Below are 53196 nucleotides of genomic sequence, written 5' to 3'. Positions count from 1 at the left end.
CGCCATCGGCAACCTCCTTGACCGCTTCAGCCCCGAAGAATGCACCGACTACCTGCGACACTGCGGCTATGCACAGTCAGGCCAATAATGGTCTAGCGTGCGATCCAATTTGGCGATTCACCACCTACATGCTGCCGTGAAGGCGGCACGCCGGGCGCACGAGGTAGAGGTCGCCAATAGCAGTGCCGAACACGGGCCTTGGTTCGACGAGCTGCTTCACGCTGTGCCTATGGCGGTCATCATGGCAGCAGCTGCTGTTGAGGCTCAGGCAAACGAGGCCATCCAGGACATCTTGGACGGCATGGGAACTGCTCAAGCCACAGACGCTCAGAAGGTTCTCCTGCGGGAGCTGAAGGATAGCAGCGCGAGCAACACGCTGGACAAGTGCCGTCATGTGGCATTGGTGTTTGGCCAAGTACCAGACAGAGGGCGCACAGAATGGGAGGAGGCCAACCTCCTCTTCGTTTTCCGGAACCGGCTTATCCACTTCAAACCAGCCTGGGACCATGAGGAAGTCCACGATAGTAAGTGGGTCAGGGCACTGAAGCAGCGCATTCCAGTGTATGCGCCATATGCGACGGCGTTTCAGTTCCCCTATGGGTTCATCACCTACGGAGCTGCGAAATGGGCAGTCACTACGGCGCTTGCGTTCGCGGGGCACATCGCCCCGATCTTGGGCGTTCCGAACCGCTTCGACGGCCAGAGCTACGCTCTGCCGTAATCGCTTGGTGAGGTGTTGGGGCAAACGTGCGGGGGCGCGTGTGGGGGCGGACGTTGACCGGCCGACAGAAAAGGCCCAGGATTCAAAGCGTTCGGAGTTGGTCCGTGTCCGCCAGGAATGGGTGGACCACTACGGCCACATGAACCTCGCCTACTACCTGGTGGCCTTCGACCTTGCGACCGACGCGCTCTGGCCAGCGCTGCACCTCGGCGAAGGCTTCCGCGCGCGAGGGCTCGGCACCTTCGCGGTGGAATCCTGGCAGGCCTATCTCCGCGAAGTCATGCTGGACACGCCGCTTTCGGCCGAGAGCGCGGTGCTGGCCTACGACAACCGGCGGATGCTGCTGCGGCACAGGCTCTACCATGCCGAGGAAGGCTGGCTCTCGGCCGAGAACGAGGTGCTGTATCTCTGCGTGGATCTCGCGGCGCGGCGCGCCTCGACCTGGCCGGAGGATGTGCTGGCGCGCTTCGCGGCGGCGAAGGTGGACGAGGCGCCGAAGCGACTCGCTCTCAAGCGCGGCTGAAGGCACCGCTTCAGCCGCGGTTCACCACCCAGATCCCGGCGCCGATCAGCACCAGCGCCACCAGCAGCGGCATCCCGGCCGGCTCGCCAAGCACGGCGGCGCCGGCGATCACTGCCAGGACCGGCGTCAGGAACATGAAGGGCGCCAGCGCCGAGGCGCGGTACCGCGCCACCAGCCAGAACCAGGCGACGTAGGAAATCACGGCGATTCCCACCGCCTGGAAGGCCAGCGCCCCCCAGACCAGCGGCGTCGGCGCGAAGATGCCCGGCTCGCCCATCGCCAGCCCGAGCGGCAGCAGCGCCGCGGCGACCGCCAGCTGGTACAGCAGCGTCCGCTCCGCGGCGATTCGCGTCAGCCCGCTCGCCTTGATCACCACGATCGTCGCGCCCCAGCAGATGCCGGCCAGCAGCGAGAGCAGGTCGCCGCGCATCGTCGCGTCCATTGGCGCGCCGAGACGATCCGCGAAGGCCACCAGCAGCCCGGCGAAGGCCAGCAGAAGGCCGGCCAGCTTGCGCACCGTCAGCCGGTCGCCCGGCACCAGCCAATGCGCCCCCAGCGTCGCCCAGAATGGCGCGGTGTAGAGCAGTACCGTGCTGCGCGCCGCGGTGGTCAGCCCCAGGCCCTCGTAGAGCGCCCAGAATTCGCCGGTGAACAGCACGCCGGCCAGCAGCCCGGCGCCGAGCGTGCCGTCCCGCCGCAGCACCGCCACGCCGCGCCAATGGCACCAGGCCAGCAGCAGCGGCACCGCCAGGCAGGACCGCAGCCCCGCCTGCACCATCGGCGAAATGCCCGCGAGGCCCAGCTTCACCGCGATCTGCGCCAGTCCCCAGCTGGCGCAGAGCACAACCAGCAGCGCAGCCGCGCCGGGCGGCAGCGCGCCCGGACCCGGCGGCCCGCGATCAGGCGCGATGGCGCACCACGCCGCCGACCACCGTCGCCATCACCTGCGTCCCGGCGACCGCGGCCGGGTCGCCATCCAGCACGTCGCGGTCGAGCACGACCAGATCGGCGAGCTTGCCGGCTTCCAGCGAGCCCTTCTCGTGCTCCTCGCGCTGCGCCCAGGCGCCAAGCCAGGTATAGGCGTGCACCGCCTCCCGCGGCGTGACCGCCTCGCGTGCGTCGAGGTCGGCGCCGGTGGTGGTGCGGCGGTTCACCATCGCGGCGATGGCCGTCCAGGGCGAGACACGGCAGACCGCGAAATCGGAATGGCCGGGTGCCGGCACGCCGGCGTCGATCAGGCTGCGATGCGGCCACATCCAGCGCATCGCCTCCTGCCCGCGATTGGCGGCGTAGGCCTCGCCAAGCTCGTCCATGAAGCCGGTGGCGGAGCTGTCCACGAAGCCGCCGCGCTTCAGCCGCGCGAGGATGGATGGGGTCACGTAGCAGCAATGCTCGACGCGCATCCGGTGGTCATCCACCCAATGCGCGCGCAGCGCGGCTTCCATCACGTCGAGTGCGAAGTCGATGCCGCGGTCGCCGACGCCCTCGATCATCACCTGCAGCCCGGCAGCGTGCGCGGCACTGGCGCGCCGGATCAGGTCCTCCTTCTCGTAGAGCAGCATGCCGGTGTTGGGCACCGGCTCGCCGGGCACGGGCGTGCCGAGATACGGCTCCCAATAGGCGGCGGTGCGGCCGGAGGTCGAGCAGTCCGGGCACCACTCCACGCCGACGACTCGGAGAAATTCGTCGCCGAAGCCGGAGCGGATGCCGGCGCCGATCAGGTGCGGCACCAGCGGCTCGTCGCGGCCGGAGGCGATGATGCCCATGCGCATCCGCCACCGGCCATCGCGATGCATCTGCTGGTACGCACGAATTGCCGTGGTCGGGCAGAGCGAGTTGGCGACCGAGGTGATCCCCGCCGCCAGGCATTGGTCCTGCACCAGCTCCATGCCCTCGGCGATGTCGGATTCGGAATCCTGCCCGTGGACGGCATTGAGGAAGATGTGCGCCGCCGTCTCCCGCACCAGGCCCGTCAGCGAGCCATCCGCCAGCTTGTCGAAGCGGCCATAGGGCGGGTCGCGCGTCTGCGCGGTGATGCCGCAGGCGGCGAAGGCGGCGCGGTTCGCGAGGCCCAGATGACCGTCGGTGCGCAGGATGAAGATGGGGCGCCCAGCGCTGGCCGCATCCAGCTCCTCCAGCGTCGGATAGCCGCCGGAAGCGCGCTCGTTGAGGCGGTAGAAGGCTGCCCATCGGCCCGGTGGCAGTTCCGCGCAGCGCCGGCGGATGGTCTCCAGCAGTTCCTCGCGCGAGCGCACGCGGTCGGGCGAGACCAGCCTCCAGCTGCGCAGGCGGATGGCGTAGGCATCCGGATGCGCGTGGCTGTCCACGATGCCGGGCAGCACGCGGCGGCCCTCGGCATGCAGCACGGTGGTGCCGGGGCCGATATGCCCGCGCATCGCATCGTCATCGCCGAGCGCGACGATGCGCCCGCCATGCGCGGCGAGCGCGCTGCATTCGGTGCCGGCCGCATCCATCGTGGCGATGCGCCCGCCGAGGACGACGAAATCCGCGTTCATGCTGCCATCCTGTCGAGCCGGTCGCGCAACTTGTACCACCCGCCGACCAGCGGCAGGAACCAGGGGTGGCCGTTGTAGGTCGGCCGCGTCGGGAAGGGCAGGCCATCCAGCGCGAAGCGCTCATTCGCCGCGCCCGCGATCTTCAGCGCCGCGTTGTGGCCGAGCCAGGTGGCCATCGCCACGCCGCTGCCCTGGCAGCCGGCGGCGTAGTGGATGCCGTCCTGCACGCCGATATGGGGCAGCCCGTCGAAGGTGAAGGCGACATAGCCGGTCCAGGCATGGGTGATGCGGCTGTCGCGCAACTCCGGGAAGGTGTCGGTCATCGTCGCATGCAGCACCGGCGCGCTGTCCTGGGCGGTGACGCTGCGGAAACTCGCGCGGCCACCCCACAGCACGCGCCTGCCATCCGGCGAGGGGCGGAAATAGTTCAGCACGCGCTTGCTGTCGCTGATCATCCGCCGGCCGGGAAACAGCCGGTCGATCACCTCCTGCGGCAGTTCCTCGGTGGCGATGATGTAGGAGTTGAGCGGCACCAGCCGGCGCGCCAGCCAGGGGCTCGCCGTGCCGCGGCGATCCAGCGAATAGCCGTTGGTCGCCACCAGCACCGCATCGGCGGAAAGCTCGCCCTTGTCGGTGGCGATGCGGAAGCCGCCGCCTTGCTGCGCGATGCCCTTTACGCGCACGCCATCGACCAGCACCGCGCCCGCGCGTTCCGCCGCCGCGGCCAGGCCACGCGCATACTTGCCGGGATGCAGGCTGCCGGTCGCCGCCGCCGCCATGCCGCCGTGGTAGTGATCGCTGCCGAGGAATTCGCGCTGGCGCGACTTCGGAATCATCTCGGCGGGCAGGCCGGTGATCTCGGCGATCCAGGCCACCTTGCTGGCCATCGCCTCGTAATGGGCGGGCGTCCAGGCGCCGACATAGCGGCCGCAGCGAACATAGTCGCACTCGATGCCCTCGCGCGCGATCGTCTCCTCGATGAAGGGGAAGCTCGCGGCACAGGTCAGCGCGATGCGCCGCGCCTCCTCCTTCCCGAGCGTCTTCTCCAGCGTGCCGCTCGCCACCTTCAGCCCGCCCGAGACCATGCCGCCATTGCGCGAGGAGGCGCCCCAGCCGATCCGTTCGGCATCCAGCACCACCGCCTGGTGGCCGAGCCGGCGCAGCGTCAACGCGGCGGACAGGCCCGCATAGCCGCCGCCGACGATCGCCACTTGGGCGTGGTCGGGCAGCGGCGCGTCGCGGTCCGGCGGCTCGGCGGCCTCCCACCACCAGGGGCGGGCCTGGAAGCCAGGGGCGAAACTTGGATGAAGATCGGTCATTGCCGCCGCGCGCGTCCCGGGTTTCACTGTCGGCAGCAGGTTCCCGCCGGCGCGAGCCGGGATCAAGGGGACCAGCCGGGACGGCGAGCAGAACGAACGGAGACGGGGCATGCAGAGCTTCCAGCAGGATTGCGTCGAACTGGCTTTCGAGAAGTTCCGCCGCGGCCAGGTCAGCCGCCGTACGCTTCTTTCAGGCCTCGCCGCGCTTGGCGCCGGCACCGCGCTCGCGCCCGGAGAGGCGGCGGCGCAGGAGCGGCAGCTGGTGATGGTGAACTGGGGCGGCATCGCCAACCAGGGCTTCGGCCGCTTCTACGGCGAGCCCTTCGCGGCAGCGAATCCAGGCGTGCGCGTCGTGCAGGACAGCACCGGCCCCTCCGCCGGCCGCATCCGTTCCATGGTGGAGAGCGGGCGCGTCACCTGGGACATCTGCGACAGCTCGGCGACCAGCTCCTACCTGCTCGGCGGGATGAACCTGCTGAACAAGGTGGACTACTCCGTCGTGAAGCGCGAGGACGTGATCGGCCCGACCTTTGCGCTGGAGCACGGCGCTGCGCCCTATTCGTTCAGCAACGTGCTCGTCTACGACAGCAGCAAGTTCCCCAATGGCGGCCCGCAGAGCTGGGCGGATTTCTGGGACCTGCAGCGCTTCCCCGGCACGCGCCTTCTGCGGCGTGACGCCGCCGGCGCGCTGGATGCGGCGCAGATGGCGCTGGGCAAGGATCCGGCGAACCTCTACCCGCTCGACATCCGCGCCTGCATCGCGAAGGTGCGCGAGATCCGGCGGAACTGCGTGTTCTGGACCTCCGGTTCGGAATCCGAGCAGTTCATCCGCACCGGCGAGGCGGTGATGGGCCAGATCTGGCACACCCGCGCCAAGGTGCTCGAGGCCGAGAGCAACGGCCGCTTCAAGCGCGTGTGGAACCAGGGCATCCTGCAGCCCGGCATCTTCGTCAACCCGCGCGGCAACCCGGGCGGTGACCTCGTGCAGAAGCTGCTGGCCTCGATGCTCGCGAACGCCGAGGCGCAGGTCGGGCTGCTGCAGTTCCTCGGCAACGGCCCGACCAACCCGCGCGCTGCCGCGCTCGTGCCCGCCGAGTTCCGCCAGTACAACCCGACCGATCCGGCGAATGCCCGCGTGCAGGTGGCGCAGGACGGCCGCTGGTGGGGGCAGAACTACGCGCAGGCCAATGCCGACTATATCGACATGGTCACCGGCTGACGGCAGAACCCTCGCGGAGCAGCGAGTTCGGGGGAGTGGTGACGAAGCCTGTCCTGTTGGTGAAGTCCGGCGGCGAAGCCGCGATGCCGGAATGGCAACGGCATTTCGCGATCCTCGCGCCGGACCTCGACGTACGCTGGTGGGACGACGCGACGGTTGATCCCGCCGCGGTGCGATACGTGCTGGTGTGGGACCCCGAGCCAGGACGCCTCGGACGCCTGCCGAAGCTCGAGGTGATCTTCGGCAGCGGCGCCGGCGTGGATTTCATCGCCAGCGACCCCGACCTGCCTCGGCATGTGCCACTGGTGCGCATGGCCACGCCCGGCGCGGCGCAGCGCATGGGCGAATACGTCACCTGGGCCGCGCTTTCGCTGCTCAAGGGCGCGCGGCGCATCGGCATGGCGCAGGCGGCGCGCCGCTGGGACTATTTCGAGCCGGAGCAGACGGCGACCGATACCACCGTCGGCATCATGGGCCTCGGCCATATGGGCGGTGCGGCGGCGCGGATGCTGCAAGGCATCGGCTTCACCGTCATCGGCTGGTCACGCACGCCGAAGGAGGTGCCGGGCGTGCGCAGCTTCGTGGCCGCGGCGGAGCGCGGCGCCTTCCTGGCCATGAGCGACATCGTCGTCTGCCTGCTGCCGGCCACGCCGGAGACGCGCGGCATCCTTTCGAAGCCGCTGCTCGATGGCATGAAGGATGGCGCGGCGCTGGTGAATGTCGGCCGCGGCAGCCAGCAACGCATCGAGGACATCCTGGCGGCGCTGGACTCGGGAAAACTCTCCGGCGCCGTGCTCGACGTCTTCGAGCAGGAGCCGCTGCCACCCGAGCATCCCGCCTGGGCGCATCCGAAGCTGCTCGTCACCTCCCATCTCGCCAGCTTGCCGCCGCGCAGCGAGCGGGTGGCATATGTCGCCAAGCTGATCGCCGCGCATGAGCGGGGCGAGAAGCTGCCCAACACCTACGATCACGACCGGGGCTATTGATGCCACTCCCACCGCCGCCCGTCCGTCCCGACCCGGGCCACGTGCCCACCGAGCGCGAGTTGCGCGAGGAGCTCGCCGCGGCCTATCGGCTGATCGCGCTGTTCGGCATGACCGACCTGGTCTTCACCCATCTCTCGGTGCGCGTTCCGGGGGAGGGGCACCGCTTCCTGGTGAACCCCTACGGCCTGCTGTTCGAGGAGATAACCGCCTCCAGCCTCGTCCTGGTGGATGCCGAGGGCGAGCCGAAGCAGGCCACGTCCTGGCCAGTCAACCCCGCGGGCTTCGTCATCCACTCCGCCATCCATATGGGCCGCGAGAGCGCGCAGTGCGTGATGCACACCCACACGCTGGCCGGCATGGCGGTGGCGGCGCAGGAAGGCGGCCTGGTTCCGCTGAACCAGATGATGATGGAGTTCGATGGCCGGGTCGCGCTGCACGCCTACGAGGGCGTGGCCGCCGATGACAACCTCTCCGAGCGCGAGCGGCTGGTGCGCGACCTCGGCGACCGGCCCTGCATGATCCTGCGCCACCACGGGCTGCTGACCGTCGGCCACACGGTCGCCGAGGCGTTCTACTGGATGTGGTACCTGGAGCAGGCCTGCCGCATCCAGCTCATGGCGCAATCCTCCGGCGCGAAGCTGGCAATTCCGCCGGACGAGGTGGTGGCGCGCACCCGTCAGCAATTCTCCACCGGCCCCACCAAGGGCTGGCTGCCCTGGCAGGCCTTGAAACGGAAGCTCGACCGAGAGCAGCCGGACTACCGGGACTGATGTCCGCTTCCGGCCATGCCCTTTCGCTGCAGGGGCTCACCAGGCGCTACGGCAGCTTCGTCGCGGTGGACGACGTCTCGCTGAAGGTGGAGCGCGGGCAGTTCCTGACGCTGCTTGGGCCTTCGGGCAGCGGCAAGACGACGATCCTGATGTGCATCGCCGGCTTCGTCGCGCCCAATGCCGGCGCCGTGCTGCTCGATGGCCGCGACATCACCGCGCTGCCGCCGGAGAAGCGTGACTTCGGGATGGTGTTCCAGGGCTATGCGCTGTTCCCGCACATGACCGTGGCGGAGAACGTCGCCTTCCCGCTGCGCGTGCGCAAGCTGGGCGCGGCGGAGCGCGAGGCCAAGGTGCGCGCCGCGCTCGACCTGGTGCAGCTCGAGCGCTTCGCCGACCGCCTACCGCGGCAGCTTTCGGGCGGCCAGCAACAGCGCGTCGCGCTGGCCCGCGCGCTGGTGTTCGAGCCCAACCTGCTGCTGCTGGACGAGCCGCTCTCCGCCCTCGACAAGAAGCTGCGCGCCGAGCTGCAGGAGGAATTGAAGGCGCTGCACCGGCGCATCGGGCGCACCTTCGTCAACGTCACGCACGACCAGGAGGAGGCGCTGTCGCTCTCGGACCGCGTCGCCATCCTGAACCACGGGAAGCTGGTGCAGGAAGGCGCGCCGACGGCACTCTACGACCGCCCACGCACGCGCTTCGTCGCGGACTTCCTCGGCAAGTCGAACTTTCTTCAGTGCACCGTGCAGTCGGTCGGGCCGGACAGCCTGCACCTCGTCGCGGGCGCCACCCGGCTCGTCCAGCGTGTCGCACCGGGCGAGCCGCACCCGCCGCACAACATGCCGCTGCTGCTTTCGCTGCGGCCGGAGAAGATTGCGCTGCTGACCGAAGACGAGCCGGCGGACAACATGGTCGAGGGCCGCATCACGACGTGGTCCTATCTGGGTGCCGGCTTTGCGCTTTCGGTGGCGACACGGGATCTCGGCGTGCTGCGCGTCACGCTGCCCTCCTGGCGGGCGCCGATCGCGCCGGCCGAGGGGCTGCCCATCCGCCTCGGCTGGAGCGCCGAAGCCAGCGTGCCGGTTGCCGAGGATGCCGACTGATGGCGGCAGCGCAGCGGCAGACCGGGTGGTGGCTGCTGATCCTGCCGGCCTTCCTGCTGATGACCGCCTTCTACGTGGCGCCGATCATCCAGGTGCTGATGATCTCCTTCACCGACCCGTCGCCCGGCCTCGGCAACTACGAGAGGCTGATCACCAGCGAGAGCGTGCAGCGCGTGATCTGGACGACGCTGCGCATCTGCCTGATCACCACCGCGCTGTCTCTGCTGCTGGGCTATGTGCTCGCCTACCGCATCGCGCTGGCGTCCGACCGGGAGCGGCGGTGGTGGATCCTGGCGGTGCTGGTGCCGCTCTGGATCAGCGTGCTGGTGCGCGCCTTCGCCTGGGTCACGCTGCTGCGCCGCCAGGGCCTGGTGAACGAAGCGCTGATGGGCGCCGGCGTGATCGCCGAGCCGCTGCAACTCGTCTGGAACGAGTTCGGCATCGTCGTCGGCATGGTGCACTACATGGTGCCCTATGCCGTGCTGCCGATGCTGGCCTCCATGCGGGAGGTCGATCCGCGCCTGCTGGCCGCCGCGCGCGGGCTCGGCGCGTCCCGCATCACCATCTTCGGCCGCGTCTTCCTGCCGCTCTCGGCGCCGGGGCTGATCGCTGCGGGCGTGCTGGTCTTCATCTTCTCGCTCGGCTTCTACATCACGCCCGCGATCCTCGGCGGCGGCAAGACGCTGATGGTGGCGGAGTGGATCGGGCTGCAGATCCTGGACCTCATCCGCTGGGGGCTGGGCACCATGATGGCGACGGTCCTGGTGGTGGCGATCCTGGCCACGCTGGCGGTCTTCTCGCGCATCGTGGACATGCGCCGCGTCTTCGGCGCGGGGCGCTGAGCATGGACGGCGCCTTCCGCCCCGGCGGCTTCGCGCGCGGCGCGGCCTGGCTGGTCGCGATCTACCTGGTGCTTCCGATCGGCATCGTCATCCCGGTCTCGCTGACCGACCAGCGCTTCCTTTCCCTGCCGAAGGAGGCATTGTCGCTGCGGCACTATGCGACCGTGCTCACCTCGCCGGAATGGCTGGGCTCCATCGCGCAGAGCTTCTGGATCGCGCTGGCCGCGACCGTCATCGCGGTGGTTGCCGGCACGCTCTGTGCCATCGGCTGCTGGCGCATCTCCCGCCGCTCGACCGAGCTGATCCGCGTGCTGATGCTGCTGCCGATCATCATCCCCTCGATCGTCTATGCGATCGGGCTCTACCGCTACTTCGCCGGGCTCGACCTGCTGGACCGCTTTCTTGGCGTCGCCATCGCGCATGGCGTCACCGGCATTCCCTATGTTGTGATCACCGTCTCCACCGCGCTCGCCGCCTTCGACCCGCGGCTGGAGCAGGCGGCTCGCGGCATGGGCGCCAGCCTCGGCCAGACGCTGCGCTGGGTGATCCTGCCGCGCATCGCGCCGGGCATCGCCTCCGGTGCGATCTTCGCCTTCATCCATTCCTGGGACGAGCTGGTGATCGTGCTGTTCATCGCCAGCCGCGACGTCTTCACCCTGCCGCGTCGCATCTGGGACGGCATCAACGAGAATCTCGATCCCGCCATGGCGGCGGTGGCGGTGCTGCTGGTGCTGTTCACCCTGCTGCTGCTGCTGCTCGACATGGCCCTCCGCCGGAGGCGCGATGTGCGGTGAGCCCGCGTCACGCCGCCGCACGCAGCGGCGTCAGCGGTCGTGCCATCCGCTCGACGGCCAGTTCCATCCCCTCGGCCAGCTTCAGCCCGTGCCGCGACACCCTCTCGTAGCCGAGCGCCGCATAGAGCGGCACGCCGGAGAGCGTCGCCATCAGCTCCGCCGTTTCCGCGCCCATCGCGGCAAGGCGCTGTTCCACCGCCTGCATCAGCCGTCGCGCGATGCCGCACCGCGCCATCTCGGGCGCGACATAGACGCTGCGCACCACGCCACAGCGACCCGGCAGCGCGCAGAGCGGCTCTGGCAGCAGGCGGGCATAGTTCGGCGGCCGCATCGTCCAGCCGGCGCTGCCGGCGATCTGTCCGTTGAGTTCCGCCACCAGGTAGGTGCCATCGCCGATCAGCCGCGGATCCATCGTGCCCATCTGCGCCAGCGCCGCTTCCAGCACGTCGCGCGGGTAGAAGCGCGCGCCGAGCACGCGCAGGCTGTGCTGCTGCATCTCCAGCAGCGGTTCCAATTCGTCGGGCGTGGCGGGGCGGATCAGGGGCGGCATCGTTGCGATCTCCTCGCCCCCAGCAATACAAAGCGCGGATTGCGCTGTTATTTCGTGACCCCGCATAAAACGATGTCGTCCATGTCGCCTGTAACCGGAGGCCCGCCATGTCCCGCGCGATGAGCGAATTCGATCACCGCTACAACATGTTGATCGAGCGCTTCGCCTCGGTCCCCGAACCCGCCTTCGAGGTATCGGAGGAGCAGGCGCGCGTCTGGGGCCGCCATTGGGGCTGCAATTCCGACATCGGACGGCTGCGCGTGGTGCTGATGCACCGCCCGGGCGAGGAGATGGCGGTGGTCGAGAAGCTGCCCCGCATTCCCGAACTCGGCGCCTTCGGCGACCCCGAGACCGGCGCCTATTGGCGCGGCGAGGTGCTGCCGACGCTGGCCGAACAGCAGGAGCAGCACGATGCGCTCGCGGCCGCGCTGCGCGAGGAGGGTGTGGAGGTTGTCTACCTTCGGCGCTGCGCGCCCGGCCGGCACAAATCCATCTACACCCGCGATTCCTGCATCGGCGTGCAGGGCGGCGCCATCGTCACCCGCATGGGCCCCAAGATCCGCCGCGGCGAGGAAGCGCCGGTGACCGAGACGCTCGCCGCGCTCGGCATGCCCATCCTGCGGACCATCCACGGCACGGGGCTGATGGAAGGCGGCAGCTTCGCCTGGATCCGGCCGGACCTGGCCGTGGTCGGCGTCTCCTCACGCGTCAACGAGGAGGGCGCGCGGCAGGTGGAGGAGGTGCTGAAGGTGCAGGGCGCGCGGCTGATCCGCGTGCAGATCCCAGGCTACCGCCTGCACATCGATGGCGCCTTCGTGATGGTCCACCACGACACCGCCATCGTGAATCCCTCCACGCTGCCCTTCGTGTTCATGGAGGAGCTCAAGCGGGAAGGCGTGAAGCTGATTGCGGTGAACCACGAGGACCCGTCCTGGGCCATCAACTGCCTCGCGGTCGCACCTGGCCGCGTGCTGATGAGCGACCAGGTCAGCCCCCGCACGCAGGAGGCGCTGGACCGTGCCGGCGTCTCGGTCCGGCTGGTGGCCTATGACAAGGTCGGCCTTGGCGGCGGCGGCATCCATTGCTCCACCAGCCCGCTGGTGCGCGATTCGCTGTAGCGGCAAGGGCGGGGGAGCGCCGCTCCCCCGCGCACCTGGCTACCGCTTGGTGACGCCCCAGAAGACCGGGATGATGGTGGGCCGCATCCCCTCCACGTTGCTGCGATGTGCGGCCAGGGTGCGGAACTGGCCGGCGTTGATGTAGGGCAGCACCTCATAGGCGCGGGCATGCACGCGGTGCAGGATCTCCTGCCGCTTTGCCGGGTCGTTCTCCTCCCACCAGCTGCGGCGCAGGTCTTCCAGTTGCTGGTCGCAGGGCCAGCCGGCGAGCCCGCCCTCGCAGGGGCTGGCGAGGTAGAGGTTGGTCAGCGGATTCTGCCCGTCGAGCACGTTGGCCACGGTGACGAACAGGTTCCAGCCGCCCTGGTCCACCGGATCGCGCCGGTTGCGCCGCTGGGTCAGCGTGGCCCAGTCCATGCTGGGCACGTCCATGTTCAGTCCGCCGCGCCGGAAGCTTTCGGACATCACCAGCGTGGCGGCGTTGTTGATCGGCTGGTCGGCCGCGTTCATGAACACCACGCGCTGGTTCGCATAGCCGGCCTCGCGCAGCAGGGCCCGTGCGCGGTCGAGGTTCACGGCGCGCAGCCCCTGCGCGCCCGCGTCGCTTTCCAGCGGCGTGCCGCAGAAGAAATAGGCGGGGCAGTAGGGCACCTGCTCGCTGGCGCGCACGCCGATGCCCTGCAGCACCTCCTGCTGGTTGATCAGGTGCAGCAGCGCCTGGCGCGCCGCGGGGTTGTTGAAGGGCGGCTGCGTATGGTTGAGCCGCAGCCACACCATGAAGCCCACCGGGTTGAGCGCGAAGGTGCGGATGCTGCGGTTGCGCTCAAGCGTCGGGATCAGGTCGGGCGAGGGCTGCTCGATGAAGTCGATCTCGCCGGCCTGCAGCGCCGCCGCCGCGGTTGCGGGATCGGGCATGGAGATCCACTCGATGCGCTCCAGCATCGCCACCTTGCCGCCGGCCAGCCCGTCGGCGGGCTCCTGGCGCGGGCGGTAGTTCGGGTTGCGCGTATAGACCGCGCGCTCCCCCGCCCGCCACTGGTCCGCCTGGAAGATGAAGGGGCCGCTGCCGGTGGCGTCGGTGATCGCGGTGGCCGCCGGCGTCTGTGCGATCCGCTTCGGCATCACGAACAGCGCGCTGGCGGTCGGGCGGGCGAGCGCCTCCGTCACCAGGGCGAAGGGGCGCGAGAGGCGGATGGTGAAGGTGCGATCATCCACCACCTCCATGGCTGCGGTTGCTGCCGCCAGCGCGCGTCCCACCACGTCGCGCTGCGACCAGCGGCGGATGGAGGCGACGGCATCGGCGGCGCGCACGGGCTGCCCGTCATGAAAGGCGAGGCCCTCGCGCAGCGTGAAGCGGTGGGACATGCCATCGGCGGCGGCCTCGTGCCGCTCCACCATCTGCGGCCGCGCCACGCCCTGGCTGTCGAAGGCGAAGAGCTGGTCGTAGACCAGGAAACCGTGGTTGCGCACGAAGGCGGCGGTGGACTGCACCGGATCGAGGCTGGCCAGGTCGTTGATCAGCACGATCCGCAGCGTGGATTGCGCCGGGGATTGCGCCAGGGACACCGCCGGCGTGCCGGCCGCCCCGATGCCGAGCGCCGCCGCCGCGGCCACCCCCAGCCATCGCCTGCCCAAAGCCATGGCACCTCTCCTCGGTTTCTGCCGCATCCATGATGCAGGCGGGGGCGCCGCGGGCGCAACGGCGCCGGCGGCCGGGTTGACGCCTCGCGCACCGGGCGTGACAGTCGCGCAACCTCGAACATGCTTTGCACAGGGTTCAAGTCCGGGCGGATGAAGCAGGATCTGATCTTCACCGGCGGCCGCATCTTCCGCGGCCTGGCCGGAGGCTTCGCCGATGCGCTGGCGGTACGGGATGGGCGCGTGCTGGCGATCGGCGCGGAGGAGCAGGTGCGGGCGGCCGCACCGGATGCGCGGCAGGTGGCACTTGATGGCCGGGTCGCGATTCCCGCCTTCAACGAGGCGCATATGCACCTGCTGCCCTATGGCCTCGCGCTCGGCCAGGTGAATCTACGGGCCGAGGAGGTGCGCAGCCTGCACGAGGCGCTGCGCCGCGTCCGCGAAGCTGCGCAGGCGGCGCCGAAGGGCGCCTGGGTGCTCGGCCGCGGCTACGACCATGGCGAGCTTGATGTCGGCCGCCACCCGACGGCCGCGGAGCTGGACGCGGCGGCGCCGGACAACCCGGTCTTCATCGTGCGCACCTGCGGTCACATGGGTGTCGCGAACAGCGCCGCGCTGCAGCGCGCCGGCGTCGGCCACAACACGCCCGATCCCGAGGGCGGCGTGATCGAGCGGCGCGGCGGCGCGCTCACCGGCCTGTTCCAGGAACGCGCCATGCGGCTGGTGCGGGATGTGATCCCGGAGCCCGACCAGGCGACGATGGTTGATGCCATCGAACGCGCCGGAGACCACCTCGCCAGCCTCGGCTTTGCCAGCGCCACCGACATGAATGTCGGCATGACCGCCGGCATCGCGGAGGTCGAGGCCTATCGCGCCGCGCAGCGCGCAGGCCGGCTCCGGCAGCGCATGTGGCAGGTGCTGGCCGGCAATCCGGAAGGCATCGCGCAAGCGGCCTGGGAGGCCGGGCTGCGCCCGAACGAAGGCGACGACATGCTGCGCTGGGGCGCGGTGAAGGTCTTCGCCGATGGCTCCGCCGGCGGCCTGACCGCCGCCTTTTTCGAGCCGTATCTGGCAGCCGCCGGCGGCGGCACCGGCGTCTTCACCTTCCCTGACGACAAGATGCACGCGCTGCTGAAGCTCTATCACGAGCAGGGCTGGCAGCTCGATATCCACGCCATCGGCGACGCGGCGATCGAGCAGGTGCTGCAGGCGATGGAAGCCGCGGACAGCGAGGCGCATCCTTTTGCCGGCCGCCGCCACCGCATCGAGCATTGCGGGTTCGTGACCCGAGACCAAAGACGGCGCATGAAATCCCGGGGAATCCTGCCGGTGCCGCAGCCGGTCTTCATGTACGAGTTCGGCGACCTCTACATCCGCAACCTCGGCCATGCGCGCAGCGACCACGCCTATCCGATGCGGACGTGGCTGGAGGAAGGGCACCGTCCCGCGGCCAGCTCCGACTGCCCCGTCTCGACGGTGGACCCCTTCGTGAACCTCTTCACCATGCTGACGCGCAAGACCAGCCGCGGCACGGTGATGGGACCGGAGGAGGCGCTGACCGCCGAGCAGGCCATCCACTGCCAGACCTGGTGCGGCGCCTACACGCAGTTCGCCGAGGACCGCCGCGGCACGCTGGAGCCCGGCATGCAGGCGGACATCGCGGTGCTGTCGCGCGACATCTTCGCCGCCGAGCCGGAGCAGATCCTGCGTGAGACGCGCTGCGACCTGACATTGCGCGACGGCCTGCCCACCTTCGACCGGCACGGGACGCTCGCCTGATGCTGCGTCACGCCGCCGAACGCCTGGCTATGGCGGTGCCGGTGATGTTCGGCGTGCTGCTCGTCGGCTTCCTGCTGATGCAGGTGGTGCCGACCGATCCCGCCATCGTCCGCGCCGGCCCGACCGCGACACCCGACGTGATCGCCGCGATCCGGCAGGACCTCGGCCTCGACCGGCCGCTCTACGAGCAGTTCGGCCTCTATCTCTGGCGGCTGGTGCAGGGCGATCTCGGCGTCTCCATCATCAACAACGTGCCTGTGACGCAGGAGCTCGGCGCCACCATCGGCCCGACCCTGGAGCTGATGCTCGCCAGTCTCGTCTGGGCGATCCCGCTCGGCATCTCGCTCGGCACGCTGGCGGCCTATATGCGCGGCTCGCTGCTCGATCGCGCGATCACCGCCTTCACCGTCGCGGGCGGTTCCATCCCGGTGTTCTTCCTCGGGCTGGTGCTGATCTGGTACGTCGGCTTCAAGTGGCAGATGCTGCCCTTCACCGGCCGGCTCGGCCCGATCTGGACCTGGGACGGCTTCCTCGCGATCATCCTGCCGGCGCTGACGCTGGGCGGCGTCTTCGTCGGCCCCGTCGCCCGGATGACGCGCACCGCCGTGCTTGACGTGCTCGGCGCCGACCACGTCCGCACCGCGCGCGCGAAGGGCCTGCCGGAGCGGCTGGTGGTGCTGCATCACGCATTGCGCAACGCGCTGATCCCGGTCGTCACGCTGATCGGCCTGCAGATCGGCTTCCTGCTCGGCGGCGCGGTGGTGACGGAGACGGTGTTCTCCTGGCCCGGCGTCGGGCGGCTCGCGGTGGGTGCGATCCTCTCCTCGGACTTCCCGATGGCGCAGGGGACGATCATCGTGCTGTCCATGGGCTTCATCGTGATCAATCTGTGCGTGGACCTGCTCTACGCCGCGCTCGATCCGCGGATTCGCCACGCATGAGCGCGACCACGACGGACATCGCCGTACCGCGGCGCCCTGGCGTGCTGAAGCTGATCCTGCGCGATCCCGGTGCCGCGGTGGCGGCGGCCTTCGCGCTGGCGATCGTGCTGGCCGCGGTCTTCGCGCCCTGGCTGGCGCCGACCGACCCCTTCGACAACGACCTCTCGAAGGCGATGCAGCCGCCAGGCAGCGAGGGCCTGCCGCTCGGCGGCGATACCCAGGGGCGGGACATGATCACGCGGCTGCTGTTCGGCCTGCGCGTCACGCTGCTGATGGGCGTCGCGGCGGTGGCGGCGGGTGGCAGCGTCGGCGCGATGCTCGGCTTCGTCGCCGCCTTCTACAAGCGCCTCGACGGCATCATCATGCGGCTGATGGATGTGCTGCTCTCCTTTCCAGCGATCCTGTTCGGGCTCGCGATCGCTGCGATCTTCGGGCCGGGGCTGTTCTCGGTGGTGCTGGCGCTCTCGATCGCGACCGTGCCGCTGATGGCGCGCATCGTGCGCGGCGCAGCGCTGGTGGTGATGCAGCAGGACTACATCGAGGCGGCGCGCGCGCAGGGCATGTCCGATGCGCGGCTGATCCGCCGCCATCTGGCGCCGAATTGCCTCTCGCCGATCTTCGTCTTCGCCACGCTGCGCTTCGGCCAGGTGATCCTGCTCGGCTCGGCACTATCCTTTCTCGGCCTTGGCGCCCAGCCGCCGATCGCGGAACTCGGCGCGATGGCGAGCGAGGGGCGCAACTTCCTGTTCTTCGCGCCGCATATCGCCGTGATCCCGTCGGTGGTGATCTTCGCGGTTGTGCTGGCTTTCAACGTGCTGGGCGATGCGCTGCGCGATGCGCTCGATCCGCGGCTTCGCGTCTAGAAACACAAGGGAGACTGGAGAGAGATGAGGAAGATCCTGGGAAGCTTCCTGCTCGCCGCGGCGGCGGCGATGCCGGCGGGCGATGCGGCGGCGCAGTCCGCGCCGCGCGACACGCTGGTGGTGATGCGCGAGATCGACGCCGACCGCTACGATCCGCACCGCTCCACCGCGCGTGGCGCCGGCGAGATCATCTACATGATGAGCGACACGCTGGTTTCGCTGGATTGGGACATGCGAACCGTGCGCCCTGGCCTGGCGGAGCGCTGGGAAGTCAGCCCGGACGGCAAGACCTACACCTTCCACCTCCGCCGCGACGTCACCTTCTGCGATGGCCGGCCGATGACCGCGGATGACGTGGTTTATTCCATCAGTCGCTGGGTGGACCCTGCCACGCGCAGCCCCGTGCGCTGGCGTGCCGGCCCGGTGAAGGAGATTCGCGCCCGCGATCCCCACACAGTCGAATACGAGCTGACGGAACCCTATGGCGAGCTGCTCTACCAGCTCACGCTGTTCTTCGCCTCGGTGATCGACCGCAACACGGTGGAGCGGCTCGGCCAGAATTTTGGCGTGCAAGGCTTCAACGGCACCGGCCCCTATTGCTGGACCAGCTGGACGCCTCGCCAGGAGATGGTGCTGACGCGCCACCCCACCTACAGCTGGGGCCCGCCGATCTACCAGAACCCGCGCCCGCAGGTGGAGCGCGTCATCTGGCGCGTGATCCCGGAGGCGAACACGCGCCTCGCCGCGATCCAGACCGGCCAGGCGGATGTGACGCAGTACATCCCGCACATTGCGGTGCAGCAGCTGCGGAACGTGCCGACGGTGCGCATGTCGCAGCAGCCCAACTACTTCTGGGACCACTTCATGGGCTTCAAGGTGGACAAGCCCGTGATGAACGACCCGCAGGTGCGGCGCGCGATCAACCTGGCGGTCAACCGTGACGCCATCGTTCGCGCCACCTGGTTCGGCAACGCGGCGCCCGCCGATGCCTACCTCAACCCCAACGTCACCGGCTTCGATGCCCAGGCCGCGGAGTTGGTGCCGCAGTACAACCCGGACGAGGCGCGCCGCGTGCTGGACGCCGCCGGATGGACGATGGGCCCTGACGGCGTGCGCGTGAAGAACGGCGAGCGTGCCAGCTTCCTGGTCTATGGCCTGCAGACCGCCGAGGCTCGGCGCTATCTCGAAGCCATCCAGGCGGATCTCCGCCGCGTCGGCATCGAGATGCGCGTGCAGCTCTGGGATGCGACGGTCGGCTGGGGCCGGCTGGCGACGCAGGAGTTCGACGCCTTCGTGATGTCCTACCCCTATATCAGCGCGACGGACGGCTTCTCGCTCTACTTCGACAGCGCCAACCGCCCCACGCCGAACCGCATGAACTGGAACGACCCCCGCACCGACGAGCTGCTGCGCCAGGCCCGCACGGCGCTGAGCGAGGCCGATCGCCTGGCCGCCATCGCCCAGGCGCAGCGCCAGATCGCGGAAGCCAATGTGTGGCTGCCGCTGGCGCGTGAGAGCCTGTGGGTGGCGTCGGCGCAGCGCGTCCAGGGTGCGCGCGCGCATGGCATCTATGGCGTTGCGCTCTACAAGGGGCTCGACATCCGGCTGACGCGCTGAACCGCCTCCCGCGGGGCCGGCGCGCCGGCCCCGCGGGGCATCCGGTACAAGAGCGATGAGTCTCGAATTCCTGCTCACTTCGCTGGTGATCGTCGCCTCGCCCGGCACGGGCGTGCTGATCACGCTGGGCGCCGGTCTCTCGCGGGGGCGCCGCGCGGCCGTGGTCGCCGCCTTCGGCTGCACGCTCGGCATCGTGCCGCACATGCTCGCCGCCATCACCGGCCTCGCTGCGCTGCTGCACGCCAGCGCGCTCGCCTTCGAGGCGGTGCGCTGGGCCGGCATCGCCTATCTGCTCTGGATGGCGTGGATGACGCTGCGTGACGAGGGCGCACTCGCCGTCAGCTCGGAGGGGGCGCCGCGCGGCGATGGCGCCGTCATCCTCTCCGCCATCCTGGCGAACCTGCTCAACCCGAAGCTCTCCATCTTCTTCTTCGCCTTCCTGCCGCAATTCGTCGCGGCCGAAGATGCGCAACCCGTGGTGACTATGCTCGGCCTCTCCGGCGTGTTCATGGCGATGACCTTTGGCATCTTCATGGTCTATGGCATCTTCGCCGCAGCGGCCCGCCGCCATGTGTTGCAGCGCCCGTCCGTGCTCGCCTGGATGCGCCGCGGCTTTGCAGCTGCCTTTGCCGCGCTCGGGGCGCGCCTTGCCCTCAAGGAGCGCTGATGCTGGATCATCTCGGCTTCGCCGTCGCCGATTTTGCCGGCCCGCCGCCAGGCCGTATCCACTCTGCCTTCACCGCCGCCGACCGCGCGTGGGTGGACGCCTTCCACGCCGCAGCGCTCACCGCCGGCGGGCGTGACAACGGCGCGCCGGGGATCCGCGCGCAATGCCATCCGAGCTACTACGCCGCCTTCGTCATCGATTCCGACGGCCACAACATCGAAGCGGTCTGCCATGCCCCCGGCACCGCGGAGGACCAGAGATGAGCACCACCGTCATCCGCAACGCGGAACTCGTCGTCGCCTGGGACGCCGGAACCGGGCAGCACATCTACCTGCCGGACGCCGATGTCGCCTACGAGGGCGGCAAGCTCACCTTCGTCGGCCGTGGCTACAAGGGCCCGGCGGAGGAGGAGATCAGCGGCAGGGGCCTGATGGTCATGCCGGGGCTGGTCAACATCCACTCGCACCCGTCGAGCGAGCCGATGAACAAGGGGCTGATCGATGAGATCGGCAGCCCGGGCCTCTACAACTCCTCGCTCTACGAGTTCATGCCGATCTTCCGCGCCGATGCGGAAGCGGTGCCGCATTGCGTGCGCGTCGCGCTCTCCGAGCTGCTGCTCTCCGGCGTGACGACGGTGGCGGACCTCTCCATGGCGCATCCCGGCTGGCTCGACCTGCTGGCGGAAAGCGGGCTGCGCGTCTGCATCGCGCCGATGTTCAAGTCGGCGAAGTGGTTCACCAAGAACGGCCATGTCGTGCAGTACGAGTGGGATGAGGCCGCCGGCGAGAAGGCGATGGCCGAGGCGCTGACGCTGATCGAACGGGCCGAGCAGCATGAGAGCGGCCGCCTCTTCGGCATGGTGGTGCCCGCGCAGATCGACACCTGCACCGATACGCTGCTGAAGGAGAGCTTCGAGGAGGCCGGGAAGCGTGGCGTCTCCTGGCAGATCCACGCCGCGCAGTCGGTGGTGGAGTTCCACGAGATCACCCGCCGCCACGGCAAGACGCCGATCGGCTGGCTCGACTCCATGGGGCTGCTCTCCGACCGCTCCATCATCGGCCACGGCATCTTCCTGGACGATCACCCGAGCACGAAGTGGTGGACCGACACCGATATGAAGCGCCTGGCCGAGACCGGCACCACCGTCGCGCACTGCCCAACGGTGTTCGCCCGCCGCGGCATCACGCTGAAGCATTTCGGCCGCTACAAGCGGGCTGGCGTGAACATGGGCCTCGGCACCGACACCTATCCGCACAACATGCTCGACGAGATGCGCCTCGTCGCCTATCTCGCGCGCACCCAGGCCAATGATCCGCGCAGCATGACCACGACGGAGCTGTTCGACGCCGCGACGATCGGCGGCGCGAAGGCGCTGGGGCGGGAGGATATCGGCCGCCTCGCCCCCGGCTGCCGTGCCGATTTCGTGCTGGTGGACGTGACGCACCCCATGATGCGCCCGGCGCGCGATCCTGTCCGCAGCCTGGTCTATGCCGCCGGCGACCGCGCGGTGAAGGACGTGTTCGTGGACGGCCGCAAGGTTGTCGCCGATGGCGAGGTGGTGACGATGGACTACCGCGCCGCCGCGGCGCATCTGCACGAGGCGCAGAAGCGCGTCATCCAGAACGCGCCGGCGCAGGACTGGGCGCATCGTCCGGTGGAGGTCACCTCGCCCCCGACCTTCCGCTGGTCGTGAACCCGCATCCGATGACCGCAGGGCTGAGGCCGCGACGCGGCCGGGCACCGGAGGCCTGAATCGGATGCCCGACGAATCGCCGCTGCTCCGCATCGAAGGGGTGCGCACCGTCTTCCGCAGTTCGGTCGGCGACATCGCCGCGGTGGATGGCGTGGACCTCGAGGTGCCGCGCGGCCGCACCCTCGGCATCGTGGGCGAGAGCGGCTGCGGCAAGTCCATGCTCAGCCTCTCCATCATGCGCCTCGTCCCCGCACCGGGGCGGATCGCGCAGGGCCGCGTGCTGCTCGAGGGACAGGACCTGCTGACACTCTCCGCCGCGCAGATGCGCGACGTGCGCGGCAGCCGCGTCGCGATGATCTTCCAGGAGCCGATGACCAGCCTCAACCCGGTGCACCCGATCGGCCGCCAGATCACCGAGGCGATGCGCGCACATGACAAGCGCGCCTCCGCCGGCGAACTGCGCGACCGCGCGATCGAGGCGCTGAAGCGCGTGCGCATCCCCTCGCCGGAGCGGCGCTTCGACGACTACCCGCACCAACTCTCCGGCGGCATGCGCCAGCGCGTGATGATTGCCATGGCGCTCGCCTGTCGCCCCGCGCTGCTGATCGCCGACGAACCGACGACCGCGCTCGACGTGACCGTGCAGGCGCAGATCCTCGACCTGCTGCGGGAGCTGCAGGCCGAGACCGGCATGTCCATCATACTCATCACCCACGACCTCGGCGTGGTCGCCGAGATGGCTGATGAAGTGGCGGTGATGTACGCCGGCAAGGTGGTGGAGCGCGCCGCCGCCACGGAGATCTTCGCCAGCCCGCAGCACCCCTACACGCTCGGCCTGCTCGGCTCGATCCCGCGCCTGGACGAGGACCGCGAACGCCTTCTGGCGATCGAGGGCGCGGTGCCACCGCCTTTCGCCCTGCCCAAGGGCTGCCGCTTCCACCCGCGCTGCCCCTTCGCCATCGAGGCCTGCACCCGTGCGCAGCCGCCCTTGGAGGTGGTCGCACCGGGCCATCTTGCCGCCTGCATCCGCGCGCCGGTCGAGCAGGCGGTGGAACTCGCCGCATGAACACCACGCTGCTGGAGGTCGAGGGCCTCGCGAAGCACTACCCCGTGAAGGGCGGCCTGCTCGGTGGCGGCGGCGGCACGGTGCGCGCGGTGGATGGTGTCTCCTTCGCAATCGCGCGCGGCGAGACGCTGGCGCTGGTCGGCGAATCCGGCTGCGGCAAGTCCACCACCGCGCGGCTGGTGCTGCGGCTCATCGAGCCCACCGCCGGCACGGTGCACTTCGATGGCGTGCCGGTGACCGGCGCCGCCGAACTGCGGGCGCTGCGCCGCCGCGTGCAGGTGGTGTTCCAGGATCCCTATGCCAGTCTCAACCCCCGCCTGCGCGTCGGCGAGACCATCGCCGAGCCGATGGAGGTGCACGGCATCGGCGATGCCGCCTCGCGCGCCGCGCGGGTGCAGGAATTGCTGCGGCTGGTCGGGCTCGCACCCTTCCATGCGCAGCGTTATCCGCACGAATTCTCCGGCGGCCAGCGGCAGCGCATCGGCATCGCCCGCGCCCTGGCGGTGCAGCCCGAACTGGTGGTCTGCGACGAGCCGGTGAGTGCGCTGGACGTCTCGATCCAGGCGCAGGTGGTGAACCTGCTGAAGGATCTGCAGGGTCGCTTCGGCCTGTCCTACCTGTTCATCGCGCATGACCTGGCGGTGGTGCGCCACATGGCCGACCGGGTGGCGGTGATGTATCTCGGCCAGATCGTCGAGACCGCGCCGAAGCGCACCCTCTTCGCCGATCCGCGCCACCCCTACACACGCGCGCTGCTCGCCGCGATCCCGCATCCGGATCCGCGCCGTCGCGGCCGCGTCACGCCGCCCGGCGGCGACGTGCCGAGCCCGATGAACCCGCCGCCGGGTTGCCGTTTCCACACGCGCTGCCCCTTCGTCCAGCCGATCTGCCGCGAGCAGGTGCCGCCCCTGCGCGAGCTCGCCCCCGGCCGCGCCAGCGCCTGCCATTTCGCCGAGGACCTGCCCGCGCACGAAACGGTGGCCGGGGAGGGGATCGCCCCGCTCGCCGCGCGGCGGCTTGCGCTCTATGCCGCGGCGAAGGAGCGGCGCGCGACCGGGTAGGCACCGCTCGTCACCCGCATTAGCTTCCGCCGGGACGGCAAGGGGAGGGCGCGCGCATGGTCGTTCAGCTCGTGGCACCGCGATTGATGCTGATGGGCGGCGGGTCCGTGAGGAGGCTGGCGGAGGTGCTGGCGCAGCTCGGCCTGTCGCGGCCGCTGGTCGTCACCGACCCCTTCATGGTCTCCTCCGGCCTGGTCGAGCGCGCCCTCGCGCCCCTGCGGGAAGCCGGCGTCGCGGCGACGGTCTTCTCCGACACCGTGCCCGACCCGACCGACACCGTGGTCGCGGCCGGCGTCGCCGTGATGCAGGCCGGCTCCCATGACTGCCTGATCGGCTTCGGCGGCGGCAGCCCGATGGATACGGCGAAGGCGATGGCGATCCTGGCCGCGGCGCCGCCTGGGGTGCATATCCGTGCCTTCAAGGTGCCAGCCGCCGCCAATGCTGCCGCGCTGCCTGTCATCTGCGTGCCCACCACCGCCGGCACCGGTAGCGAGGCGACGCGCTTCACCGTCATCACCGACACCGAGCGCGACGAGAAGATGCTGATCGCCGGCCTCGGCGCGCTGCCGCTCGCCGCCGTGGTGGACCATGAGCTGACCTTCGGCCTGCCGCCGCGCATCACCGCCGATACCGGCATCGACGCGCTGACCCATGCGCTGGAAGCCTTCGTCAGCAAGCGCGCCAATCCGGTCGCCGACGACTACGCCCGCAGCGCGATGCGGCTGATCGCGCCCAACCTTCGCCGGGTCCGGGCCGATCCGAAGGACGCGACCGCGCGCGAGGCGATGATGCGCGGGGCGACGCTGGCGGGCCTCGCCTTCTCCAACAGCTCGGTCGCGCTGGTGCATGGCATGAGCCGGCCGGTCGGAGCGCATTTCCACGTCCCGCACGGCATGTCGAACGCGATGCTGCTGCCTGCCGTCACCGCCTTCGGGCTGGAGGCGGGCCGCGCCCGCTACGCCGAGGCGGCGCGGGTGATGGGCGTCGCCACCGACCGGGAAGGCGACCAGTCCGCCTGCGCGAAGCTGGTCGAGGAACTGCGCGCCCTGAACCGCGAGCTGGAAGTGCCCACCCCCGCCGCCTACGGCATCCCGCCTGACAAGTGGGAGGGCCTGCTGCCCACCATGGCCGCGCAGGCACTGGCTTCCGGCAGCCCCGGCAACAACCCGCGCGTGCCGGATGCCGCGGAGATCGTGACGCTCTACCGCGAAGCCTTCGCCGGCTGACGCCCCGGCAGAGCGGCCGCGCCCCAGGCGGCGGTCCAGCCGGGCAGCGCCTCGGGCAGGATCGGGCGCCCGACGCCGAAGCCCTGCGCCAGGTCGCAGCCCGCCGCGGCGGTGAGGCGCCATAGCAGCGGGTCGGTGACGCCCTCCGCGATCACCACGCGGCCGCGCCGGTGTGCATCCTGCACCAGGCGCTCCACCTGCGCACGCGCGCGGCGCGCATGCGGCAGCGCGGCGATCAGCGCACGGTCGAGCTTCACGCCACGGAAGGGAAGGTCCAGCAGGCCGCTGCGCGAATCGTCGAGGCCGAGGTCATCGAGCAGCACGCCCAGGCCCACGGTTGCCAGCCGCTGCAGCGCGCGGCGCAGCAGGGCGGTGTCGCGCACGGCGGTACTCTCGGTCAGTTCCAGCAGCACGTCGCCCGGATGCACCCCGGCCTCGGCGATCATCGCGGCCAGCCGGCTCGGCAGGTCCCGCCGCAGCAGCGCGCTGAGCGAGACGTTGAAGGACAGCAGCATGCGCTTCCGGCCCAGCCCGGCCAGGGCGCGGCGCGCCACCGCAAGGGTGAGTTCGGTCGCCAGCCCCGCGGCTTCCGCCATGGCGATGAAGGCACCGGCGCCATGCGCCGCCTCCGGCCGTTCCCAGCGCGCCAGCGCCTCCACCATGACGGGCCGGCGATCGGCCAGGCGCACCACCGGCTGGAAGCGCACGGTGATCTCGCCGCGGGCGAGCCCGGCGGCGAGCGCCGCCGCATCGCCGGCCGGCGCGGCATGCGGCGGGCGCGGCGCCGCCAGCGCCTCGGCCAGGCGGGCGCCGACAGCGGGCACGGCGCGCAGCCCTGCGGGCACCTCCTCGCCGGGGCGGGCGACGACGATCACCTCGGTCGCGCTGAACCGGTCGCGCGCGGCGGAGAGCAGCATGGCGCCGGCCGCGCCGCCCTGCAGCACCATATGGCTCGGCGGCTGGCCCGGGCCGACCAGGCGGTGCAGGGCTTCGGCGCCGGACACGATCTGGATCGCGCGCGGGCCGTGCAGGCGGCGCGATGCGTCGCGCGCGGCGGCGATCACCAGCGGGTCGCTGGCCACGAGCACCAGGCTCGACGGATCGAGCGGGCTGCGTCGCGCGCGCCTAAGCATCCGGTCGGCGTCCAACGAGGGCGGGTCCGCGGCCGGCATCAGGGTTTCGAAGGCGCCGGAAGGCGGCATGCAGGGCTCGACTCGGCAAAAATGGTCTCAAATCGCTAGATTGTCGTGGGAAACGTCGCAACAGTTGATCCGTGTCGCGCATCGTTCTTCGATTCACGTGCGGCGCGGAAGCCACGGTTCGTCCAGCCACCGCCGCCGCAGTTCCTCTTCCTGCCGTGCGAGCAGGTTGCCCCAGGCGTCGGAGCCGAGGAAGCGTGGAACCTGTCCGTAGTCGGCACAATGCGCGGCGAAGTCGGGATCGGCTGCCAGCGCTTCGAGCCCGGCCAGGAGCCAGCTGCGCCACGCCGCCGGCGCATCGGGCGCCAGCGCGAAGCCGCGCCGCGTCGAGCCGAGCAACTCGAGCCCGGCCTCGCGCAGCGTCGGCAGTTCCGGCAGCAGCGGGGAGCGGCTGCGCGCCGCGATGCCGAGGGCGACCAGCCGATTCTCGCGCAGGTAGTCGATCGCGTCGGGCAGGGTGAGCGCCGCGGCCGCGACATGCCCCGCCGCGGCCGCCTGACGGGCCGCCGCCGCGGACGGGAAGGCCAGCACCGGGCGAGCGAGCCGCGCGGCGAGCCGCAGCGCGGTCACATGCGCCCCGGTGCCGGGCGGCGGCGTGCCGATCGGCGCCCCCGGCGCGGCGGCGCGCAGGCTGTCGAGCTCGGTACTGCCGCCGGGCGGCCCGACAAGCACGACCGGCTCCTCGACCAGCGCCGCGAGGGTGGCGATGCGGGCGAAGGGCGAGGGTGCGTCCATCTCCACCGCGCGGGAGAGCAGCAGCGGCGTCGTCAGCACGCCGATGATCCGCGGGCCGCCGGCCGCCAGTTCCTCGACCGCCTGCAGGCCGCCCCGCCCCGGCCGGTTGCGCACCGTGAGGGCTTGGCGCGGCCAGGCGCGCTCCAGGAACGGGGCGACGCCACGCGCCCAGCGATCTGTCTGCGAGCCGGGCGGCGAGGGCACCAGCAGCTCCGCCGGCTCTTTCGCGGCGGCAAGGCCGGGGCGCGGCAGCGCCAGGCCGGCGAGGATCCCGGCCAGCGCGCGCCGCGGCAATGGCGGGCGCCCGCGCGACAGCCCGGCGCCCGCGGCGGTAGGCCACGCGGCGCGCCGGGCTTCGCGCGTCTTCATCCCGCCGGCGCCCCGACCGGCTGCGCGGGCTCGGTCCTGCGCAGCGACTTGGCGCCGGTGAACAGCACGATCGGCGCGGCGATGAAGGTGGAGGAGGCGGTGCCGATCACGATGCCGGCGATCATCAGCCAGGCGAAGCCCTCCAGCGCGTCGCCGCCGAACAGCGCCAGCGGCAGCGCCGAGAGCAGCAGCGTCACCGAGGTGCCGATGGTGCGGTTCAGCGTCTCGTTGATCGAGAGGTCCACCAGGTCGCGCAGCGGCATCTGCTTGTATTTGCGCAGGTTCTCCCGCATGCGGTCGAACACCACCACCTTGTCGTTGGCGTTGAAGCCGATGATGGTGAGGATCGCGGCCACGGTGGTCAGGTTGAACTCGATCCCCGTCACCACCATCAGGCCGACCACCTTGGTGGTGTCGAGCAGCAGCGTCGCGATGCCGGCGACGGCGAACTGCCATTCGAAGCGGAACCAGATGTAGAGCAGCATCGCGCCGAAGGAGAGTGCGAGCGCGATCAGGCCGCCGACGAACAGTTCGTCCGAGACGCGGTTGCCCACCGCCTCCACACGCAGGATGCGGGTGCCGGGGGCGGCCTGTTCCAGCGCCGCGCGCACCGCGGTGACGGCACGCTGGGTGCCGGCCTCGTCGCCCTGCGCCGGCAGGCGCACCAGCACGGCATCGGGTGCGCCGAATCCCTGCAGGCCGACATCGCCGAGGTTCAGCCCGGAGGCCGCCGCGCGCAGCTGGCCGAGATCGGCCGGGCCCGGCGTGCGCACCTCCATCACGATGCCGCCCTTGAAGTCGATGCCCTGCTCGAGGCCGGGATAGACGGCCAGGCCGACGGAGGCGGTCGAGATGATCGCCGAGACCAGCAGGCCGATCCGCGCGCCCTTCATGAAGGGAATGCGCGTGCCGTCCGGCACGATGCGGAACAGCGGGCGGCCGAGGCGCTGCCACAGCGAGAGGCCGGGCCGTTCGACCACCGGCAGCTCCTTGGGCCGCTTGGCGCGGTACCACCAGGCGATGACCAGCCGCGTCACCACCGTCGCCGTCCACATCTGCACGACGGTGCCGACCGCCACCGTCACCGCGAAGCCGCGCACCGGGCCGCTGCCGAAGCCGTAGAGGCAGGCCATGGCGATCAGGTTGGTCAGGTTGCTGTCCATGATCGTGCCGGAGGCCTTGGTGTAGCCGGCCTCCAGGGCGTTGATCGGACTTCGCCCGGCCTTCACCTCCTCGCGGATACGTTCGTTGATCAGGATGTTGGCATCGAGCGCGGTGCCGAGCGTCAGCACGATGCCGGCGATGCCGGGCAAGGTGAGCGTCGCGCCCATCACGCTCAATATGCCGATCATGATGACGACGTTCGCCACCAGCGCGACATTGGCGATCCAGCCGAAGAAGCCGTAGGCCAGCCCCATGTAGAGGAAGACGAAGAGCGTGCCGGCGGCGAGCGAGAGCATCCCCGCCCGGATCGCGTCCGCGCCGAGTTCCGGCCCGACCGTGCGTTCTTCCACCACCGTCAGCGGCGCCGGCAGTGCGCCGGCGCGCAGCAGCACGGCCAGGTCGTTGGCGCCGCGGACGTCGAACTGGCCGCTGATCTGGCCACGGCCGCCGGTGATCGGCTCGCGGATCACCGGGGCGGTGATCACCCGCTCGTCGAGCACGATGGCGAAGGGCCGGCCGACATTCTGCCGCGTGACATCGGCGAAGCGGCGGGTGCCTACGGAATCGAAGGTGAAGTTGACCACCCATTCGCCGGTGCGGCTGTCCTGGCCGGCGCGCGCATCGGTCAGGTTGGCGCCGTCCACCTCGACCCGGCGGCGCACCGCGAAGCGCTCCTCGCCGCGGTCGGATTGCAGGAACATGGTGCCGGGCGGGGGCGTCGGCGCGGCCAGGTTCGCCCCTTCGTCCAGCAGGTGGAAGGTCATGCGCGCGGTGCGGCCGAGCAGGTCCTTGATGCGCGCCGGGTCCTCGACGCCGGGCAGTTGCACCAGCACGCGGTTCTGCCCCTGGCGGGCGATCAGCGCCTCGACCACGCCCGTCTCGTCGATGCGGCGGCGCACGATCTCGATGGATTGCTCCACCGCGTTGCTGGCCTTGGCGCGCAGCGCGACCTCGGTGAGGGTGGCGCTGACGGTGCCGTCCGGCGCGGTGGTGATCTCGATATCGGGCTGCTGCGCGCCGGCGCCGGCAGACAGGGTGATCGCCGCCTCGCGCAGGATGCGCGCGACATCGGCCGCGCGCGCCGGGTCGGAGACGCGGACCGAGACGCGGCGCTCGGCCGGGTTGGCCGAGAGACCGGTGTAGAGGATGCGCGGATTGGCGGTGGCGGCGCCGCGGCGGACGGTGTCCACCAGCGCCTCCAGCCGTTCGCGCACCAGCGCCGAGGTGTCCACCTCCAGCAGCAGGTAGGAGCCGCCGCGCAGGTCGAGTCCCAGGCTGATCTGGCGGGCCCAGCTCGGCAGGCTGTCCCGCGGGAACAGGTTCGGCACCGAGATCAGGACGCCGAGGAGGCAGACGCCGAGGATGGCGAGCTGCTTCCAGCGGGCGAAATACATCATGGGAGAGGAGAGCCTGGATCCCTGGGTGGAGCTGCCTTCCGGGAACTCCCCGGGCAGCCTTTGGGCCGGAACATGCGCGGGGGTGCCCTGGGATGCAAGCCCACGCTATGGGACACCGCGGTCCCGGAAGGTGATGACATGAAGCTGCGCGTGGCGGTGGTGGGGGCAGGGCATTTCGGACGCTTCCACGCACTGAAGGCGGCGCGCGGCGCGCGCACCGAACTGGTCGGGGTGCACGATGCCGACCCGGCCCGCGCCGCGACGGTGGCGGCGGAGGCCGGCGCGCCCGCCCTGCCGCTCGACTCGGCGATCGCGGCGGCGGATGCGGTGATCGTCGCCGCGCCGACCCGCTTCCACTTCGCGCTCGGCGAGCAGGTGCTGGAAGCCGGTCGGCACCTGTTCATGGAAAAGCCGCTGGCCGCGACGCTGGCGGAGGCGGACGCGCTGGCCGCGCTGGCCGCGGCGCGGGGGCGTGTGCTGCAGGTCGGGCATATCGAGCGCTTCTCCGCTGCCTTCCGCGCCGTGGTCGGCGCGCCGGGCCGCGACGCCGCGCTGTCCTGGGAGGCGGTGCGCGCGGCGCCGTTCCGGCCGCGCAGCCTGGATGTCTCGGTGGTGCTCGACCTGATGATCCACGACATCGACCTGGTGCTGACGCTGGCCGGGGAGGAGCCGGCGGAGGTGCAGGCGGTGGGGGCACGGGTGGTCTCCGACCATCCGGATTTCGCGGTGGCGCGCTTTCGCTTCCCCTCCGGCCGGGCGGCGGTGATCACTGCGTCCCGCGTGTCGCTGGCGATGGAACGGCGGCTCCGGGTGCTGGGGCGCGAGGGCGAGATGGCGGTGGATTTCCTCGGGCGCAGCCTGTCGGTGCTGCGGAAGGGCGGCGCGGAGGCGGTGGCGACCATGCCCGGCCATGGCGTGGACCGGATGAGCTGGACCGACCATGACAGCCTGGAGGCCGAGCAGGCCGGATTCGCCGCCGCCTGCCTGGACGGGTTGGCGCCGGAGGTGGGTGCCGCCGCCGGGCGGCGGGCGCTGGCGGCGGCGCTGGCGGTGGAGGCCGCGATCGGCTGAGCGCGCCGTCCTGCCGAAGTCACGCCTGCAGCGTGATGGCCCGCCGCATGGGCCGCGGGGCATTCCATCCTGCCGCGCGTATCAGCGTGCCGGCAGCGCTCGGGTGAGTTGCCCGGCCTGGACGAGCTCCACGCAGGTCTGGACCAGCGGCGCGCAGGAGGCGCTGCGGATGGTCGGGGTGCCCGCCATCCGCGTGAAGGCGACCCGTGCGACGCGGCCGCGCCACAGCTCAAACGTCGCGCGGCACTCCTCGCCGCCCGAAAGACTCACGCCGATCTGGGGCATGGAAAAGTTGCCGCTGCCGACCGAAACCGCGCGCTCATAGGACCAGAACTCCGTGCCGCCAGCGCCGAAGGCCGTGCGGTCAGGGAGGCCTGCGCAAAGCCGCAGGTCGTTGGCGGCCAACCCGACCAGCAACTCCGGCGCGCGGTTGGCCGTCAGATACTCGCCGACCTCGCAGCCCCCGAGCGTCAGCAGCCCGGCCAGGCTGTATCCGAGGCGTCTGGAACGGGATCGGCTCGGGCTCATGGCATGTCAACACGGCCCGGTGTGACGCGATCCCCGAGACGTGGCGGTCAGCTCGGGCGGACCATCTCCGGGGCGATGCCGAAATGCTCGGCGAAGCCCTGCCAGCCGAGCGGGGTGATCTCCAGCGCACGGCTGCCGGCGCGGCGGCGAATCCAGCCGAGTTCGAAGCAGCGCGCGCAGAGCGCCGCCCCCAGCACGCCGGCGACATGCGGCCGGCGCTCCGACCAGTCGAGGCAGGGCCGGCAGTAGAGCCGGCCGCCGCGGGCGGGTGCCGCGGCGATGCCGAGGCCGGCGAGGAAGCCCTCGCCCGACGGCGTGACGGCGCCGCCATCGGGCGTGAGCTCGATGGCGCCGCGGGCGACCAGCGCATCGGCGATCGCCACCGCGAGCCGGCCGGCGAGGTGGTCGTAGCAGGTCCGGGCCTGGCGCAGTGCCGCGTCGCGCGGGCCGGTGACGATGCGGCGGGGCAGGGTGGCGCTGAGCTCAAGCAGCCCCTCGATGAGCCGGGCGACGGCCGGCGTGGCGAGGCGGTGGTAGCGGTGCCGGCCCTGCTTCTCCATCGCCAGCAGGCCGGCGGCGGCGAGGCGGGCGAGATGGGCACTGGCGGTCTGGGGGGTGATTCCGGCCGCGGCGGCCAGCTCGCCGGCGGTCAGCGCTCGGCCGTCGAGCAGGGCGGCGAGCATGGCGGCGCGGGCGGGGTCGCCGATCAGCGCGGCGGTCTCGGCGAGGGCGGCATTGGTGGCCATGGGGCTGCATCCTAGCCGTAAAACGGCCGGCATGCTTCGGCCCGGGCCGAAGCCTGGGATGCGGCGCGCGCGTCAGGCTGGCAGGATCGGCGGGGCAGCGGATCGAAGGCGTGCGCAGCACAAGGGAAGGCTTCTTCGGCTGGCGGGTGGTGGCGGCTGCCTTTGCGGTCGCGGTGTTCGGCTGGGGCTTCGGCTTCTATGGGCCACCGGTGTTCCTGCATGCGGTGGAGGCGGGGCGGGGCTGGCCGCTCTGGCTGGTCTCGGCGGCGGTGACCTGCCACTTCCTGGCCGGCGCGGCGGTGGTGGCGCGGCTGGCGGCGCTGCACCGGCGCTTCGGCGTGGCGGCGGTGACGCGGGGTGGCGCGGTGCTGGCAGCGGCCGGGCTGCTGGGCTGGGCCTTCGCGGCCGAGCCCTGGCAGCTGTTCCTGGCGACGCTGTTCTCCGGCGCCGGCTGGGCGACGATGGGCGCGGCGGCGATCAGCGCGATGGTGGCACCCTGGTTCACGCAGCGCCGCCCGGCGGCGATCGGCGCGGCCTTCAACGGCGCGAGTGTCGGCGGCGTGGTGTTCTCGCCGCTCTGGGTGGCGCTGATCGGCTGGATCGGCTTCGGCGCGACGGCGGTGCTGGTGGGCGCGGTGATGGTAGCGGTGCTTTGGTGGCTCTCCGGCCGCTACCTGGCGGCGACGCCGGCCGCGCTCGGCCTGGCGCCGGATGGCCTGGCGGCGGATGCGCCGTCCGTCGTGCCGTCGCGGCCGGTGGCGGCGCTCGGCGGTGCGCCGTGGCGGGACCGGCGCTTCGCGACGCTGGCGGCGGCGAATGCGCTCGGGTTGTTCGCCCAGATCGGTCTGGTGGCGCATCTGGTGTCCCATCTGGCGCCGGTGCTGGGGGCGCAGGGGGCGGGGTTCGCCATGGGCATGGCGACCGCCTGCGCCATCGCCGGGCGCAGCCTCATCGCGCGGCTGTTGCGGCCGGGGGCGGACCGGCGGCGGGCGGCGGCCAGCAACTACCTGGTGCAGGTGGCGGGCATGGCGCTGCTGGCGCTGGCCGGCGGCGAGGAGTGGCTGCTGCTGGCGGGCGTGGCGCTGTTCGGGCTGGGGCTGGGCAACGCCACCTCGCTGACGCCGCTGATCGCACAGCAGGATTTCTCCGATCGCGACGCGGCGCGGGTGGTGGCGCTGGTCGTCGCGGTGGGGCAGGCGGGCTACGCCTTCGCGCCGGCCGCCTTCGGCCTGCTCCGGGAGGTGGATGGCGGGGCGATGTTCTGGGTGGCGGCGGTGTGCCAGGCTGCGGCGGTGGTGGCGGTGCTGGCGGGGCGGGGCGGGCGTGGGTCGTGACGCCGGTCGTGGCCCCACCCGGACCAGCCATTCCCAGAGCAGGTCATGCCGGGTCGGTCCCCTTTTCAGTGACCTGCTTCCCCTTCGTTCGCCCGAGGTGCAGCGAAGTTCGGGGACAGGATACTACTAGAAGGTCCAGGCCAGGCTCAGGGAGGCGAAGCGCGCGGCGTCGCGCTGGGCGGCGAATTCCTCGGTACGGATGGTGTAGGTGAGCGTCGCCCGCGCCGCGCCGTACATCAGCGCGAGGCCGGCACTGGCATCGGCGACGCCCCATTTCCGCTCCACGCTCCGGCTGGCGCGCCAGGTGTTGCCGTCGAGCGTGATGTCGCGCCCGACGACGCGGCCCTCGACGCCGATGAAGGCGTACCAGCCGAAGCCGCCATTCTCCGGTGGGTCGTAGAACACCGACCCGCCCGAGACCGGCCGCACGCGCGGCGGCCCGAAGTCGGCGTTCAGGGCATTGCCGATGCGCAGCATCGCGCCGGCGCCGGCATAGGTGTGGACGTTGCCCAGGCTGGCGGAGGCGCTCGGCACGATGCCGACCGAAAGGCCCTCGATCGGCGTCTCCCAGTTGAGGCGCAGCTGACGGGTCAGCACCAGGTTCACGCCGGGCTCATCCTCGATCTGCGCATCCCAGCCGAAGGTGCGGTCCACGCCGATCAGGTCGTGCCAGTTGTTCTGCACCTGCTCGCCGAGCGCCGACGGCCCGACCATGCCGAGCTGCAGCTCCACGCTCGAGAGCTGGCGTTCATTGGAGGAGATCAGCGTCAGCGCGCCGAACAGCCATGCGGCATAGGGCCGGTCGCTCCGATCGGGGTTGCGGGCAGCGGTGTCATTCGGCGTGTAGATCTTCTGGCCGAAGGAGAGGCCCCAGCGGAGCTCGTCGCCCGGCACCACCAGCCGCAGCGCCGGGCCGGTGAGGGGGGCGAGCCATTCGGGCGGCCGGTAGGCGGGGGAGCTCCAGGCGAGGAGGAAGCCGTTGGTGTAGTCGCGGTCGAAGCCGGAGGGCTTGTCGTTCTCGAAGACCGCCGCGAACTGGCCGCAGCCCTGCTCGCAGAGGGCGCGCGCGGGGAGGGGGGCGAGCAGCGGCACGGCGGCAAGCAGCGCGGGGATGGCGGATCGCATCGGGTTGGGTCTGCTCCTGGCAGTTTCGCCGGATGCGTGTATCAGGCTGTGCCGGCTCGGGCGATGTCGGCTCCACCGGAAGAGCCCCGACGCCTGCCTCCGTTCCCGGTCACTGGTCAATGTTTCCGGTGGCTTGGTGGGCCCTCGGCAGAGCGGACGAATCTCAGGGGCAGGGCGCTACCGGGCTTCCGGGCCCGTCTCGGTGGCCTGCATCACGAACAGCCGGTGGGTGGCGATATCCACTTTCCGGCGCGTCTCGTCCCGCCAGGCGCGGAGCGCGGTCGCCTCGTCGTGGTAGGGGCCGTGCAGCTCCTCGGTTCCGGGTTCGAGCACGGTGAAGTTCGTGTCGGTGAACACGCCGCCCCAAACCACCCAGATCCTGCGCCTGTCCATTGCTGCCTCTCATCCTGGCCGGCCCTGCATTCGACGCCGACGGCGGGCGGAAGATCCGGCGGCGCGTATTACCGCGCAAGAGCCTGCACCCGGAAGGGCTGCGGCCGGCTTGACCGCGCCCGCCCTTCGCGCGAGCGTGCCGCCCCTTCCTGCAACCGGGACAACATGACGATGCGTCGCGCCGCCCTTGCCGTGCTCCTCAGCCTCGCCGCCGCGCCGGTGCTCGCGCAGGACCGGCCGCCGATCGTGCCGACGCGGGATGTGGCCGTGACCTACCGCTTCCTCGGCGCCGGGATGCCGGCCGGGGCGCCGCAGGCGATGCAGGTCGCCTGGCTGGCGTCTGCCGGGCTGATGCGCACCGACATGCCGGGCATGGGCTGGATGGTCGCCGACCAGCGCGCCGGCAAGGCCTTCATGGTGATGGAGCAGATGCGGATGGTGATGGATGTGCCGGTCGGCCAGGCCGGCGGCCCGCAGGGGCTGCCGCCGAACGCCACCTTCCGGCGCGAGGGGAACGCGACCGTCGCCGGCCTGCCCTGCACCATCTGGGTCTACCAGGACGGGCAGAGCCAGGGTCGCTCCTGCATCACCGCGGAGGGCGTGATGCTGCGCGCCGAGGGCACCCACCAGGGCCATAGCGGGGGGATGGAAGCCACGCGGGTGGAGTTCGCGGCACAGGATCCGGCGCGATTCCGGCGCCCGCAGGGCTACCAGACCATGCAGGTGCCCCAGGGCATGCCAGGTGGCATGCCGCCCGGCATGGCCCGCCCGCCCGGGCGCTGACGCGCCCTCACGCAACGATCTCCCCTTTCCACAGCGCGATGCTGCCGGAGATCTCGGGCAGGCCCGGCAGCCGCCACACCGCGCGCCAGGTCACGCGGTGGAAATTCATGCCCATGTTCACGAAGCTGCCGGCATCGGCGAGTTGCACCGCGATCACCGCCCGCCGCAGCTCCGGCGAGAGCTGGTCCAGTGCGTGGCGGACCAGCACGTGGCGCTCAACGCCGTGGAATTCGGCAGCGTCCACCGGCAGCGTGGCAGGCAGGGCGGCGTCGAGGGGCATCGCGCGACTCGGTCGGGGATGGTCGCCCGGTCTTCGGGCGGTCGCTGCGCCGGCTGGCGCTCGGCGGCAGCATGCCGGCCGAGAGGTAGCGGAGGGGTTAACGCCGCAGGGGGAATGAGCGGCGCCGCTGCCTTCCGCTTGCCACCCTGCCGCGCCATCTGAGTGGCATGACCCGACGCCGCATGATGACCGCCGCCCTTGCCGCCATGGCCGCGCCCCTGCTGCCGACCCTGGGGGTGCCTGCGCTGGCACAGGCGCCCGACGCCGCCACCCTGGCGCGTGTGGAGGCCTATCTGAACGCGCTGACCACGCTTCGGGCGCGTTTCCTGCAGGTGGCGCAGAACGGCGCATCGGCCCAGGGCACCGCCTGGATCTGGCGGCCGGGCCGGATGCGCTTCGACTACGACCCGCCGGAGCCGCTGCTGCTGGTCGCCTCGGGTGGCCAAGTGATGATGTATGACCGTGAATTGCGCCAGCCGAGCACGGTGCCGGCCAGCTCAACGCCGCTCGGCGTGCTGCTGCGCGAGCGCATCCGGCTGTCGGGCGACATCACGGTGGTCGGCATGGAGCGCCGCGGCGGCTTCCTGCATGTCACGCTGCAACGCACCGACGCGCCCGCGGAGGGACGGCTGACGCTGACCTTCCAGGAGGACCCGATGCAGCTCCGCCAATGGACCGTGGTGGATGCGCAGGGGCGGGAGACGCGGGTGACGCTCTACGAGGTGGATACGACGATCCGGCCCGATCCGAAGCTGTTCGACTTCAACGACCCGCGCTTCCTGGAACAGGAAGGCGCGCGTCGCTGAAGAAGGCCGGGCGCGTCCGCCTCAATCCGCGGTGATCCCCGCCGCGCGGATCATCGGCACCCAGCGTGCCAGCTCGCGGTCCACGCGTTGCTGCGCTGCCTCGCCGGTCGTCGGCGTCGCGTCCACGCCCATGGCGGTGATCCGCTCGATCACCTGCGGGCTGGTCAGGGCCGCATGCGTCGCCTCGCGCAGCTTCGCCAGGACCTCGGGCGGCGTGCCGCGGCGCGCGGAGAGGGTGTGCCAGATCTCGAAGGCGAAGTCGGGATAGCCGCTCTCGGCCACGGTCGGGATCTGCGGCGCGCCCGACAGGCGCTTCGAGCTGGCCGCCGCGATGCCGCGCAGCCGCCCGGCACGGATGTGCGGGATGCAGTCCGAGGCGCCGGAGAACATGAAGTCGAGATTGCCCGCCACCAAGTCGGTGGTCGCCGGCGCGCCGCCACGATACGGCACGTGCTGCGCCTTCACATCGGCGGTGCGCAGGAACAGCGCGGTGGTGATGTGCGCCGGCGAGCCGACGCCAGCGGTGCCATAGGAAAGCTCGTCCGGCTTCGCGCGGCAGGCGGCGACGAAATCCTGCAGGGTGTTGATGCCGGACTGCCGGTTCGGGTTCACCACCAGGATGTTCGCGGCGGTCGAGGTGATGCCGAGAGCGACGAAGTCCCGCGCCGTGTCGTAGCCCGGGTTCCGCTGCACGGCCATGTTCACGACATGGGTGGCGACATGGCCCATCACCAGCGTGTAGCCATCCGGCGCCGCCTGCGCCGCCTGCGCCATGCCGATGGCACCGCCCGCGCCGGCGCGGTTCTCCACCACGACGGACTGCCCGAGCCGCTCCGTCAGCGCCTGCGCGACGATGCGCGCGGTGGTGTCGGTGCCGCCGCCCGGCGCGAAGGGCACGATCAGCCTGATCGAGCGGTCAGGCCAGGCATGGGCCAGGCGCGGCAGCGCCAGCAGCGTGGCGGCGCCAAGCAGGGCACGGCGGTGCAGTCGTGACATTCTCATCCTCCCCCGGTCTTCCGCGCACGCAGGCTGCGCAGGTTGTGGACATGCACATGCGCGCCGGCGGCGATGTCCTCCGTCGCCTCGCCGATCGGCGCGCCGTATTTGCGGATCGCCTCGCCGCGCGCGATGGCGCGGCGTGCGACCTTGTGGCCGAGCGGCACCGCCGCTGGCAGCTGCAGCGTCTCGATGCGCTCGCCGACGCGCGCGGCAGCCTCGCCGGCGGGCAGGTCGGTCAGCGCGGTGGCGACATCGTCCTCGGGCTTGAGGACCAGCAGGACCCAGCGTCGCATCAGAAATCCGCCCCCAGCCGCGCGAAGGCGTATTCGCCCTCGTCGAGCACCTCGCCCCAGGTGCGCGTTCCCGAGGCATGGTCGAGGAGCTGCGCGAACAGCGCCTCCGCCGCCTCTTCCGGCTCGCGCGTGCCATCGAGCACCGCGGAGGCGTCGAAGTCGATCTGCGAGGTCAGGCGTCGCGCGGTCGCGGGATTGGCGGTGACCTTCACGGTCGGCGCCAGCACGTCGGAATAGGAATTGCCGGCGCCGGTGGTGAAGATCACCATCTGCGCGCCGGCGGCGACGAAGCCGGTGATCGAGGGCGGCGAGAAGGACGGCCCCTCCATCACCCAGAGCCCCGGCCCCGGCAGCGGCGCGGCGTGCGGCACCACGCCCTGCACCGGGCGCGAGCCGCCCTTGGCGATGGCGCCGAGCGACTTCTCCTCGATGCTGGAAAGCCCGCCGCGGATGTTCTCCTGGCCCGGATTGTTGCCGGTGAGGTCCTCGCCGGAGGCGGCCGCCCAGCGCTCGCGGTTCAGCACCGCGCCGACGATCCGCTCGCCGATCTCGGGCGTCGCTGCGCGGGCGGCGAGGACATGCTCGGCGCCGAGCCATTCCATCGTCTCGCCGAACACCGCCGCGCCGCCGGCATCCACCAGCCGGTCCGCTACGCGCCCGACGATCGGGTTGGCGGCGATGCCGCTGGTCGCATCGGTATGGCCGCATTCGATGCCGAGGCGCAGCAGCGAGGCCGGCAGGCGCTGCCGCCGCGCGCGCGAGGCATCGCGCACAAGCTTCGCCGCGACCCGCACGCCGCGCTCGGACAAGGCCAGGTTGTCCTCGTGGCAATCATCCAGCGCGACGGTCTCGACCGGCTTGCCGGTGGGCGCGATCTGCTCCGCCACGGCGTCGAGCCTAAGGCGGTCGGCGCCGACCAGCAGCACCGCGGCGGCGTTGGCGTTGCGCCCGAGCCCCGCGAGCATGCGGCGCATCATCGCCCGGTCCTCGCCGAACTGCCCGCGCCCGACCTGCAGCGTGACCAATGTGGTGCCGGGCACCTGCCGCGCGATGCGCCGCGCGGAGGCGCCGGTCAGCCCGAGGATGGACAGCACCAGCACAGAGTTGCGCACGCCGGCCGAGCCGTCGGGGCGCAGATAGCCGGCGAATTCTGGCGCCATGGACGTCCTCCGCTTTGCGCGTACGGTGACGCTTGCCGACGCCGCGGTCAACCGGCGGCCGCTTGCCGAAAGCGCCTGGCCGTGTCCCACTTCCCTCGCCCCCCGCGACGGGCGACGCCAAGGGAACGCCAGAGATGATCGACACCAGCGCCGCGGCCGCAGCGCCGGATTTCGCCGTGGCCGGCAAGGTCGTGCTGATCAGCGGCGGCGCCGGCGGCATCGGCATGGCCTTCGCGAACGCCTTCGCGGCCTGCGGCGCCACGCCGATCATCGCCGACCTGAAGCCGCCGCCGGCCGGCACGCCCTTCCGCTACGAGGTGCTCGACGTGCGCGACGACGCGGCGGTGCGCGACCTCGCCGGGCGCATCGAGCGGCTGGATGTGCTGATCCACTGCGCAGGGCGGCTGATCCGGCACGAGGAACACCAGCCGGAGGTCTTCGCGGAGATCGTGGACATCCACCTGACAGGCAACCTGCGCCTGGCCACCGCCTTCCGCCCGCATCTCGCGCGGACGCAAGGCTGCCTGATCAACATCGGCTCGGTGTATTCCTACTTCGGCGCGGCGATGATCCCGGCCTATGCCTCCGCCAAGACCGCGGTGGTGGGGCTGACGAAGTCGCTGGCGCTCGCCTATGCGGAGGATGGCATCCGCGTGAACGCCATCGCGCCTGGCTGGATCCGCACCGAGATCAGCCGCCGCGGCCGCGAGGAGCCGGCCTTCAATGAGAAGGTCATGCAGCGCCTGCCGACGAAGCGCTGGTCGGAGCCGGAGGAGTTGGCCGGCACCGCGGTGTTCCTTGCCTCCCCCGCGGCGCGGCTGATCAACGGCGTCACCATTCCGGTGGATGGCGGCTATGTCGCGGGGTGACCGGTGAAGGCGGCGCGATTCCAGGGCGAAGGACGCATCGTCATCGAGGAGGTGCCGCAGCCGCGGCCCGGCGGCGGCGAAGTGCTGCTGCGCGTCGCCGCCTGCGCGCTATGCGGCAGCGATCTTCGGCCGCTGCGCCAGGGCTGGCCAGTGACGCCCGGGCACGAGATCCTCGGCCGCGTCGAGCAGCCCGGGCATGCCTGGCACGGCCGTCGCGCGCTGGTCTACATCCCGGTCTTCTGCGGCCGTTGCGACGACTGCACCGCCGGCGCGACGCAGTACTGCCGCAACGCGACGGACCTGATGGGCTGGCAGCGCGACGGCGGCTATGCGGAAGCGCTGGCCGTGCCGGAGCAATGCCTGCTGCCGGTGCCGGACGACATCCCCGATCGCCTCGCGCCGCTGCTGCTGGATGCGATCGGCACCACCTCGCATGGCTTGCGCCTGGCGCGGCGTATCGTGCCGCATGGCGCGGCACTGCTGCTCGGCGCGGGGCCGATCGGGCTCGGCGCGCTGCTGGCGCTGCGCGGCATGGGCTGCGGACCGATCTTCGTCGTCGAACTCGGCGAGCATCGCGCACGCTTCGCCGCCTCGCTGGGCGCCGAGCGGCTGGATGCCGCCGAGGCGTCGCGGCGCCGCTTCGACCTGGTGATCGAGGCCAGCGGCAAGGATCCGGCGCGCCAGCTCGCCTTCAAGGTCGTCGCGCCGATGGGCGCGATCCTGCAGCTCGGCGAAAGCGACGTCTGGACCATCACCGAGAACAAGGCGATCCGCCGCAAGGACTTCTATCTGTTGCGCTCGTTCTACTTCCCCATCGGCGACCACGCGGCGAACATCCGGGCGCTACGGGCGCAGCGCGAGGATTACGAAAGAATGGTGGATGCCGAGGGGGGCTTCGATGAACTGCCGGACCTGTTCGCCGCCTTCCAGCGTGGTGCGTTGCTGAAGCCGATCTTCGTGCCATGAGGCCCCGGATCGTCTGTTCCGGCATGGCGGCATTGGACCGGGCCTATGAGCTGACCGCGCTGCCCGACCAGCCCGGCAAGTTCATCGCGCGCGGCTTCCGCGAGGTGGGTGGCGGCATGGCGGCGACGGCGGCGGTCGCCGTCGCGCATCTCGGCGGCAGCGCAGCCTGGTGCGGCCGGCTTGGCCGCGACGCCGTCGGCGCCACTCTGATGGCGAAGCTCGCCGCGCATGGGGTGGACACGCGCGGTGCGACGCTCGCCGAGGGCGGGCAGTCGCCGACCGCCGGCATCCTGGTGGACCCGAAGGGCGAGCGCATCCTTGCCGTGTTTCCTGGCGCCGGTCTGCCGGAGGATGCGCCGGTCGAGCCCCACTGGCTCGACGGAGCCGGTGCCGTGCTGGCCGATCCGCGCTGGATCAGCGGGGCGGAGCGGCTCTTTGCGCTCGCCGCCGCGCGTGGCCTGCCGCGCGTGCTCGATGCCGAAACCAGCCCCGATGGCGTGCTCGCGCGGCTGGCGAAGCTGGCCGATCACGTCGTCTTCTCCGAACGAGGCCTGGCCGAGTTCGCCGGTACGCCGGATGCCGAGGCCGGCCTCGCCCGCGTCGCGCCGCGGCTCGACGCCACGGTCGCGGTCACGCTCGGCGAGCGCGGCAGCCTGTGGTGGCGCGATGGCGCTGCCTTGCGCGTACCAGCGCCGCGCGTCGCCGCGCGCGACACCACCGGCTGCGGCGATGTGTTCCACGGCGCCTATGCGCTGGCGCTCGCCGAGCGGATGACCGTGCCGGAGGCGGCGCGCTTCGCCACCGCCGCGGCCGCGCTGAAGGCGGCGAACGGCGAGGGATGGGATGGCATGCCCGATCGTGACGCGGTCGAGGCGCTGTTGCGGGAGGGCTGGGCATGAGGATCTCGCCAGGCAAGCTGTGGGGCATGCGGCGCCTCGCCGACGGCGCCGGCCGCTGGAAGATGCTGGCGATCGACCAGCGCACGCCGCTCTTCGGCCCGATTGCGAAGGCGCGCGGCGTTGCGGAGCCGCCCTTCGAGGATGTCGCGCGCGTGAAGCAGCTGCTGGCGCGGCACCTCGCGCCGCTCGCCTCCGCCGCGCTGCTCGATCCCTTCCACGCCTATCCGCGCGCCATCGCGGAGATCCCGCCGCGGACCGGGCTGATCGTCTCCTACGAGCACGCGGCGGTGGAGAGCACGCCGCTGGGCCGCAAGTCGCGCCCGATCCCGCATTGGTCCGTCGGCCGCATCCGGCGCCTCGGCGGCGATGCAGTGAAGGTGCTGGTCTGGTACCGCCACGATTCCGCGCCGGAGATCCGCGCGCACCAGGAAGCCTTCGTCCGCGCCGCCGGCGAGGCGTGCCGAGCGCATGACATCACCCATCTGCTGGAGGTGCTGGTGTATCCGTTGCCGGGCGAGGACCCGGCGGCGATGGAGGCGCGGCGCGAGGAGCTGGTGATCGAGAGCATCCGCCCCTTCACCGATCCCGCCTATGGCGTGGACATCTTCAAGCTGGAACCGCCCGGCCCGATCGGCGCGGTTCCAGACCCGGACGGCCCGCAGGCCACAGGCTTGCAGGCGGCGTACGACCGCATGGCGGCGATGCTGCCGCGGCCCTGGGTGATGCTCTCGGCCGGCGCCGGCGCGGCGGACTTCCTGCGCAGCATGCGCTTTGCCTGCCGCGCCGGTGCCTCGGGCTACCTTGCTGGTCGTGCCATCTGGGCGGATGCCTTCGCGCACTTCCCCGATTTCGACTCGATGGATCGCGAGCTGGCCACCGAGAGCCGCCGCAACCTCGAGGCACTGAACTCCCTGACCGACGCCGCCGCGACGGCGTGGCACGCACACCCGGTCTTCGGTGGGCTGGTCGAGCCCGATGTCGAGGAAGGCCGCTTTCCCGAAGGCTACGCGGAACCCGGCTGATCACGGCAGGCGCCAGCCTTCGCGCGCCGCCGCGGCGACGACAGGGCGTGTCGCCGCGAGAAAGCGCGCCAGCAGCGGGCGTGGCGTGCCGCGTCGCCAGCACGCGGCAAGTTCGACACTCTCGCCGCCTTCGGCGAAGGGGCGCACGATCACGCCGGGCGGGCGGCTGATCGCGGCCGGCGCCGGGACTACCGCCAAGCCCTCGCCAGCCCGCACCAGCGCCAGGGCCGCCGGCACAGTCTCCACCGTCTGCCGCAGCTGCCCGGACAGCCCGAGGCGCCGCAGCAAGGCATGCGAGACGGCGGAGGCGTCGCGCTCGCGCGGCACCCGCGGCAGCCCGATGAGCGGACGCCCGCGCAACCGCTCCACCGGCACCTCGGACAACCGCGCGAGCGGATCGCGCGCCGGCATGGCCAGCACGAGCGGCACGCGGGCCAGCACCTCGGCCTCGACTTCCGGATGTTGCAGCGGCGGGATGCAGAGCCCGACCGAAACGCCGCGCTCCAGCAGCAACGTCTTGCGCGTCGCGGCCGTCATCTCGATGAGGTCGAGCTCAAGGTCTGGCAGCGCGGCGCGCAGGGCCGGCACGAGGCGCGGCAGCAGCGCGTACGACAGCACGAGCATGAAACCTACCGAGAGCCGGCCGCGCCGCCCGGCGGCGACGGCGCGTGCCGCCTCGGCGGCCTCCTCGGCCAGCGAGAGGGATTCGCGCGCGCGCAGCAGGAAGGCCTCTCCGGCCTCGGTCGGCGTCATGCCGCGCGGTCCGCGCTGGAACAGCGGCGTGCCGACCTCCTCCTCCAGCCGGCGGATCTGCACCGTGAGCGGCGGCTGCGCCATGCCGAGCCGCCTGGCAGCCCGCCCGACGCCGCCCGATTCGGCGACCGCGACGAACAGGCGGAGGCGGCGGAGATCCATGCGGGCCATACTGCAGCAGTATGGCCTGCCGGTGATAGCCTCAGAAGGTACGGCGCATCAGGCTGAAGCTTTGGCCGGTCGGGCCGGGCGCGGGATGGGTGGCGAGGAACATCGCCAGCGGCACCACGTCCTCCGGCTGCTTCAGCCACTCGACCGGATTGTTGACCACCGATCCGGTGCGCTGTGGCACGCCGGTCATCGCCGTCTGCACGGGGCCGGGCACCAGTTCGTTCACTGCGATGCCGTCGGCGCGCAACTCGTCGGCCAGGATTCGCACCAGCATCCACACTCCGGCCTTGGAACAGGAATAGGCAGCGTGCCCATGCAGGCTGCTGTGGCCCATGCCGGAGCCGGTCATCACGATCCGCCCGCCGCCGCGCGCGCGCAGATGCGGAATGGCAAGGCGTGCGCAGTGATAGGCACCGAACAGGTTCACGCGCATGGTGGTTTCGAAGGCGTCCGGATCGCTGGCCTCGACCGGCCGCTGGTCCAGGCTGACGCCGGCATTGACGAAGAGCAGGTCCAGCCCGCCGGCGCGCCGCAGCGTCTCCGCATACAGCGCAGCGACCTGGCCGGCTTCCGCGACATCGGCGCGGAGCGCGAATGCGAGCCCGCCGGCGGTGCCGATCCGCGCTGCGACGGCCTCGACCTCTGCCAGGCTGCGCGCGGCGCAGGCGACGGTGGCGCCGGCGGCGGCCAGCGCCTCGGCGATTGCCGCACCGATGCCGCGGCCTGCGCCCGTGACAACAGCGACCTTGCCCTTCAGCGATTCCTGCTTCGTCACGCCACGACCCTCCCATTGCTCGGGGCAGCTTAGGACAGGATGGCCTCGGCCCGCGAATTCCTTGACGCATCGGCGTGCCGCCCGATACCGTCCGCGTATAAGGTTCCGCGCCCCCGGCTGGTCCGGCGATGGCCGCGGCCACTCGGGAGGAAGCCATGCGCCAGCCGCATCTCGGCCGTCGTCATCTCATGCTGGGCGCCGGCGCGCTCGGCCTCGGAACTTTGGCTGCGCCGCCGGTGGTCGGCCAGTCGAGGCCTTTCGCGGGGCAGACGTTGAACGGTGCAGCCTTCCAGAGCACCTTCTTCGAATACCTCCGCGCCTTCTTTCCGGAATTCGAGGAACGCACCGGCGCGAAGCTGAACTTCAACACCCAGGCCTTCCCGGTCTACAACCAGCGCACCGACCTGGAGCTTTCGACGCGCGGCAGCGCGCTCGACGTTATCAACGTGACCTTCATCTACTCCGGCCGCTGGATCGGTGCCGGCTGGCTGACGAACCTCAGCGACTTCGTCAACGACCGCAACCGTACGCCCGCGGAGTGGGATGCTGCGGATTTCGTCTCCGGCGCACAGTCTGCGATGCAGGATGCGCAAGGCAACACCTTCGGCTTCGCCTGGGAAGCGGGCGCCATGCTGATGGCGGCGAGCCGCGCGGACCTGCTCGACCGCGCGGGCAAGGCGATGCCGACCACGTTCGACGAGCTGGTCGCCGCCTGCGAGGCCGTGCACGGCAAGGAGAACATGTCCGCCTTCGTCGCCGACCAGCTGCACCACTGGAACTGGATCCCCTACCTGATGGGCCATGGCGGCAAGGTGTTCAAGGATCCGCCGGGTAATCTTACGCCGATGCTCGGCACGCCGGAGGCAGCGCGCGCCGCGGCCTGGTATGCGGGGCTGCTGTCGAAATATGCTCCCTCCGGCGGATTGTCCTTCTCGGATGACCAGGCGATGCGCACCCAGATCGCCGGCCGTGCCAATTTTCGAACCCAGGCCATCACCTGGCTGGTGCCGCTGGCCAAGCACGCCGACAGCACGGTGAAGGACACGGTGCGCTATGCGCTGATGCCCGGCGGCCCGGCGGGCAACTTCCCGGGATCCAACAGCCACGGCCTTGGCATCCCGGCCGGCTCGCGCCGCAAGGAGCTGGCGTGGGAGTTCATCAAGTGGGCGCTATCGAAGGAGATGCTGAACCGCATCGTCGAGACGCGCGGCTATCCCAGCGTCTGCCGCCGCAGCGTCATCACCGGTGAGGCCTTCAGGAACGCGCTGACGCTGAACGGTCAGGACGTGGCCTCGCTCTATCTCCAGGTGCTCGAGCTCGGCGGGCGGTCCGGCTACATGAAATACCGCACCGTGCCGGTCTTCCCGCAGGTGGGCGACACCATCAACCGCGGCATCGCCCGCATCGCGACGCGCCAGCAGGATGCCGAGGCGTCCATGCGGCAAGCGCAACAGGATGCGGTGCAGGTGCTGCAACGCGCCGGCGTTACGGTGGACGCGAACTAGGGCGGCGCGCATGTCGGGTGCCGCGCAGGCGCTGCCGGCGCCTGCCACGCGGGTGGCGTCGCGCGGCGGGCTTAACCGTTCGCGTGACCGCTTCTTCGCACTCTGCGTCACGCCATCGCTGGCGGTGCTGGCGGTGATCACGCTGGCGCCGGCAATCTACCTGCTCGTCACCAGCTTCACGCCGCTCGACCTGACGCGGCCTGAGACTGCCTGGAACTTCGCGCAGCCCTTCGAGAACTACCGCCAGATGCCGGCGGATTCGCGGTTGGTGAATTCGCTGTGGGTGCAGGCAAAGCTCTCCTTCTGGACCGTGCTGCTGCAACTGCTGATCGGCTTCGGCTTCGCGCTGCTGCTGAACATGCGCAGCCGTTTCCTGGAAGCGCTGCGCACCGTCTTCCTCATCCCGATGGTGCTGCCGCCGATCGTTGTCGCGATCATCTGGAAGGTGATCTATACGCCCGACATCAGCCCGATGCATTGGGGGATCTCGCTGTTCGGCATCACCATGCCGGCGCTGATCACGCATCCCGACTGGGCGCTGACGGCGATCATCATCGCCGACACGTGGCAGTGGTTCCCCTTCACCATGCTGATGACGCTCGCGGCGTTGCAGATGATGCCGCAGGAACTGATCGACGCGGCGAAGGTTGATGGCGCCTCCGCGTGGCAGATGACCTGGCATGTGACGCTGCCCTTCCTCAAGGGCGTGCTGCTGGTGGCCGGGCTGTTCCGGCTGATCGACAGCATCAAGGCCTTCCCGCTGATCTTCATTCTGACGGAAGGCGGGCCCGGCAGCGTGACGGAGGTGACGAACTACTATTCCTTCCTGCAGGCCTTCAACTTCTCCTTCCTCGGCTATTCCAGCGCCATCACGGTGGTTCTGCTGACCGCCAGCGTGCTGATGAGCTGGGCGATCATCCGCCTGGTGGGCTGGGGGCAGCATGGCGACTAGATCGACCGCCCTCGCGCGCGAACGGCGATTCATCCAGGCGCTGGCCTCGGTGCTGGCGCTGCTGGTGATGGCGCCCTTCCTCTGGCTGCTGCTGATGTCGTTCAAGACCAATGCGCAGGTCTTCACCTTCCCGCCGCTGATCATCTTCACGCCGACGCTGGAGAACTACGAGGCGCTGTGGACCAGCGGCTTCCGGCAAAGCTTCATCAACAGCTTGGTTGTCGCCGTGGCCTCCACCATCGTGCCGTTGCTGATCGGCGTGCCGGCGGCTTATGCGCTCTCGCGCTGGCAGGCGCGGATCGCAGGCTCGATCAGCCTTTGGATCCTGGCGTCGCGCATGGCGCCGCCGATCGCCTTCACCATTCCCTACTTCCTGGCCTACCGCCACCTGGAGCTGATGGATACGCGCACCGGCCTGGTCATCATCTACATGACCTTCAACCTCTCGCTCGTCATCTGGATGATGCGACCCTTCTTCGACCAGTTGCCGCGCGCACTGGAGGAGGCGGCCTGGATAGACGGGGCAACGACGGCGCAGGGTTTTGCACGGATCATCCTGCCGCTCTCTGCGCCCGGACTGGCGGCGACTGCCATCCTCTGCTTCCTCTTCGCCTGGAACGACTTCTTCTTCGCTCTCATCCTGACGCGGACGGAGGCGATGACCGCGCCCGTCGCGGTGGTGAACTTCATGAACTACGAAGGCTGGGAGTGGGGCCGCATCGCCGCCGGCGGCACCATGGTGATGCTGCCGGTGCTGGTCTTCTCGCTGCTGGTACGGAAGTACCTGGTCCACGGCCTGACCGGCGGCGCGGTGAAGGGATGAGCTTCGATCCCACGCAGCGCCGCCGCCTCGGCCGCACGACGCTGGAAGTGACGGCGCTCGGGTTCGGCGCTGCGCCGATTGGCGGCTTCCGCGCCACCCTGCCGGACCGCGACGCGATTGCGGTGGTAGATGCGGCCTGGGAGCAGGGCGTGCGCCTGTTCGACACCTCGCCCTTCTACGGCTATGGCCGCAGCGAGCTGCGCGTCGGCGCTGCGCTGCGCGAGAGGCCCCGCGGGGATTTCGTCCTCTCCACCAAGGTCGGTCGCGTGTTGCGCGCCCTTGCGCCAGGCGAGCCGCCGCCGGAGGGGCTGCGCCAGGGCGGCCTGCCGGGCTTCGCGCCGCGCTTCGACTATACCTATGACGGCATCATGCGCTCGGTCGAGCAATCCTGCCTCCGCCTCGGCATTGCCCGGCTGGATGTGCTGCTGGTGCATGACGTGGACTTCTGGACCATCCGCGATCGCGCGATGCTGGAGGACCGCTTCCGCACAGTGATGGACAGCGGCTATCGTGCGCTGGACGAGCTTCGCCGCGCCGGCGTGATCGGCGCCATCGGCTGCGGGCTGAACGAGTCGGATATGTGCCTGCGTTTCGCCCGCGCCGGTGATTTCGACTGCATGCTGCTCGCCGGCCGCTACACGCTGCTGGAGCAGGGCGCACTGGCCGAGCTGCTGCCCTATTGCACGCAGCGGGGCATGAGCATCATCCTCGGCGGCCCGTTCAACTCCGGCATCCTCGCAGGCCCGGTGCGGAATGGCGCCTGGTATGACTACGCGCCGGCGCCGCCCATGCTGCTCGATCGGGCGCGCCGGATCGAGGCTGTCTGCGCACGGCATGGCGTCCCGCTTCCAGCGGCAGCGCTGCAGTTCCCCCTCGCGCACCCTGCTGTCGCCAGTGTCATCCCCGGTGCGCTCTCGCCGCAGGAAGTCGCACAGAACGCCGCCCATCTTCGCCGCGCCATCCCGGCCGATCTCTGGGTGGAGCTGCGCCAGGAAGGCCTGCTCGACCCCGCCGCGCCCACCCCGGGCTGAAGGAGACAGGAGCCATGCGCAACAGCCACATCGAAATCGCCCCTATCGCCGGCGCGCTTGGCGCGGAGATCCAGGGCGTGGACGTCTCCCGACCCATGGACGAGGCGTTGTTCGCGGAAATCCGCCAGGCTTTCCACGATCGCAGCGTGATCTTCTTCCGCGACCAGGCGATCACGCCCGAGCAGCACGTCGCCTTCGCGCGGCGATTCGGGCCGATCAACGTCAACCGCTTCTTCACCGCCGTTCCCGGCCATCCGGAGATTGCCGAGGTGCGCAAGGAACCCGAGCAGAAGAAGAACATCGGCGAGACCTGGCACACCGACCACAGCTATGACGAGGTGCCGGCACTCGGCTCCATGCTGGTGGCGCGCGACGTGCCGGACCATGGCGGCGACACCATGTTCGCCAGCATGTACGCCGCGTACGACGCGCTGTCGGACGGCCTGAAACGCACGCTGGAGGGCCTCCGCGCGGTCCATTCCAGCCGCCACATCTTCGGCCCGGAGGCGCGCTACCACGACACCGATCTCAAGGGCCGCCTGCACAACCCCGACGCGGCGACGCAGGACGCCGTACATCCGGTGGTGATCCGCCATCCCGACACCGGCCGCAAGGCGCTCTACGTGAATTCCAACTTCACCGTCGGCATCGAGGGCTGGACGAGGGAGGAGAGCGAGGCGCTGCTCGGCTTCCTCTACCGTCACGGCCAGCGGCCGGAATTCACCTGCCGCTTCCGCTGGCGCAATGGCTCCATCGCGCTGTGGGACAACCGCAGCACCTGGCATTGCGCAGTGAACGACTACCATGGCCAGCGCCGCCTGATGCACCGCATCACCATCGAGGGCTCGCCGCTGCATTGAACCCACTCTGCGTCCATCCGCTGGTCTTCATTCCGCGCTGGACGCGCGCCGATGCCCCGCGCGCAATTGAGCGGGCGGCGGCGTCCGGCTTCGACATGATGATCGTGCCGGCGCGCGATCCGGCCGAAGTGGATGCGAGGGACGTCGTGCGCCGCTGCGCGGCCGCCGGCCTGCGCATCATCTGCAACACCAACCACCCACCCGAGGCGGATCCTGCCAGCGACGATGCCGCCATTGCCGCGAGCGGCGCGGCCCGGCTGCTGGACGCCGTGCGGCTGGCGCGCGACCTCGGCGCGGTGCAGCTCGACGGCATTCCGCACGCGGCATGGGGCAAGGCGAAGGGACCGGTTTCGCCGCGCGGCCGCGCGCATGCGGTGGCGGCGCTGGCGCGCGCGGCAGAGCTCGCTGCGGCGTCGGGGCTGCGGATCACGCTGGAATGCGTGAACAGATTCGAGAACGCATTGCTCAATACGGCGCAGGATGCGCTGGACCTGATCGGCGAAACCGGCGCCCGCAACCTGATGGTCCATCTCGACACGCACCACATGCTGATCGAGGAGACGGACACGGCCGCCGCCGTGCTGCGCGCCGGATCGCGCCTCGGCTTCCTCGAATTCTCCGAGAGCCATCGCGGCCCCCTCGGCACCGGCAATGTGGACGTGGCGGGGGTGGCGGCCGCCGCGCGCTGCGCGGGCTACACCGGGCCGGTCGGCTTCGAGGCCTTCTCCGCCGCGATCCTCGACCCGGCGGTCGCGGCCCATCTCTGCGTCTGGCGCGCGACCTACACCGATGCGGATGCGGTGGCGCGCGCGGCCTGCGCACGCCTGCGCGATGCCCTGGAAGGACGATGACGATGCGCGGCCCCGGCGTGATGCTGAGCCAGTTCATGGGCGACGCCGCCCCCTTTGACAGCCTGGAGGGCGTGGTCGGCTGGCTCGCGGGCCTCGGCTATGCCGGCGTGCAGATCCCAGTGCACGACCCGCGCCTGATCGACCTCGAACGCGCCGCCACCGACGATGGCTATTGCCGCGACTACCGCGCGCGCCTAGCGGATCTTGGCGTGGAGATCGCCGAGCTCGCCGCGCATCGCGCCGGCCAGCTCACCGCCGTGAACCCTGCCTTCTCGGAGATCTCCGACGTCTTCGCTGCACCCGCCGTGCGCGGCGACGCGACCGCACGCGCGGTCTGGGCCGGGCGGCAGCTCCGGCTGGCGATCGAGGCGGCGGCGCGGCTCGGGCTGCAACGCGTCGCCACCTTCTCCGGCGCCTTCGTCTGGCCCTACTTCTACCCCTGGCCGCCACCGCCGCCCGGACTGGTCGAGGCGGCGTTCGACGAACTCGCACGACGCTGGAAGCCGGTGCTGGACCACGCCGAAAAGGCCGGCGTGGACATCTGTTTCGAGCTGCACCCCGGCGAGGACCTGCACGACGGCGCCACCTTCGACCGCTTCCTGGAGCTGGTGGATGGCCATCGCCGCGCGCGTATCCTCTACGACCCGAGCCACATGCTGCTGCAGCACATGGACTATCTCGGCTTCATCGAGCTCTACGCCGACCGGATCGCCGCCTTCCACGTCAAGGATGCGGAATTCGTGCGCAGCGCGCGCAGCGGCGTCTATGGTGGCTTCCAGGATTGGGCGCAGCGGCCGGCACGGTTCCGCTCGCTCGGCGACGGGCAGGTGGATTTCCGCGGCGTCTTTTCCCGCCTCGCCGCTGCCGGCTACGAGGGCTGGGCCGTGCTGGAATGGGAGTGCTGCCTGAAGCGCAAGGAGGACGGCGCGCGCGAGGGCGCGCCCTTTATTGCGCGGCACATGATCGAGACCACCGCGAAGCCCTTCGACGCCGCCTTGCGCCGGCCGGTGGACCGCGCCGCCGCGCATCGCATCCTCGGCATCGAGCCATGACGGCGTTCGAGCGCCTCGGTCGTCCGCTGCGGCTGGGCTTCATCGGCGGCGCGTCGCCCTCGATGATCGGCCAGGTGCATCTGCGCGCGGCGCTGATGGATCGGCGCTTCATCGTGGTCGCGGGCGCGCTCTCGCGCGAGGCCGCGCGCGGAGCGGCCGCCGCGGCCGAATACGGCATCGAGCCGTCTCGCAGCTATGCCTCGGTACCCGAGATGATCGCGCGCGAGGCGGTGCGGCCCGACGGCATTGAGGCGGTGGCGATCGTCAGCCCGAACGACACGCATCATCCATTCGCGCTGGCTGCGGTCGGCGCCGGTCTTGACGTGATGCTCGACAAGCCGATGACCAACAGCGTTGCGGAAGCGGAGGAACTGGTCGCGGCATCCACGGCGCGCGGCATCGCCTTCTGCGTCACCCACGCCTATTCCGGCTACCCGATGATCCGCGAGGCACGCGCGCTGGTCGCGGCGGGACGCATTGGCGCGCTGCGCGCGGTGCAGGTGGAATATCTCGGCTCCGGCCTCGCGGCTTTCGTGGAGGGCGGGCCGGATGCCGCCAAACGCTGGCGGCTGGATCCCGCGCGAAGCGGGCCGTCGCTGGTGCTGGGCGACATCGGCACGCATGCGCACCACCTCGCCGCCTATGTCTGCGGCGTGCCCTTTGCGGAAGTCAGCGCGGAGGTCGGTGCGCTGATGCCCGGCCGCAGGGTGCACGATTACGCGCAGCTCCGCTTCCGCCTCGCTGGCGGCGCGCGGGGCGCGATGACGCTCTGCCAGGGCGCGGCCGGGGTGGAGAACCATATCCTGCTCCGCGTCATCGGCGCCGAGGGCCATCTGGAATGGCGGCATGCTGCGCACAACGAGCTGCGACTCTGCCCGATCGAGGGCTTTCCAATGCTGCTCTCCCGCGGCCACCCGACGCTGTCGCCGGCCGCCACCCATGCCACGCGCTTCCGCCGCACCGGCCATCCGGAGGGCCTGCACGAGGCCTTTGCGAATCTCTACTCGGATTTCGCGGAACAGGCGGCGGCGCGGCGGCTCGGCTGCGCGCCCGATCCGCTGGCGACCACCGCCCCGAATGCCGCCGATGGCCTCGCCGGCCTGCGCTTCGTCGCCGCCTGCCTGGCCTCGGAGGCCGCATCCGGCGCATGGACGCGGCTCGTGTGACGGTGCAGGCGCGCTAGAGCGGTTTCCGAGCTGAATGAATCGAAGGGGATTCCCCGGCGCGGGGCGGATCTGATTCAAGCTGTCTGTCGGCGAGGAGGCCGACAGGCATG

53 protein-coding genes are annotated in these 53196 nt (G+C 70.9%); 35 read left to right on the top strand and 18 right to left on the bottom strand.

What is annotated here, in order from left to right; translation table 11 throughout:
- The first annotated feature begins 109 nt into the window (after positions 1-109).
- Positions 110-721, top strand: coding sequence for a hypothetical protein (locus ACESM1_RS24295; protein WP_372623811.1), 612 nt, complete (start codon positions 110-112; stop codon positions 719-721).
- 97 nt (positions 722-818) lie between these two features.
- Positions 819-1244, top strand: a complete 426-nt coding sequence (locus ACESM1_RS24290; protein WP_372623810.1) for an acyl-CoA thioesterase — start codon at positions 819-821, stop codon at positions 1242-1244.
- A 10-nt stretch (positions 1245-1254) separates the two neighbouring features.
- Here the strand turns inward: ACESM1_RS24290 and ACESM1_RS24285 are convergent, their stop codons facing one another.
- The 3 genes from ACESM1_RS24285 to ACESM1_RS24275 are packed head-to-tail and all read right to left on the bottom strand — an operon-like array spanning position 1255 to position 5079.
- Entirely contained in the window at positions 1255-2088 is an 834-nt protein-coding gene (locus ACESM1_RS24285) for a DMT family transporter (protein ID WP_372623809.1), read from the bottom strand.
- A 55-nt stretch (positions 2089-2143) separates the two neighbouring features.
- Positions 2144-3760, bottom strand: coding sequence for an amidohydrolase (locus tag ACESM1_RS24280; RefSeq protein ID WP_372623808.1), 1617 nt, complete (start codon positions 3758-3760; stop codon positions 2144-2146).
- Complete coding sequence (locus ACESM1_RS24275) at positions 3757-5079, bottom strand: NAD(P)/FAD-dependent oxidoreductase (RefSeq protein ID WP_372623807.1); 1323 nt, start codon at positions 5077-5079, stop codon at positions 3757-3759. Before ACESM1_RS24275 ends, ACESM1_RS24280 begins: the two co-directional genes overlap by 4 nt.
- A gap of 109 nt (positions 5080-5188) precedes the next feature.
- Between ACESM1_RS24275 and ACESM1_RS24270 the strand changes: the two genes are divergently transcribed.
- From ACESM1_RS24270 to ACESM1_RS24245, 6 genes are read left to right on the top strand one after another with little or no spacing between them, the layout of a single operon-like run.
- Positions 5189-6298 (top strand): extracellular solute-binding protein, encoded by a 1110-nt coding sequence (locus ACESM1_RS24270; RefSeq protein WP_372623806.1) that lies wholly within the window; start codon positions 5189-5191, stop codon positions 6296-6298.
- A gap of 38 nt (positions 6299-6336) precedes the next feature.
- Positions 6337-7284, top strand: a complete 948-nt coding sequence (locus ACESM1_RS24265) for a 2-hydroxyacid dehydrogenase (protein ID WP_372623805.1) — start codon at positions 6337-6339, stop codon at positions 7282-7284.
- Positions 7284-8054: a class II aldolase/adducin family protein gene (locus ACESM1_RS24260; RefSeq protein ID WP_372623804.1), complete on the top strand. Its 771-nt coding sequence runs from the start codon at positions 7284-7286 to the stop codon at positions 8052-8054. The genes ACESM1_RS24265 and ACESM1_RS24260 overlap by 1 nt, the downstream gene beginning before the upstream one ends.
- Positions 8054-9154, top strand: coding sequence for an ABC transporter ATP-binding protein (locus ACESM1_RS24255; protein WP_372623803.1), 1101 nt, complete (start codon positions 8054-8056; stop codon positions 9152-9154). Before ACESM1_RS24260 ends, ACESM1_RS24255 begins: the two co-directional genes overlap by 1 nt.
- Positions 9154-9996: an ABC transporter permease gene (locus ACESM1_RS24250; RefSeq protein WP_372623802.1), complete on the top strand. Its 843-nt coding sequence runs from the start codon at positions 9154-9156 to the stop codon at positions 9994-9996. The genes ACESM1_RS24255 and ACESM1_RS24250 overlap by 1 nt, the downstream gene beginning before the upstream one ends.
- A gap of 2 nt (positions 9997-9998) precedes the next feature.
- Complete coding sequence (locus ACESM1_RS24245) at positions 9999-10790, top strand: ABC transporter permease (RefSeq protein ID WP_372623801.1); 792 nt, start codon at positions 9999-10001, stop codon at positions 10788-10790.
- A 7-nt stretch (positions 10791-10797) separates the two neighbouring features.
- Here ACESM1_RS24245 and ACESM1_RS24240 read toward each other — a convergent pair whose 3' ends face one another.
- Positions 10798-11340, bottom strand: a complete 543-nt coding sequence (locus tag ACESM1_RS24240; protein ID WP_372623800.1) for a GNAT family N-acetyltransferase — start codon at positions 11338-11340, stop codon at positions 10798-10800.
- A gap of 107 nt (positions 11341-11447) precedes the next feature.
- Between ACESM1_RS24240 and ACESM1_RS24235 the strand changes: the two genes are divergently transcribed.
- On the top strand, positions 11448-12458 hold the full coding sequence (locus tag ACESM1_RS24235; RefSeq protein ID WP_372623799.1) for a dimethylarginine dimethylaminohydrolase family protein: 1011 nt from the start codon (positions 11448-11450) through the stop codon (positions 12456-12458).
- 39 nt (positions 12459-12497) lie between these two features.
- Here the strand turns inward: ACESM1_RS24235 and ACESM1_RS24230 are convergent, their stop codons facing one another.
- Entirely contained in the window at positions 12498-14099 is a 1602-nt protein-coding gene (locus ACESM1_RS24230; RefSeq protein WP_372623798.1) for an ABC transporter substrate-binding protein, read from the bottom strand.
- A 150-nt stretch (positions 14100-14249) separates the two neighbouring features.
- Between ACESM1_RS24230 and ACESM1_RS24225 the strand changes: the two genes are divergently transcribed.
- The 10 genes from ACESM1_RS24225 (at position 14250) to ACESM1_RS24180 (ending at position 25009) form a co-directional block, all read left to right on the top strand.
- Positions 14250-15875, top strand: coding sequence for an amidohydrolase (locus ACESM1_RS24225; protein ID WP_372623797.1), 1626 nt, complete (start codon positions 14250-14252; stop codon positions 15873-15875).
- Positions 15875-16816 (top strand): ABC transporter permease, encoded by a 942-nt coding sequence (locus ACESM1_RS24220; protein ID WP_372623796.1) that lies wholly within the window; start codon positions 15875-15877, stop codon positions 16814-16816. The genes ACESM1_RS24225 and ACESM1_RS24220 overlap by 1 nt, the downstream gene beginning before the upstream one ends.
- Positions 16813-17679, top strand: coding sequence for an ABC transporter permease (locus tag ACESM1_RS24215; RefSeq protein ID WP_372623795.1), 867 nt, complete (start codon positions 16813-16815; stop codon positions 17677-17679). The genes ACESM1_RS24220 and ACESM1_RS24215 overlap by 4 nt, the downstream gene beginning before the upstream one ends.
- A 24-nt stretch (positions 17680-17703) precedes the next feature.
- On the top strand, positions 17704-19296 hold the full coding sequence (locus ACESM1_RS24210; RefSeq protein WP_372623794.1) for an ABC transporter substrate-binding protein: 1593 nt from the start codon (positions 17704-17706) through the stop codon (positions 19294-19296).
- A gap of 55 nt (positions 19297-19351) precedes the next feature.
- Positions 19352-19963 carry a LysE family translocator gene (locus ACESM1_RS24205; RefSeq protein ID WP_372623793.1) on the top strand — a complete coding sequence of 204 codons (612 nt, stop codon included), beginning with the start codon at positions 19352-19354 and terminating at the stop codon, positions 19961-19963.
- Positions 19963-20226 (top strand): hypothetical protein, encoded by a 264-nt coding sequence (locus ACESM1_RS24200; protein WP_372623792.1) that lies wholly within the window; start codon positions 19963-19965, stop codon positions 20224-20226. Before ACESM1_RS24205 ends, ACESM1_RS24200 begins: the two co-directional genes overlap by 1 nt.
- Entirely contained in the window at positions 20223-21656 is a 1434-nt protein-coding gene (locus ACESM1_RS24195; protein WP_372623791.1) for an amidohydrolase family protein, read from the top strand. The genes ACESM1_RS24200 and ACESM1_RS24195 overlap by 4 nt, the downstream gene beginning before the upstream one ends.
- Before the next feature lie 64 nt (positions 21657-21720).
- Positions 21721-22722, top strand: a complete 1002-nt coding sequence (locus ACESM1_RS24190; protein WP_372623790.1) for an ABC transporter ATP-binding protein — start codon at positions 21721-21723, stop codon at positions 22720-22722.
- Positions 22719-23783 carry an ABC transporter ATP-binding protein gene (locus ACESM1_RS24185; RefSeq protein ID WP_372623789.1) on the top strand — a complete coding sequence of 355 codons (1065 nt, stop codon included), beginning with the start codon at positions 22719-22721 and terminating at the stop codon, positions 23781-23783. Before ACESM1_RS24190 ends, ACESM1_RS24185 begins: the two co-directional genes overlap by 4 nt.
- Positions 23784-23839: 56 nt before the next feature.
- Positions 23840-25009, top strand: coding sequence for an iron-containing alcohol dehydrogenase (locus ACESM1_RS24180; RefSeq protein ID WP_372623788.1), 1170 nt, complete (start codon positions 23840-23842; stop codon positions 25007-25009).
- Here the strand turns inward: ACESM1_RS24180 and ACESM1_RS24175 are convergent.
- The 3 genes from ACESM1_RS24175 to secD form a co-directional block, all read right to left on the bottom strand.
- The gene (locus tag ACESM1_RS24175; RefSeq protein ID WP_372623787.1) at positions 24985-26142 is read right to left on the bottom strand and encodes an EAL domain-containing protein; all 1158 of its coding nucleotides are present in this window, start codon (positions 26140-26142) and stop codon (positions 24985-24987) included. The two genes, ACESM1_RS24180 and ACESM1_RS24175, sit on opposite strands and share 25 nt — an antisense overlap.
- A gap of 162 nt (positions 26143-26304) precedes the next feature.
- On the bottom strand, positions 26305-27312 hold the full coding sequence (locus tag ACESM1_RS24170) for a tripartite tricarboxylate transporter substrate-binding protein (RefSeq protein WP_372623786.1): 1008 nt from the start codon (positions 27310-27312) through the stop codon (positions 26305-26307).
- Positions 27309-29873 (bottom strand): protein translocase subunit SecD, encoded by a 2565-nt coding sequence (secD, locus tag ACESM1_RS24165; RefSeq protein ID WP_372623785.1) that lies wholly within the window; start codon positions 29871-29873, stop codon positions 27309-27311. Before secD ends, ACESM1_RS24170 begins: the two co-directional genes overlap by 4 nt.
- A gap of 138 nt (positions 29874-30011) precedes the next feature.
- Here secD and ACESM1_RS24160 point away from each other — a divergent pair, with 138 nt between their 5' ends.
- The gene (locus ACESM1_RS24160) at positions 30012-30944 is read left to right on the top strand and encodes a Gfo/Idh/MocA family protein (RefSeq protein ID WP_372623784.1); all 933 of its coding nucleotides are present in this window, start codon (positions 30012-30014) and stop codon (positions 30942-30944) included.
- A gap of 81 nt (positions 30945-31025) precedes the next feature.
- On the opposite strand, the gene ACESM1_RS24155 is transcribed toward ACESM1_RS24160, so the two are convergent.
- Both ACESM1_RS24155 and ACESM1_RS24150 read right to left on the bottom strand, forming a co-directional pair.
- Positions 31026-31472, bottom strand: a complete 447-nt coding sequence (locus tag ACESM1_RS24155) for a hypothetical protein (RefSeq protein WP_372623783.1) — start codon at positions 31470-31472, stop codon at positions 31026-31028.
- A gap of 47 nt (positions 31473-31519) precedes the next feature.
- Positions 31520-32218 (bottom strand): metalloregulator ArsR/SmtB family transcription factor, encoded by a 699-nt coding sequence (locus tag ACESM1_RS24150; protein WP_372623782.1) that lies wholly within the window; start codon positions 32216-32218, stop codon positions 31520-31522.
- A 110-nt stretch (positions 32219-32328) separates the two neighbouring features.
- On the opposite strand from ACESM1_RS24150, the gene ACESM1_RS24145 reads away from it, so the two are divergent.
- On the top strand, positions 32329-33552 hold the full coding sequence (locus ACESM1_RS24145; RefSeq protein ID WP_372623781.1) for an MFS transporter: 1224 nt from the start codon (positions 32329-32331) through the stop codon (positions 33550-33552).
- Positions 33553-33678: 126 nt separating this feature from the next.
- Here ACESM1_RS24145 and ACESM1_RS24140 read toward each other — a convergent pair whose 3' ends face one another.
- Positions 33679-34677, bottom strand: a complete 999-nt coding sequence (locus tag ACESM1_RS24140; protein ID WP_372623780.1) for a lipid A deacylase LpxR family protein — start codon at positions 34675-34677, stop codon at positions 33679-33681.
- A 177-nt stretch (positions 34678-34854) separates the two neighbouring features.
- Entirely contained in the window at positions 34855-35070 is a 216-nt protein-coding gene (locus ACESM1_RS24135; RefSeq protein WP_372623779.1) for a DUF4170 domain-containing protein, read from the bottom strand.
- Between the two features lie 165 nt (positions 35071-35235).
- Between ACESM1_RS24135 and ACESM1_RS24130 the strand changes: the two genes are divergently transcribed.
- Positions 35236-35853, top strand: coding sequence for a hypothetical protein (locus tag ACESM1_RS24130; RefSeq protein WP_372623778.1), 618 nt, complete (start codon positions 35236-35238; stop codon positions 35851-35853).
- Positions 35854-35860: 7 nt separating this feature from the next.
- Here the strand turns inward: ACESM1_RS24130 and ACESM1_RS24125 are convergent, their stop codons facing one another.
- Positions 35861-36133 carry a hypothetical protein gene (locus ACESM1_RS24125; RefSeq protein WP_372623777.1) on the bottom strand — a complete coding sequence of 91 codons (273 nt, stop codon included), beginning with the start codon at positions 36131-36133 and terminating at the stop codon, positions 35861-35863.
- 167 nt (positions 36134-36300) lie between these two features.
- Between ACESM1_RS24125 and ACESM1_RS24120 the strand changes: the two genes are divergently transcribed.
- Positions 36301-36939 (top strand): LolA family protein, encoded by a 639-nt coding sequence (locus ACESM1_RS24120; protein ID WP_372623776.1) that lies wholly within the window; start codon positions 36301-36303, stop codon positions 36937-36939.
- A gap of 21 nt (positions 36940-36960) precedes the next feature.
- Here the strand turns inward: ACESM1_RS24120 and ACESM1_RS24115 are convergent, their stop codons facing one another.
- Genes ACESM1_RS24115 through ACESM1_RS24105 form a run of 3 tightly spaced genes read right to left on the bottom strand, consistent with a single transcriptional unit; the run spans position 36961 to position 39391 of the window.
- Positions 36961-37935, bottom strand: a complete 975-nt coding sequence (locus ACESM1_RS24115; protein ID WP_372623775.1) for a Bug family tripartite tricarboxylate transporter substrate binding protein — start codon at positions 37933-37935, stop codon at positions 36961-36963.
- Between the two features lie 2 nt (positions 37936-37937).
- Entirely contained in the window at positions 37938-38231 is a 294-nt protein-coding gene (locus ACESM1_RS24110) for a UxaA family hydrolase (RefSeq protein WP_372623774.1), read from the bottom strand.
- Entirely contained in the window at positions 38231-39391 is a 1161-nt protein-coding gene (locus ACESM1_RS24105; RefSeq protein WP_372623773.1) for a UxaA family hydrolase, read from the bottom strand. Before ACESM1_RS24105 ends, ACESM1_RS24110 begins: the two co-directional genes overlap by 1 nt.
- A gap of 134 nt (positions 39392-39525) precedes the next feature.
- Between ACESM1_RS24105 and ACESM1_RS24100 the strand changes: the two genes are divergently transcribed.
- From ACESM1_RS24100 to ACESM1_RS24085, 4 genes are read left to right on the top strand one after another with little or no spacing between them, the layout of a single operon-like run.
- Positions 39526-40260 (top strand): SDR family NAD(P)-dependent oxidoreductase, encoded by a 735-nt coding sequence (locus ACESM1_RS24100; protein WP_372623772.1) that lies wholly within the window; start codon positions 39526-39528, stop codon positions 40258-40260.
- A 3-nt stretch (positions 40261-40263) separates the two neighbouring features.
- The gene (locus ACESM1_RS24095) at positions 40264-41226 is read left to right on the top strand and encodes an alcohol dehydrogenase catalytic domain-containing protein (RefSeq protein ID WP_372623771.1); all 963 of its coding nucleotides are present in this window, start codon (positions 40264-40266) and stop codon (positions 41224-41226) included.
- Positions 41223-42125, top strand: coding sequence for a PfkB family carbohydrate kinase (locus ACESM1_RS24090; protein WP_372623770.1), 903 nt, complete (start codon positions 41223-41225; stop codon positions 42123-42125). The genes ACESM1_RS24095 and ACESM1_RS24090 overlap by 4 nt, the downstream gene beginning before the upstream one ends.
- Positions 42122-43147 (top strand): tagatose 1,6-diphosphate aldolase, encoded by a 1026-nt coding sequence (locus ACESM1_RS24085; protein WP_372623769.1) that lies wholly within the window; start codon positions 42122-42124, stop codon positions 43145-43147. Before ACESM1_RS24090 ends, ACESM1_RS24085 begins: the two co-directional genes overlap by 4 nt.
- Here ACESM1_RS24085 and ACESM1_RS24080 read toward each other — a convergent pair whose 3' ends face one another.
- Positions 43148-44062: a LysR family transcriptional regulator gene (locus ACESM1_RS24080; protein WP_372623768.1), complete on the bottom strand. Its 915-nt coding sequence runs from the start codon at positions 44060-44062 to the stop codon at positions 43148-43150.
- Between the two features lie 40 nt (positions 44063-44102).
- On the bottom strand, positions 44103-44846 hold the full coding sequence (locus ACESM1_RS24075) for an SDR family NAD(P)-dependent oxidoreductase (RefSeq protein ID WP_372623767.1): 744 nt from the start codon (positions 44844-44846) through the stop codon (positions 44103-44105).
- 155 nt (positions 44847-45001) lie between these two features.
- Between ACESM1_RS24075 and ACESM1_RS24070 the strand changes: the two genes are divergently transcribed.
- From ACESM1_RS24070 to ACESM1_RS24035, 8 genes are read left to right on the top strand one after another with little or no spacing between them, the layout of a single operon-like run.
- A complete protein-coding gene (locus ACESM1_RS24070; protein WP_372623765.1) occupies positions 45002-46351 on the top strand; it encodes an ABC transporter substrate-binding protein in 1350 nt (449 codons plus the stop codon).
- A 10-nt stretch (positions 46352-46361) separates the two neighbouring features.
- A complete protein-coding gene (locus ACESM1_RS24065) occupies positions 46362-47303 on the top strand; it encodes a carbohydrate ABC transporter permease (protein ID WP_372623764.1) in 942 nt (313 codons plus the stop codon).
- Positions 47293-48126, top strand: a complete 834-nt coding sequence (locus ACESM1_RS24060; protein WP_372623763.1) for a carbohydrate ABC transporter permease — start codon at positions 47293-47295, stop codon at positions 48124-48126. Before ACESM1_RS24065 ends, ACESM1_RS24060 begins: the two co-directional genes overlap by 11 nt.
- Positions 48123-49157, top strand: coding sequence for an aldo/keto reductase (locus ACESM1_RS24055; protein WP_372623762.1), 1035 nt, complete (start codon positions 48123-48125; stop codon positions 49155-49157). Before ACESM1_RS24060 ends, ACESM1_RS24055 begins: the two co-directional genes overlap by 4 nt.
- Before the next feature lie 14 nt (positions 49158-49171).
- A complete protein-coding gene (locus ACESM1_RS24050) occupies positions 49172-50017 on the top strand; it encodes a TauD/TfdA dioxygenase family protein (protein WP_372623761.1) in 846 nt (281 codons plus the stop codon).
- The gene (locus ACESM1_RS24045) at positions 50014-50868 is read left to right on the top strand and encodes a sugar phosphate isomerase/epimerase family protein (protein ID WP_372623760.1); all 855 of its coding nucleotides are present in this window, start codon (positions 50014-50016) and stop codon (positions 50866-50868) included. Before ACESM1_RS24050 ends, ACESM1_RS24045 begins: the two co-directional genes overlap by 4 nt.
- Positions 50865-51920: a sugar phosphate isomerase/epimerase family protein gene (locus ACESM1_RS24040; protein ID WP_372623759.1), complete on the top strand. Its 1056-nt coding sequence runs from the start codon at positions 50865-50867 to the stop codon at positions 51918-51920. Before ACESM1_RS24045 ends, ACESM1_RS24040 begins: the two co-directional genes overlap by 4 nt.
- Complete coding sequence (locus ACESM1_RS24035) at positions 51917-53086, top strand: Gfo/Idh/MocA family protein (protein WP_372623758.1); 1170 nt, start codon at positions 51917-51919, stop codon at positions 53084-53086. The genes ACESM1_RS24040 and ACESM1_RS24035 overlap by 4 nt, the downstream gene beginning before the upstream one ends.
- Positions 53087-53196: the final 110 nt, after the last annotated feature.

Origin of the sequence: Falsiroseomonas sp., assembly GCF_041690465.1 — a bacterium.
Lineage (GTDB): Bacteria > Pseudomonadota > Alphaproteobacteria > Acetobacterales > Acetobacteraceae > Falsiroseomonas.
The sequence above is the reverse complement of the archived record's forward strand: the minus strand, read 5'-3'. Positions and strand labels throughout refer to the sequence as shown.

Coding starts and splice junctions, on each gene's coding strand:
- ACESM1_RS24280 (WP_372623808.1), bottom strand. CDS start 3,760: ATGAACGCGGATTTCGTCGTCCTCGGCGGGCGCATCGCCACGATGGAT.
- ACESM1_RS24275 (WP_372623807.1), bottom strand. CDS start 5,079: ATGACCGATCTTCATCCAAGTTTCGCCCCTGGCTTCCAGGCCCGCCCC.
- ACESM1_RS24270 (WP_372623806.1), top strand. CDS start 5,189: ATGCAGAGCTTCCAGCAGGATTGCGTCGAACTGGCTTTCGAGAAGTTC.
- ACESM1_RS24260 (WP_372623804.1), top strand. CDS start 7,284: ATGCCACTCCCACCGCCGCCCGTCCGTCCCGACCCGGGCCACGTGCCC.
- ACESM1_RS24255 (WP_372623803.1), top strand. CDS start 8,054: ATGTCCGCTTCCGGCCATGCCCTTTCGCTGCAGGGGCTCACCAGGCGC.
- ACESM1_RS24250 (WP_372623802.1), top strand. CDS start 9,154: ATGGCGGCAGCGCAGCGGCAGACCGGGTGGTGGCTGCTGATCCTGCCG.
- ACESM1_RS24245 (WP_372623801.1), top strand. CDS start 9,999: ATGGACGGCGCCTTCCGCCCCGGCGGCTTCGCGCGCGGCGCGGCCTGG.
- ACESM1_RS24240 (WP_372623800.1), bottom strand. CDS start 11,340: ATGCCGCCCCTGATCCGCCCCGCCACGCCCGACGAATTGGAACCGCTG.
- ACESM1_RS24235 (WP_372623799.1), top strand. CDS start 11,448: ATGTCCCGCGCGATGAGCGAATTCGATCACCGCTACAACATGTTGATC.
- ACESM1_RS24230 (WP_372623798.1), bottom strand. CDS start 14,099: ATGGCTTTGGGCAGGCGATGGCTGGGGGTGGCCGCGGCGGCGGCGCTC.
- ACESM1_RS24225 (WP_372623797.1), top strand. CDS start 14,250: ATGAAGCAGGATCTGATCTTCACCGGCGGCCGCATCTTCCGCGGCCTG.
- ACESM1_RS24220 (WP_372623796.1), top strand. CDS start 15,875: ATGCTGCGTCACGCCGCCGAACGCCTGGCTATGGCGGTGCCGGTGATG.
- ACESM1_RS24215 (WP_372623795.1), top strand. CDS start 16,813: ATGAGCGCGACCACGACGGACATCGCCGTACCGCGGCGCCCTGGCGTG.
- ACESM1_RS24210 (WP_372623794.1), top strand. CDS start 17,704: ATGAGGAAGATCCTGGGAAGCTTCCTGCTCGCCGCGGCGGCGGCGATG.
- ACESM1_RS24205 (WP_372623793.1), top strand. CDS start 19,352: ATGAGTCTCGAATTCCTGCTCACTTCGCTGGTGATCGTCGCCTCGCCC.
- ACESM1_RS24200 (WP_372623792.1), top strand. CDS start 19,963: ATGCTGGATCATCTCGGCTTCGCCGTCGCCGATTTTGCCGGCCCGCCG.
- ACESM1_RS24195 (WP_372623791.1), top strand. CDS start 20,223: ATGAGCACCACCGTCATCCGCAACGCGGAACTCGTCGTCGCCTGGGAC.
- ACESM1_RS24190 (WP_372623790.1), top strand. CDS start 21,721: ATGCCCGACGAATCGCCGCTGCTCCGCATCGAAGGGGTGCGCACCGTC.
- ACESM1_RS24185 (WP_372623789.1), top strand. CDS start 22,719: ATGAACACCACGCTGCTGGAGGTCGAGGGCCTCGCGAAGCACTACCCC.
- ACESM1_RS24180 (WP_372623788.1), top strand. CDS start 23,840: ATGGTCGTTCAGCTCGTGGCACCGCGATTGATGCTGATGGGCGGCGGG.
- ACESM1_RS24175 (WP_372623787.1), bottom strand. CDS start 26,142: ATGCTTAGGCGCGCGCGACGCAGCCCGCTCGATCCGTCGAGCCTGGTG.
- ACESM1_RS24170 (WP_372623786.1), bottom strand. CDS start 27,312: ATGAAGACGCGCGAAGCCCGGCGCGCCGCGTGGCCTACCGCCGCGGGC.
- secD (WP_372623785.1), bottom strand. CDS start 29,873: ATGATGTATTTCGCCCGCTGGAAGCAGCTCGCCATCCTCGGCGTCTGC.
- ACESM1_RS24160 (WP_372623784.1), top strand. CDS start 30,012: ATGAAGCTGCGCGTGGCGGTGGTGGGGGCAGGGCATTTCGGACGCTTC.
- ACESM1_RS24155 (WP_372623783.1), bottom strand. CDS start 31,472: ATGAGCCCGAGCCGATCCCGTTCCAGACGCCTCGGATACAGCCTGGCC.
- ACESM1_RS24150 (WP_372623782.1), bottom strand. CDS start 32,218: ATGGCCACCAATGCCGCCCTCGCCGAGACCGCCGCGCTGATCGGCGAC.
- ACESM1_RS24140 (WP_372623780.1), bottom strand. CDS start 34,677: ATGCGATCCGCCATCCCCGCGCTGCTTGCCGCCGTGCCGCTGCTCGCC.
- ACESM1_RS24135 (WP_372623779.1), bottom strand. CDS start 35,070: ATGGACAGGCGCAGGATCTGGGTGGTTTGGGGCGGCGTGTTCACCGAC.
- ACESM1_RS24130 (WP_372623778.1), top strand. CDS start 35,236: ATGACGATGCGTCGCGCCGCCCTTGCCGTGCTCCTCAGCCTCGCCGCC.
- ACESM1_RS24125 (WP_372623777.1), bottom strand. CDS start 36,133: ATGCCCCTCGACGCCGCCCTGCCTGCCACGCTGCCGGTGGACGCTGCC.
- ACESM1_RS24120 (WP_372623776.1), top strand. CDS start 36,301: ATGACCCGACGCCGCATGATGACCGCCGCCCTTGCCGCCATGGCCGCG.
- ACESM1_RS24115 (WP_372623775.1), bottom strand. CDS start 37,935: ATGTCACGACTGCACCGCCGTGCCCTGCTTGGCGCCGCCACGCTGCTG.
- ACESM1_RS24110 (WP_372623774.1), bottom strand. CDS start 38,231: ATGCGACGCTGGGTCCTGCTGGTCCTCAAGCCCGAGGACGATGTCGCC.
- ACESM1_RS24105 (WP_372623773.1), bottom strand. CDS start 39,391: ATGGCGCCAGAATTCGCCGGCTATCTGCGCCCCGACGGCTCGGCCGGC.
- ACESM1_RS24100 (WP_372623772.1), top strand. CDS start 39,526: ATGATCGACACCAGCGCCGCGGCCGCAGCGCCGGATTTCGCCGTGGCC.
- ACESM1_RS24090 (WP_372623770.1), top strand. CDS start 41,223: ATGAGGCCCCGGATCGTCTGTTCCGGCATGGCGGCATTGGACCGGGCC.
- ACESM1_RS24085 (WP_372623769.1), top strand. CDS start 42,122: ATGAGGATCTCGCCAGGCAAGCTGTGGGGCATGCGGCGCCTCGCCGAC.
- ACESM1_RS24080 (WP_372623768.1), bottom strand. CDS start 44,062: ATGGATCTCCGCCGCCTCCGCCTGTTCGTCGCGGTCGCCGAATCGGGC.
- ACESM1_RS24070 (WP_372623765.1), top strand. CDS start 45,002: ATGCGCCAGCCGCATCTCGGCCGTCGTCATCTCATGCTGGGCGCCGGC.
- ACESM1_RS24065 (WP_372623764.1), top strand. CDS start 46,362: ATGTCGGGTGCCGCGCAGGCGCTGCCGGCGCCTGCCACGCGGGTGGCG.
- ACESM1_RS24060 (WP_372623763.1), top strand. CDS start 47,293: ATGGCGACTAGATCGACCGCCCTCGCGCGCGAACGGCGATTCATCCAG.
- ACESM1_RS24055 (WP_372623762.1), top strand. CDS start 48,123: ATGAGCTTCGATCCCACGCAGCGCCGCCGCCTCGGCCGCACGACGCTG.
- ACESM1_RS24050 (WP_372623761.1), top strand. CDS start 49,172: ATGCGCAACAGCCACATCGAAATCGCCCCTATCGCCGGCGCGCTTGGC.
- ACESM1_RS24040 (WP_372623759.1), top strand. CDS start 50,865: ATGACGATGCGCGGCCCCGGCGTGATGCTGAGCCAGTTCATGGGCGAC.
- ACESM1_RS24035 (WP_372623758.1), top strand. CDS start 51,917: ATGACGGCGTTCGAGCGCCTCGGTCGTCCGCTGCGGCTGGGCTTCATC.